Origin of the sequence: Ruegeria profundi (assembly GCF_020171505.1) — a bacterium.
Classification (GTDB): Bacteria; Pseudomonadota; Alphaproteobacteria; order Rhodobacterales; family Rhodobacteraceae; genus Ruegeria; species Ruegeria profundi.
In genome coordinates, this window is record NZ_JAIUZS010000003.1 from 574586 (window position 1) to 632065 (window position 57480).

Genomic DNA, 57480 nt, shown 5'->3' on the forward strand with positions numbered 1-57480 from the left:
GCAGAATGCGCGACGATCTTGGTCGGCTGCCAGTTTTCCTGCGTACACAAGGCGGCAATATCTTCGGCCATTGTCTCAAGGCCGCTGCGATTGTTGGCGCCCATGACGGTAAAGCCATGGCCCGGCAGGTCGATCGCAACCACGTGGTGGTCCTTGGCCAGATTGGTCATCATCGCGTTCCAGCTATGCGTCGACGCGCCCGCGCCGTGTAAGAACAGCAGCGTTGGTCCTTCGCCGTGTTCCTGCACGTGCCAACGATGGGGGGCGCAGACCACACGCTTTGACCATGTGTGATGGGGCCAGGTCGGAAGGTCACGCTGCCAGTCCATCGCCTAGGTATTCACCGCCGTTTCAATGGCCTGCGTCATACCCGCAGCCGAGGACCGGGGTAGGACGATATGATCCGCGCCCAAGCGCTGTGCAAGACTTTGCAGCGGTTTCTGGGGGCGTATGGCAGTGTCGAGAACGACACTTCGAACCTTGGAGGCGCGCAACCAATCGGCAGTAAGCTCTGCGTCCTCGGCTGCCTTTTTCCGGTCTCGCTGGCCGTCCAGCGCCACATTCGCCCGCCCGTCCGTCAGAAGGATCACGGTCGGTGTCATGCCGCGCTTCAGGGCGCTGCCCGCCATAAGTCCCGCGCAGTGCAGCCCATCAGCCAGTGGTGTCGCCCCGCCGCCGGGAAGGGCGGCAAGTCGCCGTTTGGCCAGAACAAGGGACCTGTTGGGCGGAAGCAGAACATCAGCTGACGAATTCCGGAACCCGATCAATGCGACGTGATCGCGATGCGAATAAGCCCGCGCCAACAGATGCTCGACCGCGCCCTTGGCCTCGTTCAGGCGGGTCCGCGCAGCAGAGCCAGAGGCATCGACAAGGAATATCAGCAGCCGCTCGGTCTGTGCTTCGAAGCGTTTAAGGCAAATATCGCTTGGCAGGACGCTGATCCGGCCTTGCGCTGCACGGCGGAGTTTTTGCCACGGGGCCGCCATGCGCAGCGTGGCGATCAGATCGACGCGGCTGCGCCCGTCAGGCCTGCGGCGGCGAGGGGCGATGGGTCTGCCCCGTTGCCGCGCGATCCGTGAATCGCCCGCCCCGGTTCCGGTTGCCGTGGTGCGCTGGGCAAGGGCGCTCGGCAGAATACCATCCGGCAAGGCCATGCGTACGGCCTCGACCAAAACGTCCTGATCAGGCGTCCCTTTACTGCTCGTCGAAGGCTCGGGCGGTTCTGCCGCCTGTTCCTCTGGCTCCGGCTCAGATGTCGGCAAGCAAGTCGCGCGGTGTGAAAGCACCAACATCGCTGCGATTTCCAAATCTTCGATGGACAGGGACAACCTGCCATTAAGGGCCGCATTGCACCGCGCGGCCCGTAGGGCAAAGTATGGCGCGCGCAGGCTGGCGATGCCCAACCGGGTCGACAACTGAACCAGGGTCGAGATGTCCTCTGCCGATGTCTGGACCATCGGCAACGCAGCGCGGGCCGACATCAATTCGTCAGTGCCAAGATCCCGAGGCTCAGTGATGCGAAGACCAGTCAGGTCGATCCAAAAAGCCACACGGTCTGACAGGGCGAGGGGCAACGTCTCGTCAGGGTCTGCGCCTTCGTCAAAGGCGACCAAGCAGGATTGTCCCGCATCAAGCTGTGCAGCCAGTTTTGCCGCCAATTCAGCAGTGCAGCGCTCAGCCATACTCAGGTGATAGGCGGATGGTTTGGTCAGTAGACCGGGGCGATAGACAGGCCGAGCACAGGACAGGGTTGCCGCAAAGTCCATAGACGCAAACAGTTCGGCATCGGACAGTGACCCGTGCAGCCGCTGCTTTGGCAGGCCCAGGTCCGGCATGGCTGCCATAAATGTATCGCGCGCAGGACCTGCACGAGCCCGCAAGACAAGCCCGCCAAGACCCACCGGGTCAACGGCAAACAGGCGCAGCGTGTGCCAGACTTGCGTCCAGGGGTCGGGCATGGATGTCATCCAAGAACCTCATCCAGCGCACGGCGAACACGGGAGACCGAGCCGGCCTCATCCATCGGATCGCGGCGCAGCCGATGGGCCAGCGCAATCGGCGCGATGCGGCGGATATGGCGGCGCGTGACCGAGGCCGCGCCTTCGTAAGCCGCCAGCGCACGGCAGGCGCGCAGCAAGGTCAGCTCGCCGCGTAGCCCGTCCGAGCCAAGCGCGATGCACAGTTCAGCACAGTCGCGCAGTTCCCTTTTGCGGACCTTGATATCAGGTAAAATGTCGCGAGCTGTCAGGATCGCGCCGCGGACGCGGGTATCCTCGCGGTGCCATTTCTTAAGGAACTTGTCTGGCTGCATCTCGAACGCGTCGCGGCGTTGCACGACCTCGACCCGCTGATCGATATCGTCGGGGGATCGCACCTCGACCGACAATCCGAACCGGTCCAGCAATTGCGGACGCAGTTCGCCTTCCTCGGGGTTGCCTGACCCGACCAGCACGAAACGGGCAGGATGGCGGATCGAAAGCCCCTCGCGTTCGACCACGTTTTCGCCGGTCTGTGCGACATCCAACAACAGGTCAACAAGGTGATCCTCCAGCAGATTTACCTCGTCTATGTAAAGATACCCCCGATTTGCCTGCGCAAGCAGTCCCGGCTGAAATGCCTTTTCACCGTTCACAAGGGCCCGTTCGATATCCAGCGCGCCGGTCACCCGATCCTCGGTCGCACCCAGTGGCAGATCGACAACCGGGGTAGGGTATTCATGAATTTCGGCGTTCTCTGGCAGCTCAACCCAGTCCGGACAAGCCGCGCGAGTTGCGGACTGAACCGGGCATCCTTCGACGGCTGAGATGGGTGGCAAAAGCGCAGCCAACGCGCGAACAGCGGTGGATTTGCCGGTGCCCCTGTCGCCAAAGACAAGGACACCGCCCAGTTTTGGATCAATCGCGGTCAGGATCATGGCGAGCTTCATCTGATCCTGGCCAACAATTGCGGAGAATGGAAACGCGTGCGTCATCTGTTGTCCTGACCCTCCTTCAAGACCACGGGGTGCTTCCCTTCCCAGTGGCCCGTTTCATTTATCACGTCGAACCTTGCGTAGAGCTCTTCGCGGAACCAATTGCCTTCGCGCACCGCCTTGACGGCCTCGGAATGGGGGCCGGGATTGCGGGCGAATGCGGCCATCGATCCGGTATCTGGCCAGATCGAGAATGTGATTTGATGCAAAAACGGAACTTCCCCCAAGCCGACCTTCATCAAAACGTCCGAGTTGACGCCGATCATCTGGCTGATGTCCGGCACTCGGCGCCAGAACCGCAGAAGAATACGGGGTTTCAGTGTCGCGCGCGTCAGTGCTGCGGTCAGCGGGCCAGTGGGGTCGGGGTCTTCGACATGGAACGGATTGCGTCCCGACCATGCGCCCCGCGATGAGGTCGGGCGCAGATAGACTGTCCAGTGTTCGCTGGCGTTTGCCCGATACCAGGAAAAGGGGCGCGCGGTCTGCAGCGTGTTTTGTGCGCTTTGTTCGTCCGACCAGACGCATAGTATGGCCCAGACCGCCGTATTCGGGCGCGGAGTGAACCCTTCACCGGTGCCGGATCCGCAGAGTTTCCAGAACTCCAACCCACACAGGCGCGACAGCGGCCAGCGCGCCAGCCCCATCATGGCAAAGGCGCTGAAACGGCGGGCAAAGCCGTCGAAACGAAACAGGCTCAGGGTTGCGACTTGAATGATCGAACCTCCATAGTGTCAGTTTAGATTGACATAACGGCGTCAAAATCGGAAGACTCTTCTATGAATGTGTCAATTTAAGTGAACAGATTGGAACGTTAAGGCATGACTCGCCTAGATCCGCAGTTGGTGAATGATGCGACCCCGGTTGGGGATGCGCGCTCGCACGCTGTGGTGATTGGTGCCGGTCTGGGTGGTCTGGCCGCGGCAATGCGGCTGGGGGCCAAAGGGTATCGCGTTACCGTTCTGGATCGGCTGGACATGCCCGGCGGGCGGGGTTCGGCCCTGTGGCGCGACGGCCACCGGTTTGATCTGGGGCCCACCATCGTAACGGTACCCCAAGTTTTTCGGGATCTTTGGGCAGACTGCAATCGGGAGTTCGACAAGGATGTCGAACTGATCGCGCTGGACCCGTTCTATGAAATCCGATGGCCGGACGGATCAAGTTTCGCGGCCCGCCAAGACCCAGGCGCGATGGAGGCAGAGGTCGCAGGGCTGTCTCCGGACGATGTAAACGGCTTGCGAAAGTTCCTGAAGGAAAGCGAGGCGCGGTATCTCTTTGGGTTCGAGGATTTGGGCCGTCGCCCGATGAACCGGTTAGGTGACCTGATCAAGGTTTTGCCGACCTTCGCCCGCATGCGCGCAGATCGTTCAGTCTATGCCCATGCAGCACGGCGGTTCAAAGACCCGCGTTTGCGCATGGCCTTCAGCTTTCACCCATTATTCATTGGCGGAGATCCGACGCAGGTGACGTCAATGTATATTCTGGTCAGTCATCTGGAAAAGGCGTTCGGTGTCCACTACGCCATTGGCGGTGTCGCCGCAATTGCCGAGGCGATGCGCAACGTCATTGCCACGCAGGGCGGGCTGGTGCGTCAGAATGCCGAAGTGGATGAGATTTTGCTGTCGGAAGGTGCGGCCAAGGGCGTTCGGCTTTCGAATGCCGAGGTCATACCGGCCGACGTTGTCGTTTCAAACGCCGATCCGGGGCACACCTATTCCACGCTGCTGCGCAATGCGCCGCGCAAAAGGTGGACGGACGTAAAGCTCACGCGGACACGTTGGTCCATGGGCCTGTTCGTTTGGTACTTCGGCACCCGAGGTACCCGCGATCTGTGGCCGGATGTGGGGCATCATACAATCCTGAACGGGCCGCGCTATCGCGGGTTGATCCGGGATATTTTCCAACAAGGACATATGGCTGACGACATGAGCCTTTATGTCCATCGACCATCGGTCACTGATCCTACAGCCGCGCCGGATGGCGATGATACGTTCTATGCCCTCAGCCCTGTGCCGCATTTGGGGCATGACAATCCGGTTGATTGGGCCGAGCACGCAGAAACTTACCGGCAGCGGGTTCAATCCGTGCTGGAGGATCAACTGTTGCCGGGGTTGGACCGGCATTTGACCGCATCCGAAGTCTTTACGCCCGATACGTTCCGCGACCGGTATCTTTCACCTTTGGGCTGTGGGTTCTCGATCGAACCCCGTATTTTGCAAAGCGCTTGGTTCCGTCCCCATAACGTGAGTGAAGAAGCCAAGGGGCTTTTTCTGGTAGGTGCTGGAACGCATCCCGGAGCCGGGCTTCCGGGCGTGATCAGCAGTGCCGAGGTGCTGGCGAAACTGGTTCCCGACCCTGTGAGGGTGCCATGATTGATCCGCAGGATATGCAGTTCTGCCGGGATGCGATCCGGCATGGGTCCTTATCGTTTCACGCGGCGTCCCGACTTCTGCCACGCTCGGTTCGTGATCCCGCCTTGGCGCTCTATGCCTTTTGTCGGTTGGCTGATGATGAGGTCGACCTGAAAACGGAAAAAGCGGCTGCGGTTCTGATGCTGAAAGAACGGCTTGAGATGGTTTACGCAGGTCGCCCACGCAATGCTGCACCAGACCGGGCGTTTGCATCCCTGGTCGAGGATTTCGACATGCCCCGCGCCTTGCCCGAAGCCTTGTTGGAAGGTCTGGCATGGGATGCGATGGAACAGCGTTACGACGATCTACCCGAACTGATCGCATATTCCGCCCGGGTTGCCAGCGCGGTCGGGGTCATGATGTCGGTGCTGATGGGCGAGAGAAACGCGGATGCCTTGGCGCGTGCCTGCGATCTGGGCGTGGCGATGCAGTTGACCAATATTGCCCGCGACATAGGCGAAGACGCGCGGGAAAACCGGCTCTACTTGCCGCTGAGCTGGTTGCAGCAAGAGGGTGTCGATCCTGAGGCGTTCATCGCGAACCCGCGTGCCGAACCGGGTATACGCATCTGCGTCTCGCGTTTGCTCAGACACGCGCAACATTTGTATCAACGGTCCGAGGCTGGAATTGCCGAACTGCCTTTGCAGTGCCGTCCCGGTATCTACGCGGCCAGGTTTGTTTATGCCGGGATTGGCGGCCAAATACGAAGGTCTGGCTTTGAAAGCGTATCTCAGCGCGCGCGGACGGGGAAAGGTCAAAAACTTGGCTGGTTGGCGTGGTCTCTGTGGCGCACGGCGTTCAGCACGGTTGCACCCCATTCGCCACGGCTTTACGCTCGACCCTTGCCTGAAACCGCGTTTCTGGTCGATGCGGCCGCGCAGAACCGCCACACGCAAACGGATTGGAGCGATACGTTGTACACAGCCTTCGCACAACTGCAGACGCAGGAACACGCCCGGCGGCGGCGTATGATGGCGTCTGTTCGGACCCATTTGCAATGATGTTCGCGCTGTATTTCGTAATTTTCTTTGCGGCATGTATGGCCGCGGGTGCCACTGGTGGGATGTTCCCCCCGGGAAAGTGGTATCGTGACCTGAACAAGCCGTCTTGGACGCCGCCAGACTGGCTGTTTCCTGTGGCCTGGACCTCGCTTTATGTCTGTATGTCCTGGGCGGGCGCGCGCGCAGCAGTGCAGGGCGATGCAAGCCTCGCGCTGGCGCTGTGGGGGCTTCAGATCGCGATCAACACACTTTGGACCCCCGTGTTCTTTGGGCTGCGACGTATGCGCGCAGGGATGGTGGTGCTTAGCGCGCTTTGGGTCTCTGTCGCAGCGACCATGGTGGCGTTGTGGTCTGTCGACACTTTTGCGGGCCTCCTGTTTGTGCCCTACCTGATGTGGGTTAGCGTGGCCGCAGCGCTGAATTGGTCGGTTTTGAAGCTGAATCCAGAGGTCGCAAATAACCCGCCCGAAATCGAAACCTAAAATCGCCAGCTTGCGCGGCGCGGTACCCGGACCGCAAGAATGGGTTTCAACAAAGGTGATCGAAACCGGCGCAAATCCAGCGCCTCGTACACGCCGGTTGTTTCCTCTCCACCCAGTTGGGTTTGTACCATTGCACGAGAGTAAAACGGTGCGTCGAGCATGTTCATCACCTGCTTGGGACGATAACCCGTGTCGGCCCGCGTTTCGCGCCGCACAGCCCATAAGCTGCGTTTCAAGCGCGTCTTGGGTTGCAATGCGGCGATTTCATGCTGGCCATCTTCACCAAAAAACACAGCACTGTTCAGCACGCTGCCATCCAGTCGTTCCGCGTCATAAAAGCAGGTGCTGCCACCTTTGGTCGGAAAACGCCCCCAACTCCATGTACTGAAATCCTCTTCCAGCGCCCGCGTTCCGAAATTCGCGTCGAAATAGCCATGTCCGCTCCACTTCCAGCCACGTGCCGCAAGGTCGACATCTATGTATGCAGTCGGGGCAAACGGGCGCCAGATATGGGCGGCGTCTTCGGTCAGCGGCATTTCAACTGCGGTTAATCCCGTTGGCCTTAATGTGACGCGCCCGCGCACCGGAGTGATCAATGGGGGCGCGCCCATCTCGTTGATATCAATTATCAGGTGGTTGCCGTCCCATCGCATCGACGACGGGCCAACGGTGATGCTGTCGCGTGTCAGCCGCAGCGCGGATCGCCCCCGGTCCGTCATAGTAAAACGCCCGCCCGGGCCATAGGTCGCCACATTGATGCAGACATGGTTCTGCGGGTCCTTCCGCCCGGACCACCGATACCACGGGGAAAAAACCGAGCCGATAAAAGCTATGATCGAGATTGCCCGTGTCTGATCCTCGCTGATCCCGTCGATATACCACCACGCATATCCGTTTGGCGGGACGCCAATGTCGAAATTCGGTCTTGCAAGATCGTCTCGACCGCGTGCCGGGCGGAGAGCGCAGCCATCGGCAATCCCGCCCCCGGATGCGTGCCGCCGCCCGCCAGATACAGCCCCTTGATCGGCGTTCGTGCCCGCGGGCGCTTCAGCGCCGCCATGAGCCCATGTGGGCTCTGCCCGTACAGCGATCCCAGACTCTCGGGGAACAGTTGCTCGAACTCTGCTGGCCGGGTCAGAGCTGTCGGCCCCGGTTGCGGATCGAAGGTCAGGCCGAACCGGCGCAGCACGTCGAATGTTCGTGTCTGACATGTCTGAAACTCCATTTCGGGCTGGGGAAAGGGGCGAAGAGGCGGGGCATTCAGGATGATCTCGAACCGCTCGGGGGCGCCGGGTTCGTGCCGCGCTTGCGGGCCGCGATCCTGAGCGCAGATATAGATCGACTGTTCCCGCGGAAAAAGTCCGGCCTGCAGCTCGTGAAACTCCTGACTGTCCGGGTCGGCGAAGAACACATTGTGATGAGAGAGGTCCAGGCCATGTGGAACGGCCTCAAAGCTCCAAACCACGGCCGAAAGGCTGCGGTCGGTGGTTAGGGTTTGGGGGGCAACAGTGGCAACATCCGGCCCCAGCGCACCAGCCGCAAGGGCACGCGGATCGCCGTTGAAGATGACCAGGTTCGTCTGGATACAAGTTCCGTCATCCAGCGCTATACGGCTGATCTGAACGTCGTCGCACTCAATCGAAGCAACCGCGCTGTTATATCGAAACTGAACCCCATGCCGTTTGCAAAGCGCCTCCAGCGCCTTGGGCAGAGCTTGCATGCCCCCTTGAACGCACCAGACCCCGGCAGCTTCGGCCTGCCAGATGAGGCTGAGCAGGGCGGGCGATTGATGCGGTAATCCACCGACATAAGTCGCGTACCGACTGAATAGCTGCGCAAGGCGTCGGTCGCTGAACTGGTGAGCAAGCTGGCTGCTCAGGCTGCGTAGCGGGGCCATTGCCGGCAGTAACTTGGGGTGTCTGAGGATCGTAGCGCCAAGGCTGATCGGCGTCGGTTCAGGCGTGTTCATCATTGGTTGATCCAATGCAACGAACAGAGCTTTGGTATCCTTCTGGAACTGACGAAACTCTGCTTGTGCTTTTTGTCCGGAAAACGCGGCGATGGCCTTGCGGTTTGTTTCTGGTTTGTCGTGAAGGTCCAATACCGACCCGTCGGGCCAGAAATGTCGCGCGATAACGGGCAGTTTGATCAGATCAAGATGGTCGTCCAACCGCTCGTTCAGGGCCCTGAAAACATCGTCGAAGATGTGGCGCAGGGTCAGAACGGTTGGTCCTGCGTCCACTGGCCCACTGTCCGAGGGCAGGGTTCTGATCTTCCCGCCCGGGGTGTCGTGTTGCTCAAGAACTGTGACGTTGAACCCCGCAGCGCACAGCCTTACGGCACTGCACAGGCCACCAATGCCCGCACCGATTACAACTGCTTGGCGCGCTTGAGGATGTGTCGGGTTCATACGGAATTGTTGACTCATGACACAATACTGTCCAGTGTAATTTACATATATGTGTCAATTTTACTTTTCATATTCACGTCAGCAAAGGGAAGCGCATGGAACTGAAGACGCGGATTAACGGCGCCATTGCACAGAATATCGCAGATGCACGCGCAGAGCCTGCGCCAGCGCAACTTGCGGCAGCGCTCGACTATGCCTGCTTTCCGGGTGGGGCGCGGGTGCGCCCAACGATTTTGATGTCTGTCGCGCTGGCCTGTGGCGATGACGCCCCTCGGGTTACGGATGCCGCTGCTTCGGCGCTAGAAATTATTCATTGCGCCAGTCTTGTTCACGATGATCTGCCTTGTTTTGATGACGCGGATTTTCGGCGCGGCAAGCCTTCGGTCCACCGTGCGTTTTCTGAACCCCTTGCCGTCCTTACAGGCGATAGCCTGATTATTTTGGCATTCGAGATACTCACGCGCGCCGCCGGGCATGATCCGCAGCGTGCGCTTGACTTGCTGGGGATATTGGCAAAGCGGACCGGTATGCCCAACGGGATTTGCGCCGGGCAGGGCTGGGAAAGCGAAGAGTCGATTGACCTGGGCGCTTATCACCGTTCGAAAACCGGTGCCTTGTTCATCGCGGCAACTCAGATGGGAGCGGTTGCTGCCGGTCACGAGGCAGAACCCTGGTACGAACTGGGTGCGCGTATAGGTGAGGCCTATCAGGTTGCCGACGATTTGCGCGACGTTCTTTATGATGAAAAGGTTCTCGGAAAACCCGCGGGGCAAGACGATCTGCACGGTCGGCCAAGCGCGGTGGATCAATTCGGAGTTCAAGGCGCGATCCAGCGCCTGAATGATATTCTGAGCGGTGCAATTGCCTCGATCCCGTCCTGCCCGGGCGAGGCGATGCTGGCCAAACTTGTTCGCAAGCAGGCCGAGGCGCTGACCCCAGTTGCGCCTGCGGTTGCGAAAGCCTGACGGTGGCACGCTCGTCCGACACGGTCACGCGGCCTTCGCTGGGAACTTGGTTCGGACGCCTTTTGGCGCGGTCAGACGTGCAATCACTAGCGATGCGTTTACCTGTGACACGTTGGATGGCGCGGCGGGATGGGCAAGAGATATTCGCGGTCGTTCAAGGGTTTGTTTCCAGTCAGGTTTTAATGGCGCTTGTCGCGCTGGATATTTTCGATCATCTGGCGGATGGCCCGATGACGGCACGGCAGCTTGCCCATAGGCTTGGGGTCAATGCGAACAGGCTGGCGGTTTTTCTGCACGCGGGGGCTGCGTTAGGGTTTTTGCGGGTGCACCGAGGTGATCGCTATGGTTTGTCCCGCAAGGGGGCGGCGTTGCGTGGGGTACCCGGCCTGGCGGACATGATCTTGCACCACCGGGCCTTGTATCGCGATTTGGAAAGCCCCGAGAGTTTTCTGCGCAATGAATCGGAAACCGAGCTCTCCGGGTTTTGGCCCTATGTTGGCGACGCTGCCCAAATCGGCGCGGAACAGGCCGAGCGATATTCCCTGTTGATGGCGCGCAGCCAACGTCTGGTGGCCGAGGATACACTCAGACAGATTCGTCTGAAAGACGTGCGGCACCTGCTAGATATTGGTGGCGGTAGCGGTGCTTTTCTGGCGGAAGTCGCGCAACGATACCCTGCGCCCCGGCTGACTCTGTTCGATCTGCCACAGACCCGCAGTACCGCGCAGTCCTATTTGGAAGGGGTAGGTCAGTCCGATCGCATTACGTGCACAAGCGGCAGTTTCGCCCAGGACCCTTTGCCTGCAGGCGCTGATGCCATCAGCCTTATCCGTGTCCTCTATGATCACGACGACGAAACAGTCCACGGGCTTTTTGCAAAGGTTTATGACGCCTTGCCACCCGGCGGGCGGTTGATCATCTCGGAACCCATGTCGGGCGGAGATCGCCCAGATCCGATCACCGATGTCTATTTCGCGATTTACACCCTTGCGATGGGCACGGGCAAAACTCGGTCTGCTGCACAGATATCAGAATTGCTTGCAGCTTCGGGCTTTGTGCAGATCGCGCATCCAAAACCCCTTCGGCGCTACATCACCTCAGTTGTTACGGCAATTAAGCCTGGATAGGCGAACGAATTTCTGAAATGTGTCAGTTTTAATTGACAGATTGCGACGTAAAGTTAAACTGACATAAAAGCTCGCCATGGACTCACTCTTTAGATGAGCCACTGCAGGCGAGAGGAGGGAAGACCGTGAAATCCTCGGCCGTAATATTGCATGGTCCCGGACGTCTGTCTGTTGATACCGTGACACTGACCCCGCCATCCGCTTCGGATTTGGTGGTCGAGGTGCGGCATTCCGGAGTTTCTACCGGCACGGAAAAACTGTTTTGGTCCGGTGAGATGCCGCCTTTTCCTGGCATGGGATATCCTCTTGTTCCAGGCTATGAGGCCGTCGGCAAAGTGGTCGAGGCCGGATCAGAAACCCGTTTCGGCGTCGGCGATGCCGTCTTTGTACCGGGCGCGACTTGTTACGAGGATGCGCACGGGTTGTTCGGCGGATCATCGCGCCTGATCGTCACAGATGCGGATCGCGTCACACCCATTGATGCAGGCTGTCAACGTGAGATGACACTTCTGGCCCTGGCCGCAACCGCGCGTCACTCGATGGCTGGATTGGGTCACCATGTGCCCGAGCTCATTGTCGGGCATGGTGTCGTGGGTCGCCTGTTGGCACGTTTAACCATCGCCGCAGGTGCGCCTGCACCGATTGTATGGGAGTCAGATCCCGCGCGCCGCGACGGAGCCGAGGGGTATCAGGTCATCGCCCCCGAGGAAGATCCCCGCCGTGACTATGGATGCATCTATGACGCGTCTGGCGACAGCGCGATTCTGAATACGTTGGTTTCCCGCCTGAAACGCACTGGTGAGATTGTACTGGCTGGGTTCTATACGCAGCCCCTCAGCTTTGCTTTTCCGCCAGCCTTCATGAAAGAAGCCCGGATACGGATCGCTGCTGAGTGGACGCCCGAGGATATGCAGGCCACCCGATTGCTGGTCGAAAGCGGGGCTTTGTCCCTGAGCAATCTGATCAGCCATACCGCGCCCGCATCGGACGCACAGACCGCCTATGCCGCGGCCTTCGAAGACCCCGACTGTTTGAAACTCGTTCTTGATTGGGAGATCACATGAAAGACGAAGCCCCCAACCTGAAAGAGTTCGACGCCCGGCTGAAAGCCGAAGCGCATGAGGACTTGGCGGATGTTTTGCCAAGCGAGGCGGTCAAGAAAACCCAGATCATCGCGATCTACGGCAAAGGCGGCATTGGCAAAAGTTTCACGCTGGCCAATCTCAGCCACATGATGGCCGAGCAGGGCAAACGCGTGCTGCTGATCGGGTGTGATCCGAAATCCGACACAACCTCGCTGCTGTTTGGCGGTAAAGCCTGCCCGACGATCATCGAAACCTCGACCAAGAAGAAACTGGCGGGGGAAGAGGTGAAGATCGGTGATGTTTGCTTCAAACGTGGCGGTGTCTACGCGATGGAGCTTGGCGGCCCTGAGGTCGGGCGCGGCTGCGGTGGTCGCGGGATCATCCACGGGTTTGAGTTGCTTGAAAAGCTCGGGTTCCATGATTGGGATTTCGACTTTGTTCTGCTGGATTTTCTGGGTGACGTGGTTTGCGGCGGCTTCGGTCTGCCAATCGCACGGGACATGGCGCAGAAGGTTATCCTGGTCGGCTCGAACGACCTGCAATCGCTCTACGTCGCCAATAATGTCTGCTCGGCGGTGGAATACTTCCGCAAGCTTGGCGGCAATGTTGGCGTCGCTGGGTTGGTTGTGAACAAAGATGACGGAACGGGTGAGGCGCAGGCTTTTGCCGACGCGGTGCAAATCCCGGTTCTCGCTTCGATCCCGCAGGACGACGACCTGCGTAAGAAATCCGCAAATTATCAGATAGTTGGCACAGCTTCCGGTCAATGGGGCCCGCTTTTTGCGACGCTTGGTCTGAATGTGGCTGATGCACCGCCCGTCCGGCCCGCGCCGCTGGATCAGGACGGTCTGCTGGCGCTGTTTGACGGCAAGGAAACCGGGGCAGGGATCGAGCTGGTTCCGGCCACGGATCAGGACATGCGCGGCAAGAACGCGGCGCCCAAGAAATCTCTCGAAGTGATTTACGACGACGCATGAACAAAGAAGTGACATATGACGCGTCCGCCGAGGCGCAGGTGATCAAGGGCGAACCCCGCGCGGAAACCGGTGGTGAGCCGCCTGCCTTGGGCTGTCACTCTGGGTCCGAGATGAAAGACGCCGCGCGTATGGCGGGGCAGTCCGAATTGCTGGACCAATATGCGCGCGATTATCCGCAAGGCCCCCATGACAAACCGCAAAGTATGTGCCCGGCCTTCGGGTCGTTGCGTGTTGGGCTGCGGATGAAACGGGTGGCGACGGTACTCAGCGGCTCGGCCTGCTGCGTCTATGGCCTGACCTTTGTCAGCCATTTCTACGGCGCGCGGCGGTCAGTGGGATATGTTCCATTCAACTCGGAAACGCTGGTTACCGGCAAACTGTTCGAGGACATCCGCGCAGCAGTTTACGATCTGGCAGATCCCGAGAAATTCGACGCCATCGTTGTCACCAACCTCTGCGTGCCGACCGCCAGTGGTGTTCCGCTGCGCTTGTTGCCGAAGGAAATAAACGGAGTCCGGATTGTGGGCATCGACGTGCCCGGATTCGGCATCCCCACCCATGCTGAGGCTAAGGATGTTCTGGCTGGCGCAATGCTGGCCTATGCCCGCTCCGAGGTCGAAGCGGGGCCGGTCTCTGCGCCAGACGGTGCGCGGCAGGACCGGCCTACTGTCAGTTTGTTGGGAGAGATGTTCCCAGCTGATCCAGTGATGATTGGGCAGATGTTGGCCCCGCTGGGTCTGGCTGCTGGGCCGGTAGTGCCTTGCCGCGAGTGGCGCGAACTGTACGCGGCGCTCGACTGCGGCGCGGTGGCGGCGATCCATCCCTTCTATACGTCGGCCATTCGGGAATTCGAAGCCGCGGGCCGCCCCATCTTGGGCAGCGGACCGGTTGGAGTTGATGGCACGGCCGCCTGGCTATCAGCCGTTGGTGATGTGTTCGGTATCGCTGCAGACAAGATCAGCGCAGCGCAGAACGGTTTCTTGCCCGCCATCAAGGGCGCACTGGCCGCCGCGCCGATTTCGGGGACTGTGACTGTCTCGGGATATGAGGGCAGCGAATTGTTGGTGGCCCGTCTGCTGATCGAAAGCGGCGCAACCGTACCCTATGTTGGAACCGCTTGTGCCAAAAGCAAATGGTCGGCGCAGGACGCGGATTGGTTGCAGGCACACGGGGCCAAGGTCCAGTTCCGCGCTTCGCTGGAGCAGGATTGCGCAGCGATGGAAGGGATCAGACCCGATTTGGCCATCGGCACGACACCGGTGGTGCAAAAAGCCAAGCAACTTGGCATCCCAGCACTTTATTTCACCAACCTGATCTCGGCGCGGCCCCTGATGGGGCCAGCGGGTGCAGGATCACTGGCACAGGTGATCACCGCAGCAATTGCCAACAAGGACCGGATGGACCGGATGCGCGACTTCTTCGAGGACGTCGGCACCGACGATGCCGCCGGAATCTGGGAGGGAGATCCAAACCTTCGCCCCGATTTCCGCGCCATCAACCAAAAGAAACTGGAACGGCAGGCCAAGGCCGCCAAAGCGCAGGAGATGATCTGATGCTGATCCAGGATCATGACCGCGCCGGAGGGTACTGGGGGGCCGTTTATGCCTTCTGTGCCGTCAAAGGCCTGCAGGTTGTGATTGACGGTCCGGTCGGGTGCGAGAACCTGCCTGTCACATCTGTTCTGCACTACACCGATGCACTGCCGCCGCATGAACTTCCCATCGTTGTCACAGGGTTAGGCGAAGAAGAACTGGGCCGCGACGGGACCGAAGAGGCGATGAAACGCGCATGGGGTACGCTTGATCCGGCGCTGCCTGCGGTGGTTGTTACCGGCTCGATAGCAGAGATGATCGGCGGGGGTGTGACGCCTCAAGGGACCAACATTCAACGCTTTCTGCCGCGCACGATCGACGAAGACCAATGGGAAGCGGCTGACCGGGCGATGACTTGGATTTTCACCGAGTTCGGCATGACCAAGGGTCGGATGCCGCCCGAGAAAAAGCGTGAAGAAGGCGCAAAGCCGCGCGTCAACATCCTTGGGCCCATGTACGGCACCTTCAACATGCCCAGTGATCTGGCCGAAATTCGGCGTTTGGTCGAGGGGATAGGTGCCGAGGTCAACATGGTCATGCCCTTGGGCGCCCATCTGGCCGAGATGCGCAACCTCGTGAATGCGGACGTCAACATCGTCATGTATCGCGAATTCGGACGAGGCCTGGCCGAGCTGTTGGGCAAGCCCTACCTGCAAGCACCAGTGGGCGTGGACTCGACCACCAAATTCCTGCGGATGTTGGGCGAATTAACCGGACTTGACCCGGAACCCTTCATTAAGCGCGAGAAACACTCGACCATCAAACCCGTGTGGGATCTATGGCGGTCGGTCACGCAGGATTTCTTTGCAACCGCCTCGTTCGGCGTTGTGGCAAATGAGACTTACGCACGGGGGCTGCGGCTGTTCCTGGAAGAGGATCTGGGGCTGCCTTGCGCTTTCTCGGTCGCGCGCTGTGCCGGAACCAAAACCGACAACAATCAGGTGCGGGCGCTGATCGCGCAGAAAAAGCCTCTGGTCGTTTTCGGCAGTATCAACGAGAAAATTTACCTGGCTGAAAACAAAGGCGGGTTCGGACCGTCACCAGCCTTTATTCCGGCCAGCTTTCCGGGGGCCGCGATCCGACGGGCAACCGGTACGCCTTTCATGGGTTACGCGGGCGCGACCTATGTCCTGCAAGAGGTGTGCAACGGCCTGTTTGATGCGCTGTTTCACATTTTGCCTCTGGGCACTGAAATGGATGCGGGGCCAGCCACACCCGCCACGCAACGCACCGAAATTCCATGGGATGAGGATGCCAGCGCCGCGCTCGAGCGCATCTTGGAATCCCATCCCGTTCTCACCCGTATTTCTGCCGCCAAATCCCTGCGCGATGCCGCCGAGAAGGCAGCGATTTCCAATGGGGATGCCCGGGTCTTTGTCAGCACCGTTCAGGCGCTGGACTCGACGCGTTCCGAAACCGATCCAACCGAAGGAGGTGACCTGTGCCAGCAGTAACCCTTAATGCACATAGCGAAGCGGGCAAAAAGCGGTCACAACGCACGCCCGAGTTCATCCTGTACTTTTCGATCCTGTTCCTGATTTCGATCCCCTTCGCAGTGGTCGAATGGATCAGACATGCCTTGCGCCGCCGCACGCTGAACCTGCGTGGGCCATTGGCGCGGGCCTGGTCCGAGGCCGACAGAATCACGCCGATCATCTTTTCCAGGTGACGGCGACCCGAGATCCGGCCCGTATCACGCGGGGCGGGGCCCTGCCGCTGGGTAAGCGGCGTCAGCATAGTGACCCGGAGGTTCCTTATGGCTGATAATGACGACCTGTCTTTTACAGGTCTTACCGACGAGCAAGCTCAGGAGCTGCATTCGGTCTATATGAGTGGCCTATGGCTGTTCGCGATCGTTGCGCTGGTTGCACATCTTGCAACCTATATCTGGGCTCCGTGGTTCTGAGGAGGGATTGAGAATGGCAAAATTCTACAAGATTTGGCTGATCTTCGATCCGCGTCGCGTCTTTGTGGCGCAAGGCGTGTTCCTCTTCCTGCTCGCCGTCATGATCCATCTTGTTGTGCTTAGCAGCGGTCTCAACTGGTTTGAGAACGCCGCGGCGACTGCCGGGTTCTAACAGGCCCAGGGCGGGGCGCAATGCGCCGCGCGATGGATTGAAAGAAAGCCGCGGGCGGCGTGAATCGCCCGCGGCATGAACCGGGGCAATTGACCCGGCCATGACCAGAACTGTCGGAGCAAGACAATGGCGATGCTGAGCTTTGAAAAGAAATACCGCGTTCGCGGGGGTACGCTGATCGGTGGTGATCTGTTCGATTTCTGGTTCGGGCCATTTTACGTCGGCTTTTTCGGTGTCACGACGGTGTTCTTCGCCGCGCTGGGTACGATCCTGATATTCTGGGGCGCGGCCATGCAGGGCACGTTCAATCCCTGGCTTATCAATATTGCCCCACCTGATCTGAGTTATGGCTTGGGCATGGCACCTCTGATGGAGGGCGGGCTGTGGCAGATCATAACGTTCTGTGCGGTCGGGGCGTTTGTCAGCTGGGCGCTACGCGAGGTTGAAATCTGCCGAAAACTGGGAATGGGTTACCATGTGCCCTTCGCCTTTAGTGTCGCCATTTTCGCCTATGTCACCCTGGTCGTTTTCCGCCCATTGTTGATGGGAGCGTGGGGTCATGGCTTCCCCTATGGCATCTTTAGCCATCTCGACTGGGTGTCCAACACTGGCTACGCATATCTGCATTTCCACTACAATCCGGCGCATATGTTGGCCGTGACGCTGTTCTTTGCGACCACGTTCGCCCTAGCCCTGCACGGAGCGCTGATCCTGTCGGCTGCGAACCCGGAAAAGGGCGAAGAGATGAAGACGCCGGACCACGAAGATACGTTCTTTCGCGATTTCATTGGCTATTCGATCGGAACGCTGGGCATTCACCGGCTCGGCTTCCTTCTGGCCATCAATGCCGGGTTCTTTTCTGCCGTTTGTATCATCATCTCTGGCCCCGTTTGGACGCGGGGATGGCCCGAGTGGTGGAACTGGTGGCTTGAGCTGCCGATCTGGCCCAGTCAGGCGGGGATGTGACCCATGATTGAATATCAAAACATCTTTACCCAAGTGCAGGTGCAGGGCGAGCCCGAATGGGGCATGGACGACAATCGCCAGATGAGCCGCGAACGGATCGGCAAGCCGTTTTTCTCAAAGCTCGTCGGCTGGGTCGGGAACGCGCAGATCGGACCGATCTATCTGGGCTGGTTCGGTATGGTCAGCGTCGCGACTGGTATCCTGTGGCTGAATATCATCGGACTGAACATGCTCGCGCAGGTCAACTGGTCGATCTCAGAGTTTCTGCGGCAGGGTTTCTGGCTGGCGCTTGAGCCGCCCAGCCCGGAATACGGTTTGACGATTCCGCCGCTGAGCGATGGTGGGTGGTACATCATCGCCAGTTTCTTTTTGCTGGTTTCAGTTTGTTCATGGTGGCTGCGCACCTACCTGCTGGCGGCAGAACACAAGATGGGCAAGCACGTGGCCTGGGCTTTTGCCGCAGCGATCTGGTTGTTCCTGGTGCTGGGCCTGTTCCGCCCGATTTTCATGGGGTCCTGGTCAGAGGCGGTGCCCTATGGCATTTTCCCGCATCTGGATTGGACCACTGCATTTTCGATCCGGTACGGCAATCTTTACTACAACCCGTTCCACTGTCTCTCGATCGTGTTCCTCTATGGCTCGGTCCTGCTGTTTGCAATGCATGGTGCGACCATTCTGGCGGTCACTCGCTTTGGTGGCGACCGTGAGCTTGAACAGATCGTGGATCGCGGCACGGCATCCGAACGGGCTGCTTTGTTCTGGCGCTGGACTATGGGCTTTAACGCCACGATGGAGGGTATCCACCGCTGGGCCTGGTGGTTTGCGGTGCTGACCCCGATCACCGGCGGGATCGGCATCCTGCTGACCGGGACAGTGGTCGACAACTGGTTCATCTGGGCCCAGGAACGCAGCTTCGCCCCCGCCTATGACGGGTCATACGGATACGAAGCCTTCGGCACTTACGAAGCCTTCATCGGTCAGGAGAACTGAGATGCTTCCCAAGTGGTTCGATGACTGGAACAGAGACAACCCGACAAACATCTACGGCCCGGCAATCCTGGTCGGTGCGCTGGGCGGCGCGATCTTTATCGCCGCAATGCTGGTGGCTTTCGGGCAACCCTTCGCCACGAAAAGCATTCAGACCGGACCGCGGGGAACGGGAATGTCGGTCACCGAGTTCGTCAATGAAATCGAGCGTCCCGACCCGACGATCGAGGATTACCTGACCGAAGAGCCATATATCCCTCAGCCCGGCGATGCTCTGGCCAAGGATATCTATGAAAATGTTCAGGTGCTTGGTGATCTGACAGAAGACAATTTTAACCGATTTATGAATGCCATGACCTTCTGGGTGGCCCCCGAACAAGGCTGCGCCTATTGCCATGGCGAGGGCGATCTTGAGACTTATGGAGAGGACAACCTTTACACTAAGGTCGTGTCCCGTCGCATGATCGAGATGACGCAGAACATCAATGAAAACTGGGATGGCCATGTCAACGCAAACAAAGAGGTCGGTGTAAACTGCTATACCTGCCATCGCGGGCAAAACGTCCCCAGCGATATCTGGTTCAGCATCACGCCGGTCGTCGATGCCATGACGGGTTCGGGCGCAGTTCAGAACCGCGTCACAGAGCAAAGCCAATTTACCTCTCTGCCGTCGGATGCGTTGGAAACCTATTTGTTGAACTACGGCGTAATAGGCGTGCATGATCTGGAATCCCGCGTTGAAGGCTCGCCTGCGGATGAGGGTTTCCCAACGATTCAGGATACCGAGCGCACGTATTCACTGATGAACTATGTGAGTAACTCATTGGGTGTGAATTGCCTGTTGTGCCACAACAGTCGGGCATTCTACGACGCGGAACAGGTGACGCCGCAATGGGCGACCGCAAGCCTTGGTATCGCGATGGTGCTGGAGTTGAACAACGATTACCTCGTTCCATTGGCAGATGTTTATCCGGAAGAACGCCTGGGCCCGATCCATCAGGATGCGCCCAAGGCCGCCTGCCGGACGTGCCACAAAGGCTATCAACAGCCGTTGCAAGGTTTGAACATGATCGCGGACTGGCCAGAGCTGACCACGTCCGAGGCGCCTGTATACGAATAGGGCCAGCCGTCTCCCCATGACCGGCAGGCCCTGACGCAGCACGGACCCCGTGGCTTCCGCGGTCCGCGCAGGGAACACAAGCTGTTCCAAACCTGTTCTGTGGCGACAGAACGACCGGCTGGTGATCCGCGCGGGCGTGCGTTCAATCCCAAGCGGATCACCGGTCAATACACCGGAGAGGATCAATGGCATCTACTCAGACACCCCTGTTGGACCGCGTTGCCGGTCCGTCTGATCTGCGCATCTTAAGCGATGCGGAACTGACCCTGATTGCAGATGAACTGCGCAATGAGGTGATCGACATTGTATCGGAAACAGGTGGTCATCTGGGGTCGTCACTGGGCGTGGTCGAACTGACCGTCGCCCTGCACGCGGTTTTCAATACGCCGATGGACAAGCTGATCTGGGATGTGGGGCACCAGTGTTATCCGCACAAGGTGCTGACGGGGCGGCGCGACCGGATGCGGACGTTGCGGCAGAAAGGCGGTCTTAGCGGATTCACCAAACGGTCCGAGTCTGCCTTTGATCCGTTTGGCGCGGCGCATAGCTCAACCTCGATCAGCGCAGCATTGGGTTTCGCCGTCGGCCGCGACTTGGGAATGCCGACCGGGGATGCGATTGCGGTGATCGGTGATGGCTCAATCAGTGCTGGCATGGCTTACGAGGCGCTGAACAATGCGGGCGACGAAGGCCGTCGTCTGTTTGTCATCCTGAATGATAACGAGATGAGCATTGCCCCGCCTGTTGGTGCGATGTCGACCTATCTGTCGCGGCTCTGCGCGCCGGATCCGCTGGCACGGATGCACTCCCTGACCGAAGGGTTCGAGGCCGCAATGCCGCCGCCCGTTCGTGCAGGTATGCGCCGCGCTCGGCAATTGGTATCGGGCCTGCCCGGAACAGGAACGCTGTTCGAAGAATTGGGGTTTGACTATATCGGTCCGATCGATGGCCACGATCTGGGGCAGCTCTTGCCGGTGCTACGCGCGGCGCGGGCCCGCGCCACAGGACCGGTGCTGATCCACTGCGTGACCGTAAAAGGCAAAGGCTACGCGCCAGCGGAAAAAAGTGCCGACAAGTATCACGGTGTGTCCAAGTTCGATGTCTCGACCGGAGCGATGAACAAGGCCAAGTCCAACGCACCCAGCTATACCTCTGTCTTTGGTGAGACATTGACAGACGAAGCCAGCCGCGATCCGTCCATCGTTGCAGTAACAGCCGCGATGCCGGCCGGAACCGGCGTTGAAACCATGGCAGACCGGTTTCCCGGCCGCGTGTTCGACGTTGGCATAGCCGAGCAACATGCGGTGACATTTGCGGCTGGTATGGCGGCGAGCGGCTTAAAACCCGTCTGCGCCATTTACTCGACATTCCTGCAACGCGGGTATGATCAGGTCGTGCATGATGTGGCCTTACAAGGCTTGCCAGTAAGATTCGCCATCGACCGTGCCGGTTTGGTCGGTGCGGATGGCGCGACCCACGCAGGCGCGTTTGATCTGGCTTATCTGTGCAGCCTGCCCGGGTTTGTCGTCATGGCCCCTTCTGATGAGGCCGAGCTGCGCCATATGGTTACCACGTCGCTGGCCCATGACGCAGGCCCTTCAGCCGTGCGCTTTCCCCGTGGTGCCGGGGTAGGGGCAGAGCTGCCCGAACGTGGCGACATATTGCCCATTGGCAAAGGGCGGATCATTCGCGAAGGCGAAGAAGTTGCGATCCTCTCCCTTGGGGCGCATTTGAGTGAATGTGTGGTTGCAGCCGATCTTTTGGCCGAACAAGGTTTCAACCCCACGATTGCAGATGCAAGATTTGCCAAGCCGATTGACACGGACCTGCTTGCAGACCTCGCCGCCTCTCACAGCGCTATCGTTACTGTTGAGCAAGGCGCGCAAGGGGGGTTTGGGGCCCACGTTCTGTCACATCTGGCGAACGCCGGCGCGCTGGATCGTGGATTGAGAATCCGCACGATGACATTGCCTGATCGATTTATCGAGCAGGCCGCGCCAAGTGAAATGTACGAAGATGCCGGTATGACAGCTCAAGATATCAAAGAGGTCGTTCGCGCGCTTTACGCACGCGAGACCAAAATCTTGTCATTTCCGGCTGTGGGTTAGCTCTGAGGTCCAACCGAGGCCAGATACGCCCAGATATTTGCGACTTCGTCTTCTTTCCGAAGCTTGAAGGTCATTTTCCCGCGCGCGCTTGTGTCGTCGAGGTATACTTTCAGAAACTTTGATGGATCCGCAACATAGGTCGCAAAGTCGGCCTCTTCCCAGACCAACCCGGCTTCACCCGCAGAAACCATTGCATCTGAATAGTTGAACCCTTCGTAGGTGCCGGCTGTCCGGCCTACCACTCCGTACAGATTGGGTCCGGTCTTACCGCCTTTTACGATTTCTTCACCGGCGTCATCGACAATGACGTGGCAGGCTTTGCATTTGTTGAAGTTCTTTGCGCCTTCTTCCGCATCGCCTTCGGCAAAGGCGGGGACGGCCACAAAGGCAAAGGCGACCGCTGCTGATAGAATACTTTTCATATGCATACCTCCTGAGAAATCTAAATTTAGCGCGCGTGTTCCAATGTCAAATCGTCACACAGTATATTCAAGCGACCGCGTGGGCCAAGGCACACTGCTTCCACAATATCATCAGCGCCTCGACCAATCGATCGATATCTGCATCGCTGTGCAGGGGTGACGGCGTAAAGCGCAGCCGCTCGGTACCCTTGGGAACAGTTGGATAGTTGATTGGCTGAACGTAGATACCGTAGTCACGCATCAAAATATCCGACAGCATCCGGCATTTGACCGGGTCTTTGATCATCACCGGAATGATGTGGCTTGGGTTGTCCATGTGCGGGATGCCATAAGCATCAAGTTTGTCCCGCAAACGCTGCACCTGCCGCCTTTGCGCGTTGCGCTCAGCGTCGCTGGTTTTGAGGTGCTGAATACTTGCCGTAGCCGCCGCCGCGACGGCTGGGGGCAGAGCAGTTGTGAAGATAAATCCGCTGGAAAAGCTGCGCAGGAAGTCGCACAGGGCGGCAGACCCCGTGACATATCCGCCAATGCAGCCATAGGCCTTGCCCAGTGTACCCTCAATCAGGGTAATGCGATCTGCCAGGCCTTCGCGTTCGCTGATACCACCACCGCGAGGCCCGTACAGACCAACGGCATGCACCTCGTCCAAATAGGTCAGGGCACCGTGTTTTTCGGCCACTTCGACGATTTCTTTCATCGGGCAGACATCGCCGTCCATGGAATATACTGACTCAAAGGCCACGATCTTGGTACTGTTGACAGGGAGGGCCGCCAGCTTGCGATCAAGGTCTTCGGGGTCGTTGTGTTTCCAGATGATCTTCTTGGCCCGCGAATGGCGGATGCCTTCGATCATTGAGGCGTGATTCAGCTCATCGCTCAGAATAACCGCATCGGGTAAACGGCTGCCGAGGGTCGACAGCGATGCCCAGTTGGACACATAGCCCGAGGTAAAGACCAAAGCGGCCTCTTTGCCGTGCAGATCGGCCAATTCTTCCTCAAGCCGCACGTGATGGTGGTTCGTGCCCGAGATATTGCGGGTGCCGCCAGCGCCCACACCGCAGGAGTCGATGACCTCTTTCATCACTTGCCGGACTTTCGGGTTCTGACCCATGCCAAGATAGTCGTTTGAACACCAAACCGTCACCTTGTCAGGGCTGTCTTCAACATGGGATTTCGCGATCGGGAACGCACCGCAGAGCCGTTCAAGCTCGGCAAATATCCTGTAATTGCCTTCCTCCTTCAGCTTATCAAGCTGTGCGTTGAACATCTTATCAAATTCCATGACGTCCCTCCCTTTCGGTATTCATGGCCAGTGGCTTCGGGTCCGGCAGCATCCAACGCCAGAGTTTGGCGTCGGGCAGCGGCAGAACCAGCAACCAGTGTTCCAACAGGGCCAGCGCTGTGAGGCTGGCCAACAATATTTTTGCGGTCTTCTGCGGATCGGTCGCCGCATGTCCGGCCTGCGCCATGAACAGCGCGACGGCGATTGACAAGAGCGACACGGATATCGGGAAAACCCAATTCATCCGGGCAATGCGGAAATGACTGGGCAGGTGCGACAGGTGGTCGGGCAGAAATTCCGTATTGAACTTCGGCACACCGAAAAACAGGTTCAGCTTGGCCGAGATGCGGGCCGCGAAGAGGATGCCGAAACACCAAGCGCCAGCGGTGTTGGGCTGGTTCCAACTAATTGCGGCAAGCGCGATGGTGATTAGAACCAGCAGCATCTCGTGATAGGCGATCGTCCCCCAGGCGCGGATGAACCTTTCCCAGAACGGCGCATCGGTCGGGCAGGGGTAGGCGTTGGGGCCGGTAATCATGCCGCACAGAAAGGCCAATTCGATCCAGCCCCAAATCAACAGGGCGCTGATGAAGCCCAAATAGACCGCCATCGTGTCCCCGTTGGCCAGAGATACCCAAAATCCAGCCAACCCGGCGAACAGAGCGGGCAATGACCACAGCGCGGCGCGGCTGCGTCCGCCCGCACTGCGGCGCACCACCCACAGGATCGCCCCGGTGGAAAACCACCAGAGGAAAAGCGCAGCAGGCGCGGCGATCCAGGGTGCGAGAGTCATCAGTAGCAAGGCTCCAATCTTGTCTGGGCCGGAACCTCATGTTTTTTGGCTGGGATGAAGTACAACGCGGCAAAAGCACGGGCAGCCCTGACAGAGCCCCAAACCTGCGCGGCTTTGCCTGCAATACCGCCGCGCTCCTTGGCTGCGGCGATATCCACATTGGCCCGGTGCAGCGCGCGGCAGTTCTTGAGCCAGCGTGGATCATCAATGTCCAGCGTGATCGGGAAAATCTGCTTGCTGAGTTCGCTCGTCTTTTCAAACACCGCATGCGCATACCAGTCGGGATCGACGCCCAAGGCCTTGTGGAAGGCGGGGCGCTGATGGTCGCGCACGAACATGGTAGCGTAGACAGCGGTCAGGAAGAATTTGATCCACAGCACGTTCACGCCCGAGGTTAACTTGGGGTCGGTCTTCATCAGAAGGGCAAAGGCCTCACCGTGGCTGAACTCATCATTGCACCACTCTTCGAACCATTTGAAGATCGGATGGAACCGATGCTCGGGATTGGCCTGAAGATGCCGGAAAATGGTGATATAGCGGGCATAGCCGATCTTTTCCGACAGGTAAGTTGCGTAATAGATGAACTTGGGCCGGAAATAGGTATATTTCTTCTTCTGCGTCAGGAAGCCCAGATTCACACGCAGCCCGGCTTCGCGCAGTGCGTCGTTGATGAAACCCGCGTGGCGCGCCTCATCCCGAGCCATGAGCTGGAACAACTGGGTGATGTCCTTGTTATTTCCGCGCCGCTTCATCTCTTTGTAAAGGACACAGCCCGAGAATTCGGCGGTACAGGACGAGATTAGGAAATCGATAAACTCTTTCTTGAGCTGCGGCTCCATGCCGTCCCAGTCGATCTGGTCCCAGTCTTCGTTCTTTTTGAAGTGCCCCTTGTTCGGGTCTGAAACCATCTGCGCAATCAACTTGTCCCAGTCCTCGCGAACAGAAGACACATCAATCGCGTCCAGCTCATCGAAATCCGTGGTGTAAAAGCGCGGCGTCAGCAGGGTGTTCTGCATCGCCGTCTCGGTCGCCATTTCGTTGTTATAGATGGCGTCCTGTTCGGCTGCGATAGCCAGACCTTCTTCGACCGAGGTCGCGTCAGCGGTGTGCTTGGCTTGAATGTTCATAGCGACACCTCCTCAGAGAACGAGAATTCGCACAGCTCCATCACCTCGAAATCGCCGGTCAGGCGGGTCCAGAGGCGTTCCAACAGACTGGCGCGGATGATCGTGGCCTCGCGCTGTTCGATGACGATTTCACCGAAAGGAGCCATGATTTCAGGGCCTTTCACCTTTACCTCGTCGCCGGGATAGATCACGGCACCGTTGTCGAACCTGACATGGGCGTGCAGGCTCTCGAATTTGTGGCTCACCTCGACTGTGCAGGGCGCGCGTTCAATGTCTTTCGTCAAAAGTCCCATGTTTGGCTTCCTTTCAAGGTTTATCCAGAAGTCTGGCGAAACGTCTGGCGTTGTCGGCACCAAACCCCATGAGGTCGGCGCTCCATCCCGTTGAGGGATCGGTGATATCGAGACGGCCATTGGCACGGCGCGTCACGATGACGGGGGTATTCGCAGGCTGGTCTGCCTGCATTCGCGTGCGATCAATCACCCGGGCGACCCCAGCGACAAAGCCGCCTTCGGTGGCGCTGAGCCGGGCAATCACCGCGCCTTCGGGCGACAGGACGGTGACCGCCCCGCTGACGCCATCGCTGACCAAAATCATCGCACGTTCTTGTGTGATTTCTGCGGCGGGTGGCGAGGCCGACAGCGGCACATCCGTAAGGCGCGCATAGGCGACGATGGCGAGGACGGCGCAAACCAACAGTCCCATTGCCCGCAGCAGGACGCGCGGGATCAACTCTCGGTCCTGGTTCTGGGTCTGGTGCAGGGTGTCGGTCATTTTGTGCCTCCTATTCCGCGGCGATCGGTTTCAGATCGCGTTCAACGCGGGGAATACTGACGCGGGCTTCCGCGGCATCTGCAAGGATGCGCGCGACATTCGCCGCATCGGGAATACAGCGTAGGGCGGGTTGGGTGTGGAAATGCCACGGGCGCACATGCGGCCAGCACAATAGGTAGCTGAACCGGACCGGACCCTGCAGAGTTAAGGCAATCGTCCCGGTGCCGTCTTTGCGCAGATCCAGATCGGCGCTGTCGATCTTGGTATAAGGCAGGTTCAGCGTCATGGTCAGCGCCGCCCCGATACGCATGGCGACGCGGCGATTGGTCAGCGTGTACATTGTGCTACGCGCCTGAATCACCGCAAAGACGACCAGCAAAGCACAGGTCACCGCCCCAAGGATCACAAAGGGCAGGGACGCGGCGATGGCCAGATCCAGCGGCATCAGGTCAACGACCGATACAAACCGCCAGATGGTCAGAACCGCGAAATATCCAGCCACCCACAAAACGCTGACCGAGGATTTGGCAAGTGCCCACCAATGAGGGCGACCTTGCCACAGGATCACCTCACCCTCGGGCGGGCGTTCCGGCAGGCCCGGAACTGGTTCAACTGCAAAATCGTCATGCGGCATGGGTTTGCTCCTGACTTCAGATCTGCGGCTCTTGCCGGGCTTCGCTGGCATAAAGCGTGCCACCGGCGTAGTAGGCGCTGATTTTTTCTTCTTCGAGCATGGTCAACTGTTTGGGATCAGCGATCTGGGGCACGTCTTTGACATGCTCGGCAAAGATCGAGCGCACCTTGACCCGGTTTGACTGGATGCGCGTCATCGTCAACGGAACCAACCGGGTGCCGCCGCCGTATTCAGCGTCCAGCTCATATTCGAGATAGCGGACCAATTGCTCAGGCACGTCGATCCACATATCCGTCACGGTGCCCACCGGCTTGTTGTCGCCGGTCACGACAGGCTTGCCGCGCGGATCGCGACCTGCAGCGTGCGAGAACGCCTCAAGCCCGCGCATAGGTTGCAGCTTCAGATGACCGTGTCCGTCCAGTTCCGGAATGTCGCGGCGCGGCGCCCAGGATGCTGGCCCAACACCATCGAGCATCGGATTGCCAGTGGGTTCGAACGGATACCCTCCGGCGGCGTTGGTGCGTTCCAGTGCAAGGTCATCGCGGTCACCGCGTTGCCCGCTGGGAACGGTTACTTCACCTCGCCCGTGCGGCAGTTTGAACGTTTTGTCGTCGGGGACCGAGAATAACCCCTGATTGGGGGCTTCCTCGCCGTCATCATCAACCAGTGGAAAGCCTTCACGCATGTTTTCCCGCTGGATGTAAAAGATCAGCAGGGCGAAAAAGACCCAAAACAGCCAGATCGACAGGCTGGCGAGGTCAAAATTTCCGAAGAAGGTCTGGGTCATTCCGGGATCCTTTCGGTTTGAGGAATACGCATCATGTTGGAAACTCCGGCAATCCGGATGGCGCGGCAGCCCGGCGTTTGCGGGTTGCCAGTGGGCCAAGTACGATCAGCGTGATGAAAAGAAGTGCGATTTCCGCGTGGTAGACAAACGAATAACCCGTGGCGGCCGAGTCCAGCGCGGTGCCCAAGTTACCCTTCAAGGCTTGCACATTGACTATGTCGCGCAGCGCTCCGCCCAAAGCGATGGCTAGGCCCGACGCGGTTGCTTGTGCGGCCCCCCATGCGCCAAGGGCCAGGCCGCGCCCGGCAAAGCCCTGTTCGGGCAGCGACATGGTTGAGATCAGGGTGCAGACGGCAAAGATGCCGCCGCCAAAGCCAATCAGCCCAGCACCAGTGAAGAACAGCATCGGAGCTTGCATCGGGGCCGAGAAAATCACCGCGCTGAAGGCAACGATGCCAACAAGAATGCCACCGCAGGATAGACGGATCGGATCGCGCCCAAGCCCAAGCAGCCGCGCCGACAAGCCATATCCAGCCAGTGCTCCGGTTGCCCACATGGCCGTCAAAACGGTTGTGGATGAAACCGAAAGGCCAAGGATTTCGCCGCCGTAAGGTTCCAGCAGCACATCCTGCATGTTGAATGCCATGGTGCCCAGGAAGACGACGGCCAAAAGCCGTCCGGCCTGACCTCCGCTCAGCAAATCGGACCATGCGTCGCTGAACCGGGGGCGGGGGGCTGCGCGTTCTTCGGCGCTCATCGGGCGGACTTTTTCCTGCCGCCAAAGGGCGATCAGGTTCAGCACCATGCCAACAACTGCCGCGCCCTGAACCACGCGGATCAGGCGCAGGTCTGAGAAATCGCGCAGCAGCCAGCCGACGATCAACGCCGATGCGCCCATGCCAATCAGGAACATGACATAGAGCAGAGCAACAACCTTGGGCCGCGTCTCGGGTGTTGCGCGGTCGCAGGCCAATGCCAACCCAGCGGTTTGCGTCATGTGGATGCCAAGACCCGCCATCAGGAAGGAAATCGCCGCCAGTGCCTCACCCGCGAAGGGTACATGCAGCGTAGAGTGGCCGCCCAGAACCAGCAGGGCAAAGGGCATGACGGCCAGCCCACCCATCTGCCAGATCGAGCCGAACCACAGATAGGGAATACGCTTCCATCCGATTGCACTGCGATGGGTGTCACTGCGGAAGCCCAGAAGCGCGCGGAAGGGTGCGATCAGGACCGGCAGGGCGATCATGATGGCAACGACCGTGGCGGCGACGCCAAGCTCGACAATCATCACGCGGTTCAGCGTGCCCAGCAGCATGACCGAGGCCATCCCGACCGACACCTGAAACAGCGACAGCCGCAGCAACTGCCCCAAAGGCAAATCCGCGCTTGCGGCATCGGCAAAGGGCAGGAACTCGGCCGGTATGCGGGTGAAGGGCGAGGGGCGCTGGCTCATGAGGCGACCTCCAACGCGTGAGAGATGTAGAAACCGCAATTGACGCGCCCCAGATCGCGGACTTTACCGGCACCATCCAGCTTGCGCTTTAACGTCGCTGTGTTGTGCGGCACCATGGTCGGCGAGCGATCGCTTTTGGGGAAGACCTTGCCCGCGTACCACATGGCTGCCAGCAGCGGCGTGCGCGGAGCGATGGTGAAGCGCACGGCCGCGCCGTGATCGACGAACCGGTCAACCGCTCTGCGGATATGGTCGGCGTCGTAGTAAATCAGACTATCCATAGCAAAGACATGATCGAACGGGCCGCTGGGTTCGTGCAGCATGTCACCTGCGTGGAAATCCACCTTCGCTTGCAATGGTGCTGGCAAACGCGCACGGGCGATATTGATCAGGGCTGGCGAAATGTCGATTGCTACAACCTCGGCGCCGCGCGCGGCCAAAACCTCGGTCAACTGACCTGTGCCGCAGCCCGCATCCAGAATGCGACGGCCGGTCAAGTCCTGCGGAAGCGCGCTCAACAGGCGATCTCGCATCTGGTCGCGGCCTTCGCGCACGGTTTGACGAATTTTCGACACCGGCGCATCGCTGGTCAGCCGCTCCCACGTGCGGGTGGCGGTGCGGTCGAAATAGGTTTCGACCCGTGCGCGTGTCGCCTCATAAGTCATTAGTCAAACCCCAGCAATTCAAAGATCACCCGGTCTGGCAGAGGCTCAGGGGCCAAGGCTTCGGTCCCGTTCCAAAGGGTTTCGGCCAGTCGGACATATTCGGCGCGGCAGCGGACGATATCTTCGTCATCATCCATCTCGAATAGGGTCTTTTTCTTTAGGCGCGAGCGGCGGATGGCGTCGACATCGGGCATATGTGCGATGCGCTTAAAACCGACCTGATCGCAGAAGCGATCCACCTCATCCGTGTCCCGGCTGCGATTGGCAACGCACCCGGCCAGACGAACCTTGTAATTGGCCGATTTTGCCTGAACGGCGGCGATGATCCGGTTCATCGCATAGATCGAGTCAAAGTCGTTTGCGGTGACGATCACAGCCCGGTCAGCATGTTGAAGCGGCGCGGCAAACCCGCCGCAGACAACATCGCCCAAGACGTCAAAGATCACCACATCAGTATCGTCCAGCATGTGATGCTGTTTAAGCAATTTCACGGTCTGGCCCACGACATAGCCACCGCAGCCGGTACCAGCCGGAGGGCCGCCAGCCTCGACACATTGCACGCCGCCCCAGCCTTCAAACACGAAGTCTTCGGGGCGCAGTTCCTCGGGGTGGAAATCAACCTCTTTCAGAATGTCGATGACCGTCGGCACCAGTGATCCGGTCAGGGTGAAAGTGCTGTCATGTTTCGGGTCACAACCGATCTGCAGCACCCGCTTGCCCAGGGTGGAAAACGCCGCCGACAGGTTGGAACTGGTGGTGGATTTCCCGATCCCGCCCTTGCCATAGACCGAGAACACCTTGGCCCCTTCGATCCGTGCGGTCGGGTCCTGATGCACCTGAACCGAGCCTTCTCCATCAAGGCCAGTCAGGTTCGGAAGGTTCTTATCCAGTGGGCTCATGATGTAATCCTCATTCCGCAGCAATCCCTTCCATCCGGTCTTCCAGGGCGTCGGCTGCACGTTGCAATGCGCCCAGTGTTTCGGCATCGGGCTGCCAATAGGCGCGGTCGTTGGCCTCAAGCAGGCGGTTTGCCATACGGCTTGACGCGACCGGGTTCAGGTCGGCCAGCCTGTTGCGCATGGTTTCGTCCAATACGAAGGTTTCCGAAATGCGCTGATACACCCAGGGTTCGACCTGACCGGTCGTGGCTGACCAGCCCAGTGTGTTGGTCACATGCGCTTCGATCTGGCGCACACCTTCGGCACCATGTTTCAGCAGGCCTTCGTAAAACTTCGGGTTCAGCGAGCGTGACCGAGTTTCCAGTGCCACCTGATCAGCCAGCGTCCGCACCTTGCCGTCGCCGCGTGTCTGGTCACTGATGTAAACAGCAACATCTGAACCCCGCGCCCGGCGAACGGCGCGGGAAATGCCGCCAAGCGTGTCGAAGTAATGGTCAACAGTGGTAACGCCAAGCTCGACGGATTCGAGGTTTTGATAAGCAACTTCGACATCTTTCATCGTCTGTTGCAGCAGATCGGTGTTTTTGTGGGCCTTGCCTTTCGTATCATAGGCAAACCCCTTGCGGGCCTCGTATGCGTCGGCCAGCTCGTCCTCATCCACAAAGGCCAGACTGTCGACCAGTTGATTGACGTTCGAACCATAGGCGCCTTCGGCATTCGAGAAGACGCGCAGGGATCCCTCTTCCAACGACACATTCATGCGCTCGGCGTAAGCCAATGAGTGCGCGCGGATGAAGTTCTGTTCCAGTGGTTCATCGGCCTGCGCGGCCTTCAGCGCGGCCTCGGCCAGCAGGCGCGTTTGCAGGGGCAACAGATCGCGGAAAATACCCGAAAGCGTCATTACCACGTCAATCCGCGGGCGGCCCAATTCAGGCAGAGGGATCAGGTCCGCGCCGCACAGACGCCCAAAGCTGTCAAACCGGGGTTTCGCGCCCATCAGCGCCAACGCTTGCCCAATGGGGCCACCATCGGACTTGATATTGTCGCTGCCCCAAAGAACCAAAGCCACGCTTCGCGGCACTGAGGCATGGGTTTTTAACAGCAACTCAGCCTGTTTCGCGCCGTCCTGACAGGCATAGGCCGTGGGCATTCGGAACGGATCAAACGCGTGGATGTTGCGGCCTGTTGGCAGAATATCGGGATTGCGCAGCAGATCACCGCCGGGAACGGGGGTCGTGTACCGGCCATCCAAAGCCCGCATCAAGGCGGGCAGTTCGGTTTCGCGCGACAGTGCCGCATCCATTTCCGCGCGATCAACCGCATCCAGATCGGGCAACAGGTCCAAGTAATCTGACCGCTCCTGATCGGTCATGGTCTGGCCGACCACGTGCAGACCTTCGGGGATCAGTGCGCCTTCGGTGTCCAATAGCGTGTGCCACAGGGCAGCCGGGTCTGTCCCATCCATGTCAACGGCCTCGGCCTGATCGGCGATCAGCATCTCAAGATCGGCCCGCTCCGTCGCATCAGAGGGCAGAGTGCGCCAACGGTTCAGGCTGTCCTTCAGTTCGGCCAAGCCTTTGTACAATCCCGCGCTTGAGAGCGGTGGCGTCAGATGGCTGACCGTTACGGCGCATGAGCGACGTTTGGCCAGCGAAGCCTCGGACGGATTGTTCGCGGCATAGAGGTAGATGTTCGGTAGGTCCCCGATCAGACGATCGGGCCAGTCCGCACCGCTGAGGCCCGTTTGCTTTCCGGGCATGAATTCCAGCGCGCCGTGCATTCCGAAATGCAGCACTGCGTCTGCACCAAAACTGTTGCGCATCCACAGGTAAAACTGTGCAAAGGCGTGGGTCGGGGCAAAGCCATGCTCGAACAGCAGGCGCATCGGGTCGCCCTCATAGCCGAAACCCGGTTGCAGGCCGACAAAGATATTGCCGAACTGACGGCCAAGCACAAAGACATCCCGCCCGTCGGTCTGAACCCGTCCGGGGGCAGGGCCCCAGCTGGCCTCGATCTCTTCCAGCCATGGTGTGTCACGCACGATATCGTCGGCACTAATCCTGGCGGCAACGTTGGCCTCTTGCCCGTAAACTTCGGCGCTGCCACCCAGAACGGCTTCGCGCAACTCGTCGACGGTTTCAGGCGGGTCAAGGTCGTATCCTTCGGCCTTCAGCGCCTGCATCGTATTCAGCAAAGAGGCGAAGACGTCCAGATATGCGGCCGTTCCTGCAGCGCCCGCGTTGGGCGGAAAACCGAACAGGACAATGGCCAGTTTGCGGTCTTGCGGGCGCGACTTACGCAGCGATGCCAACCTGTCCAGACGGGCCGCCAGCATGTCAACACGTTCCGGGCATGGGGCCATGGCTTTGCCGCCCTGCGATCCATCGTTGCAAACGCCGTGGCGACCAGCAAACACGGTGGGGCAGGTTGCCCCGTCCAATTCGGGCAGCGCGACCAGCATTGTGGTTTCAATGGGGCCAAGCCCCTGTTTTGACCCAGCCCATTGCTCAAGTGTCTGGAATTCAAGCGGGTGTGCCGAAACATACGGAATATCAAGCTGTTCCAGTACTCTTACGGCGCTGTCATTGTCGTTATAGGCCGGGCCACCCACCAGCGAGAATCCGGTCAGCGATAGCAGCGCATCGATTTTGCGCTCTCCATTCGGTTGGAAAAACTGATCAATGGCTGGCCGGGCATCCAACCCACCCGCAAAAGCAGGGAGAGCTTTCAGGCCGCGCGCCTCAAGAGCACGGATCACGGCGTCGTAATGCGCGGTGTCTGAGCTGAGCACGTACGACCGCATCATCAGAACGCCAACGGCCGCGTGCGGCTTTTTGGGGCCGGGCAGATCGTCAGGGTTCGTGGTGATACGGCTCGGCAGGTCGGGGTGGTATAGCCCGGTATCGGGATAGTCGCGCGGCTCGGAGGCTTCGGCGTCTCGCCATTCGGGACGTGATGCGTATCGACCGATCAGAAAGCGGACCATCGCTTCCATGTTGTCGTCGGAACTGCCCAGCCAGTATTGCATGGTGATAAACCACGCGCGCAAATCCTGCGCTTTGCCGGGAATGAATTTCAGGATCTGCGGCAGGCGACGCAGGATCTTCATCTTGCGCTGGCCGGTATCAGACGACGGTTTGGACGATCCGCGCAGACGCCGCAATAGTTTCAGCGCGCCAGAGGTTGGCGCCGCCATGTCCAACACTCCCATCCGGGTCAGCTTGACGATCTGTGCGTCGGCGATGATGCCGATCATGGCGTCGCAACTGTCACGCCGGGCTTGCAGGCTAGGAAGGATTGCCAAAACATGTTCTTCCAGAAACAGCAGGTTGGCGATGACGATATCTGCCTGCGAAACCGCATGTTTCGCCTTGTCGAGCGCTTCAGTGTCTTCACCCCATTCCGCAGCCGCGAAGACCTGAACCTCCAGTCCCGGAAAATCACGTTGCAATGTCGAGAGGACACGCGCGCACGGACCAGCAGCGTGGCTGTCCAGCGTCACGATCGATACGCGATAGGGCCGATATGTCTGGCAGTCATCGCGCATAATGGGCTTTCGCTTCGTACAGAGTTTCGACTGAGATTTGGGAGTCGCCCCGGGCCTCGGCAAAGGCTTCGGTATTGCGACGCGCCTTGCCGCGCACGAAGAACGGAACCTTGCGCAGTTCACGTTCGGCCTCGTCCAGCCAGATGATCTGCGCGCCGACGGGGTCTGGAGCGTCGGAAACCTGCTTGGCCCCGTGTGCATGGTGCGAGGGGCCAGCGGCGTCGTTGAACTCTGGATCTTCGCGGAACATGTGCAGAAGATGTTCCTCGAGCCCCATCACAAGCGGGTGGACCCAGGTGTCAAAGATGACATTGGCGCCCTCAACCCCCATCTGAGGCGAGTACCGCGCCGGGAAATCCTGAACATGCACCGGCGCTGAAATCACTGCGCAAGGAATGCCAAGGCGCTTGCCGATATGGCGTTCCATCTGGGTGCCGAGGATCAGTTCGGGGGCGAGGTTCGAAATCCTGGCTTCAACCTCAAGATAGTCGTCGCTGATCAGCGCCTCGACGCCGATATCCTTTGCCAGCGCGCGGATCGGACGGGCCATTTCGCGATTGAAGCAACCTATGCCGACAACCTCGAACCCCATTTCCTCGCGCGCGATCCGGGTGGCGGTGGCGACATGAGTGCCATCGCCGAAGATGAACACGCGCTTTCCGGTTAAATAGGTGCTGTCAACACTGGCCGAGTACCACGGCAGGCGCAGGCGATCCGAATCGAGACGCGGTTCGCACCCGGTCAACGCAGCGACCTCTTCGACAAAATCCTTGGTGGCACCGACCCCAATCGGGATGGTGCGTGTATAGGGTTGACCCAGTGTGCGCTCCATCCAGCGGCAGGCACTTTCACCGGTTTCAGGATACATCAACGCGTTGAAATGTGCGGTACCCAGACGTGTGATGTCTGCTGGCGTTGCGCCATAGGGGGCAGTGACATTAACCTCAACACCCATGTCGTTCAGCAGAGCGGTAATTTCGGTAATGTCGTCGCGGTGCCGGAACCCAAGCGCGGTTGGCCCGATCAGGTTGCACGATACCCGAGCGCTCCGGTCTGTCGGCTTGGCAAGCGTACGCACGATCTGCAAAAAGGTCTCATCCGCCCCGAAATTCTCTTTCCGCTGATAACTGGGCAATTCCAGCGGAATCACGGGGATCGGCAGGCCAAGGGCTGCGCCCAGGCCGCCGGGATCGTCCTGTATCAATTCGGCGGTGCAAGAGGCCCCGACAATCATGGCCTGCGGTTTGAACCTTTCGTATGCAGCCTGACAGGCATCGCGAAACAGTTTGGCCGTGTCGGAGCCCAGATCACGCGCCTGGAAAGTCGTATATGTCACTGGCGGGCGGTGGTTGCGGCGCTCGATCATGGTGAACAGAAGATCTGCATAAGTATCGCCCTGCGGCGCGTGCAGGACATAGTGCAAGCCGTTCATCGCGGTGGCGACACGCATGGCCCCGACATGGGGCGGGCCTTCATATGTCCAGACTGAAAGCTTCATTCCGCCGCCACCTGCAACATCGCCCGTCGCCTGAGCGGGCGCGCAAACAGCCCGGCAAGATCGCCAGCCTGTTCGTAGAAGTGGATGGGTGAGAAGACCAGCTCGATCGCCCATTTGGTCGCCAGCCCTTCGGCCTCTAGCGGGTTGGCGAGGCCAAGACCGCAAACCGTCAGATCGGGACGCGCGGCGCGCACGCGGTCGAGTTGTTTTTCCACGTCCTGCCCTTCGGACAGGGTGGGGCAATCGGCAATTTGGGCCAGATCGCACCCGACCAGATCGCGATGCAGGTAAGGAGTGCCAACCTCTACAAGCTCCATACCGCATTCACGCGATAGAAAGCGGGCAAGTGGAACTTCTAGCTGGCTGTCGGGCAATAGAAAGACACGCTTTCCGCCCAACGGCTCGGACGCTTGCGCCACAGCCTTGTGCGCCCGAAGCCGCGCGGGCTCGGTCACGGCGTCTACATGTTCTGCAGAGATGCCGAACCGGGACGCGATGGCTTGCAACCACGCTGTTGTGCCCTGTTCGCCGAATGGGAAGGGCGCGCTTATGGGGTGGGCGCCCCGGCGGACCAAAATGTCATATGTCTCGCCCAGGAAGGGCTGTACAAAGGCAACGTGTGTGTTCGGGCCGATGCCGAATTCCTCATCGCTGGATCGGTTGGGCAAGAGCCTGACGTCCTTCACTCCAATCCTATCCAACAGGTCCAGCATCTGATCCTGCACCACGTCAGGAAGACCACCAGCAATTACCAGCCCTGCTGTGTCACTTGAGGGCGTTGCGGCCACCATCGCCGCAAGGCAGCTATCCTCGCCCTGGGTAAACGTCGTTTCGATCCCTGAACCTGTGAAGTTCAGAACTCTGATCTTTGGCGCGTAGCGGGCATTCAGGCGTTCGGCAGCCTTGGCAAGATCCAGCTTAATCACCTCGGATGGGCAGGACCCGACAAGGAACAAACGACGAATGTCAGCGCGCCTTGACAGTAGACGGTCGACCTCGCGGTCGATTTCGTCCTGTGCGTCGGACATCCCGGCCAGGTCTGTTTCCTCGAGAATCGCGGTGCCAAAGCGCGGCTCGGCAAAAATCATCACACCCGCGGCGCTTTGAAGAAGGTGGGCGCAGGTGCGGGATCCAACAACCAGAAAGAAGGTATCCGGCATCATCCGGTGCAGCCAGATAATCGAGGTTAAGCCGCAGAAAACCTCATGCTGACCACGCTCACGCAGGACCGGCGTTTGGGTGCAGCCCTTGGATATCTGGCCAGGCGTCCTCATGCGGGTACCTGCATCTGCAGCCGCGCGCGGCGCAGTTTCAAAAGAAACTGGCCAGCGTTGATAACGTACACAAGATAAGCTGCCAGCGTCAGTAGCATCAGTTGCGCCGGCGTCAGCCAACCCGTTGAAAGGGCGACCAAATACGCAGTGTGCAGCGCAATGACCAAAAAGCTGACCACGTCTTCCCAGAAGAAGGCAGGCGCCAGCAAGTACTGCCCGAAGACAACCTTTTCCCAGATCGCCCCTGTGATCATGATCAGGTACAAAACGAGAGTTTTCAGAACAATTGAAACCGTGGCGATTGCGTAGCCTTCGCCGGTCGCAAGATAGCGCACCACCAACGCAAGCGAGACGAGAAACACCGCGAATTGCAATGGCGCCAAAACGCCCTGAACGGTCGTCCAATATGTGCTGTCCCGGCGCGCCAGTTGGTCAGGAGTGTAAAGCTGGTGCGTTCCAGGCGTGTTCATGGCTGATTGCGCCACGATGGCCTCCCTGCTGAACTTCCATCTCAGCGTAGAGGGCTTAACGGGAATGTGTCAATTAAAACTTACACTTTCGAATTGACGGATTCGCGGTGCTATTTCTGGCGCCTAATTTATGGGCGGAGGTATAACTATATGTTTTAGTTACAGAAAATTTTGATACGTACCTGTTGATGACAAAGATATCCACATTATGTCTACTTTATTTGACAAATAACCCGGCTTGACCCAAACTGATATCAAGCCGTTTGAATGTGTCGATACCGATTCCAGCGGCTTTTCTTTAGCAAGGATTGGATAATCCAATGCCCCCAGTCGATCCGTTTGAAGGCAGTCGACCGCTGAATCAAAATCAACTGGAAGCATTTGCAAAGCGGGTGCTGAAATCATTGGACTCTCATCCGCAGAATCCGTCGTCTCTGAATTTAGGCTCGATAACGGATTGGCTCTATGCGCACGTCATTTCCCCGGTTCCGTTCTCGTTTGAAGAAACACTTTGTTTTCTGGAGGAAACCGGTGTGTCTTCGTCTGAAATAATCGATGTTTGCATCCCCGAAGCCGCCTGTCGCGCAGGTCAGGCATGGGTGGATGACGAAGCGAGCTTTGCCAATGTTACGTTGGCGTCCTCGCGCTTATATGCAATTTGCAAGGCTCTTTCCGAAACATGGGAGATGCGCCCGCGCCGCACTGGGCAACCCACCATTCTGGTTGTCATTGCACCGGGTGAGCAGCACATGATCGGGTCCGTTGTCGCTGCATCACAATTGCGGCGGATGGGCTGTTCGGTTCAATTGCTGGGGGGCGCTACGCCGAAAGAGGCCATCGCCTGCATCAAGCGGGGCGCGTTCGATGCGGTCCTAATTTCTTGCGCGGGAAGTCAGGCTCTTGACAATGCTGTGCATTTCATAACACGTATTCGATCAGAAATAGACCAGCCGCCACGACTGGTCATCGGCGGGGCGATAGAAAAGCAAGTGAAGTTGACTTCAGTAAGTACAGGGGCGGATTTAGTAACATCCGATTTTGAGGTCGCTCTTGCTGGTCTGACAAATGCCAGGAGTTCTACGGAACCGCTGGCGGCTCAATAAAATGACTTCCGGTAAGCCAAACCCCTGGCAGATCGCGGCATTGCCGATGATCGAGCCAGAGTTTTTGTCCGGCGTTCTGTCCGAGGCATCTGACATCGCGTTGATTGTGGATCCGGAAGGCGTGGTCAAGGCCGCCTTGGTCAATGAAACCGGATCTCCGTATGGCAGCCTGGATCATTGGATCGGCAAAAAGCTTACAAATTTTCTGACCGAAGAGTGTATTCCCAAACTAGACCGCATACTTGAGCGAAGCTCGCGGGATGAAAAAGTTCAGCGTGTCGAGCTGAACCATCGCGACAAAGTGGTGTGGCAATATCCTGTTCGGTATTCGATCCATCCGGTCGGCCACAGCGAGCGGGCCATTTTGATGTTGGGGCGCGATCTGCGGCAAGTCGCTGAAACTCAACAACAATTGGTTCAGGCCCAATTCGCGCTTGAGCAGGGATATGAAGAGCGGCGCGAGTATGATGCGCGTTACCGCATGTTGATGTCAGTCGCGCGCGAGGCGTTTGTTCTGGTGTCTGTCGCGGATGGTCGGATTCGGGATTTGAACGATGCTGCCGCGCATATTTTGGGTGCGGCAAAGGACCAGTTGCAGGGACAGCCCTTTGCAAATGAGTTCAAGGATCGCGGGCGCGCCGAGTTTGTTCAGAACATTCTGGCCCTCGCATTGTCCGAAGTGGATGCCGAGGTCACCATACAAACCAAACGTACCCGCAACGAGGTCACGATCACACCAATCAGCTTTCGCGCTGGCGGAGCGCGTATGCTGATCTGTCGGTTAGAGGCCGGCACATCCGAAGAACATGCCAGCGACAAGCTTTCGGATAATTTGGTGCGCCTGTTCCGCCATGGACCCGAGGCGATTGTGTTTACCGACAGTAACGGGGTCGTTCAGTCGGCGAATGATGCGTTTATGAGGCTGGTGGACTTTGCGCATCATGTTGACGTGCGCGGGACAAGCTTGGCCGAGTATATGTCGCGCGGCCAGATCGACCTGAATGTGATGTTGGACAACGCCATTAAGACGGGTCGAATGTCCGCTTATTCGACCAAGTTCTGCAATGATGTTGGGGTGTGGACGGCTGCCGAAGTTTCGGTGTCCTATCTGAATAAACGCTCCACTCCGACGGTGGCCTTTGTGATCCGCGACGCGACGCGGTCCGAGGCAATGCGTACGCCTGCGCAGGGAAGTTCAAACATGGCGGGCGAGGATGTTGTGGATCTGGTTGGATCGGCCCATCTGAAAGACATCGTATCCCAGACAACAGATGTTATTGAACGTATCTGCATCGAAACGGCAATTGAGTTAACGGGCAACAACCGTGCCGCCGCAGCCGAGATGCTGGGGCTTTCGCGTCAAAGTCTTTACGTCAAGCTGCACAAGCTTGGTATTCAGGAAAAACAGGACGGCCATTAGCCGCGTTTTTCTTGCATCGACTCAAGTTGTCAATCAAGATTGACACATGAGCGCAAATTCAAATTTACAAATGTCCTCGTGGCCGCAACCTCTGGCTGCCCTTGAGTTGATCAAGCCAATTACATGGTTTCCACCGATGTGGGCGTTCCTGTGCGGAGTTGTATCCTCGGGCGGTGCGCTGACTGGAAACGTGGGACTGATTGCGTTGGGATTGATCCTCGCGGGACCAATTGTCTGTGGGATGAGCCAGGCTGCGAATGACTGGTGCGACCGCCATGTTGACAAGATAAACGAACCGCATCGCCCAATTCCATCGGGCCGCATCCCCGGATTGTGGGGTGCGTGGATCGCCATCGCAATGAGCGTGCTGGCCTTGGCCGTTGGCTGGCAGTTGGGTCCGTGGGGATTTGGCGCCACCGTCTTCGGTGTTCTGGCGGCTTGGGCCTATTCAGCCGAGCCTGTGCGATTGAAAAGATCAGGCTGGTGGGGGCCGGGACTTGTGGCGTTGTGTTATGAGGGCCTGCCTTGGTTTACAGGCGCGGCCATCCTGTCCGCTGGGGCACCGTCGCTTCAGGTTGTCGGTATCGCTGCTCTTTACGCGTTTGGGGCACATGGGATCATGACCTTGAATGATTTCAAAGCCTTGGAGGGGGATCGTCAGCTGGGAATTAATTCGCTACCGGTCACGTTGGGCCCGGATCGCGCTGCACGTTTGGCCTGTGTGGTGATGATTGTCCCGCAGATTGCGGTCATTGCGTTGCTGTTCTTGTGGGGAAAACCAGTCTTTGCAGTGGCCATATTCGCGGCGTTGATTGGGCAGGTCTTGGCCATGCGGGTTCTCTTGCAAGCCCCAAAGGCGCGTGCCCCGTGGTATAATGGAACGGGCGTTTCCCTATATGTCAGTGGTATGATGATCGCAGCCTTTGGCCTGCGTGGATTGGAGGCCGCACTATGACCCGCGGCAAAAACCTCTCGTGGATTGGAATTGTGCGTCTGGGTCTGGTGCAGATGTGTTTGGGCAGTATCGTTGTTCTGACCACCTCGACGCTGAACCGGTTGATGGTAGTAGAGCTGGCTTTACCTGCAATTCTACCGGGCCTGTTGGTGGGGCTGCACTACGGCATCCAGATCTCTCGCCCTCATTGGGGCGTCTTGTCGGATGCAACCGGTCGGCGGACCCCTTGGATTGTCCGAGGAATGGCCATTCTCGCGCTTGGCGCTTTGGGTGCGGCTTTTGGTATCCCATTGTTTAATCAAAGCTTTTGGGCTGCATTGACACTGTCCATCCTGTCCTACACGGCTATTGGGCTGGGTGTAGGTGCATCCGGCACGTCGCTGCTGGCCTTATTGGCCACAACAACAGAACCGCGTCGCCGCGCAGCGGCCGCGACGATCACATGGCTGATGATGATCGCCGGTATCGCGATCACCGCGGCCTCGGTTGGTGCGATGCTTGATCCGTATAGCCCAAGGCGGCTGTTGATCATCGTGGGCCTGGTCGGGGCAGGTGCTGTGGTGCTGACCTCTCTTGCCGTCTGGCGTGTTGAGGTCGGAGTCTCCGCCCAGCCATCGGCCGCAAAACCCCGTTTCCGCGCAGCGTTGCGCGAGGTCTGGGCAAACGACGCTGCGCGGCGGTTCACTGTATTTGTGTTTCTGTCGATGACTGCTTTCTTCATGCAGGAATTGATCCTCGAACCCTATGCCGGTTTGGTCTTCGGGTTCACGCCGGGTGAGTCCACGTCGCTTTCCGGCGCGCAGAATGGCGGAGTTTTCCTGGGCATGCTGTCAGTTGGTATTGCGGTTACCGGCCTGAAAATCGGATCGCTGCGCGGATGGGTCGTGGCAGGGTGCCTAGGCTCTGCGGCTAGTTTGGGCGCGATCAGTGCAATGGGCCAGGTAGGGCCGGAAGCTCCGCTTGTACTTGCGGTGGTGGTGCTTGGGTTTTTCAACGGCATGTTTGCCGTCGCGGCGATCGGCGCAATGATGGAGCTTGCCGGTGAAAAAGCCCAAGGGCAGGAAGGGACGCGCATGGGTTTGTGGGGCGCAGCGCAAGCCATTGCCGCCGGGTTCGGAGGTTTGGTCGGCGCAGCGGCCGCTGACTTGTTCCGGTCGGTGATGCCGGATGCAACCGCATTCGGGGCCGTTCTTCTGGCCGAAGCCGCACTGTTCGTAGCCGCTGCCATTCTGGCTGCACAAGTCATTCACGAAACACGGCGCGAAACGCGTATCGTTGCGGGAGAATAGCCATGTATGATGTCGTCGTTGTCGGAGGAGGCCCCGCCGGGGCAACAGCCGCCGAGGATCTGGCAAAAGCGGGCCACAAGGTCTGTATGCTGGATCGGGACGGGCGGATCAAACCCTGCGGCGGCGCCATCCCGCCGCGCCTGATCGAGGATTACAACATCCCTGACGCGCAGCTGGTGGCCAAGATCAACACGGCGCGCATGATTTCCCCAACCGGCCGACAGGTGGATATTGCCATCGAAAACGGCTTTGTCGGCATGGTGGACCGGGAGCATTTTGACGAGTACCTGCGGGGCCGTGCGCAATCAGCCGGGGCAGACCGTTGCACGGGAACATTCCTTAGGATCGAACGGGATGAGGCTGGACCCAAGGTCATCTATCGGGATAAGCAAACACGCGAAGAACGCACACTGCCCACCCGTTTGATCATAGGGGCTGACGGCGCGCGATCAGATGTTGCACGGGCCGAGGTGCCCGGTGGCGACACCATCCCCTATGTGATCGCCTATCATGAGATCATCGAAGCGCCAGAGGCGGTGAATGCCTATGACCCAACCCGGTGCGACGTGGTCTATGACGGTGCGATCTCGCCTGATTTTTACGGCTGGGTGTTTCCGCACGGTCGGACCGCCAGCGTTGGTATGGGCACCGGCATCAACGGGTTCGATCTGAAAAAGGCCACCAAAGATTTGCGCTTCGCGTCTGGTTTGGGAGAGTGTCGTACAATCCGTCACGAAGGCGCGCCGATCCCTCTCAAGCCGTTGGAGCGGTGGGACAATGGGCGCGATGTTGTTCTGGCTGGGGACGCGGCAGGCGTTGTCGCCCCGAGCTCGGGCGAAGGTATCTACTATGCCATGGTCGGCGGTACGGTCGCGGCCACGGCAGCACAGGCCTGTTTGGCCTCGGGTAAGGCTGCTGACCTGAAACTTGCGCGGCGGTTGTTCCTGAAAGAGCATAAGACGGTCTTTCGCGTGCTGGCATCGATGCAGAATGCCTATTACCGCTCGGACGATCGACGTGAGAGGTTTGTCTCGCTGTGTCATGACATTGATGTGCAGCGTCTGACGTTCGAGGCTTATATGAACAAGAAACTTGTCAAGGCGCGGCCGATGGCGCATCTGCGTATCGGATTGAAAAATCTGGCGCATCTGACCGGTCTGGTCAGAGCGGAATACGTATGACCATGATGATCCCTGCCTGGGTCGACGGCACGTTAAAACCCGTCGAAAAGCTGAAGGTGCATCAACTTGGCCTACGCCACAAAGCAGTATCCGTCTTTGTCTTGCGCGGTCCAAATCTGTTGCTGCAGCAGCGAGCCGCAGGCAAATATCACACGCCGGGTTTGTGGGCGAATACCTGTTGTACGCATCCACAATGGGGAGAAGACCCCAAAACCTGCGCTATCCGGCGTCTGAGCGAAGAGATGGGGATCACGGGCCTTTCGGCTGAGTATTCGACAGCGCTTGAATACCGTGCCGACGTGGGGCAGGGGCTGATCGAACATGAGGTTGTTGATGTTTTCCGCGCTGAGGCCGCTGTGGACACAACAATCTGCCCAAACCCAGAGGAGGTCTCAGCCCATCGCTGGGTCCACCTAAACGACTTGAGTGCAGAGATTGCGCACGAACCGGAGAAGTTCACTCCGTGGTTGAGAATCTATTTGGACCACCACGCGTCGGCAATTCTGGGGCCGGCACTGATGGCTGGCCTGTCTCCATGAAACAATCTTTGGTTATTCGGATTTTGGGTTGTACAGCATCCGCCGCCGGCCCGAGATGACCGAGGTTTTCCAAAGTTTGTCCACCAACAATCCAAAACGGCAAAATGCGGTGAGACATAAAGCGTATCCCGGACAAAGCTGCGCGTTTGGTGCGGTGCTTGGTCAATAGGGGTCAATACAGCCCGCGCGAGATCGGCTTGCGATTTGCATTGGCGTTTGGGTCCATGTCAGGTAGCAGAAACCTGGAATGGTTGCGCAGGATCTTGAGGCCCATATTCGGCTGGTCACGGATAACTGGGTTTCCGTTTCGACTTTTGCAGGTACATGCTCAACGTCGGCCATGATCATTAGGGCATTTCGCGCGGCCCCGAAGGGCGCGAAAGATGTGCGACTGACAACAATACCCCTCCCTGTTTCTTGGGCATCTTGGCATAGACCGCCTCGACGTCCTTCGGGATACGCGCCGCGCGGTCAAATAGCGCAAATTGAGTTGCCTCAGTTTTCTCCGTGTAAGTGACCGGTAGCGCGGTGTCGCTTGCATCCAGTCCACAATAGCCAAATCCAGCCGAAAAGACCGAACTACAACTGCTGATAAGAACAAGGGAATGCTCGCCGTGGGCTTAACGACATGCCAGATTTTCGAATTATTCATCTGATCGATGCTGTCACCCTATCCAAGGTGTTGCTACTGCGCGAGCAGAGCGAAATCGCCAAACACGCGCGTCCCGTCGACAAGAGAGCTGAAGTGCTCTTTCGACCCGCGCAGGTGAGAACCGTTCAACTCAAATGGCTTAGATATTGTTTCAGCCGATGAATGCACCTTGGGACGCAGGCTTGATTTGATGCCGTGGTATGTCACTATGATAGCTGCGATGGCTTATTTTCAAAACGACACCGGGTTTCTTTCTGGCACCGATGGCGCGGACTGCTCTGCGATCATCCAGTCCTTGTCGGACAAGAACGCAGCATATCTTCGGCGGCGCAGGCTTTTGGATGGGCCTGACGCGCATGCCAAAGATTTGGTGATCGAATGCGCAGAGGACATCCGGCAAAACAATAGTCAGGCTTTTGTTGATCTGCTGCTGACGCAGGTATCGGAGAACGTGTCAGAGCAGACGATTTTCACACTACTCGTGGCCGGTTGGCTAGAACTGCAGCGGGGGCAGTGGCAGGCAACCGAAACGCTTGGGCGCGAGGTTGTCAGCCGCGATCATCACGATCTGATGGCGCAGCGGCTTATTGATGCCGCCCGCGAGACATCGCGGGATCTGGAAACGGAAGCTGACCGCTGGCTTCAGACGCGAACATGTCCCGCACCGTTTCGCGAGATGGAAACGCGGGTCAATGGTGAGGTGCATTTTTGTTGCTCGGCATGGCAACCCGTCCCAATCGGGCGCTTGGAAACTGCGGACGAGGGTGGGTTCTGGAACTCCGACCGTGCGCGTGAAATCAGGCGATCGGTCCGTGACGGCGACTTTTCACATTGCAGCCGATGGCATTGTCCACAAATCGCCGGTCGCAGGCTGCCAGCACGCACCCCGGAAACACAAGACGCAAAACTGGAGTTAGAGAAGGGTCCAGATAGGGTCATCCTGTCTCATGACCGGTCCTGTAATATTTCTTGCCCAAGTTGCCGCACCAAGCTGATCAATCTGCCGCATAAAAACACGGAACGTCTGAACAAAGTTTTTGAAGAGCGCCTTCTGCCCCTTGTCAGTAAGGCGAAGAAAATCAAAGTGACTGGTTCCGGTGATCCGTTTGGCAGCAGGCATTTCCGTCATGTCCTGGCGCAACTGACCGCAGCGGGTCAGCCTGGCCGACGCATTCAACTGCACACAAACGGTTTGCTGGCCAATGAAAGGGCATGGAACGATCTTGGTCTTTGGGGCCGCGTTTCGTCGGTTTGGGTGTCGATTGACGCCGCGGAACCCGACACCTACAGCGTGCTTCGCCGAGGTGGTGACTTTGCCACGCTCAAGAAGAACCTGCGCTTCCTCGGGGACCTGAACGCGCGTGGAGATATCGATACACTGCGCTTTGATTTCGTTGTTCAGGCCGCAAACTTCAGAGAGATGCCCGCATTTGCTGACCTCGCTCATGAAATGAACGCAGATGGGATTTACTTTCTAAGGCTGCGCAATTGGGGGCATGTTACGCCGCAGGAGTTCAAAAATCAGGATGTGTGCTCATCCGATCATCCTGAGCACGAAGACCTGTTGGCTGTCCTTTCAGACGAGCGCTTGGCGTGGAGCGGCGTGGACCTTGGCAGCTTGAACTCAATCTAGGTGTTATATCTCTTTGCGAATCAGAATGTCTGCCAAACACGAACAATAGTCTTTGGTGCATCGAATTGGATCGGATGGAAGATCAATGTCTTCACCCAAATACCCGATCACACCGCCGACACCGCAGACCCCCCGCATAACCTGGCCATTTCCTCTGACGCGCAGAGATTCCAGTCCGACATTACACTGGTACCCCCGCCAACGATTCATGCCCCTGATAATGAATTCGTTCGGTGGCATTGTTTCACTGTGTCCGGACCGCGTGGTTGCGCGCATCAATGACCTCGGCTTTTCTCCAACCGGTGCCAGTTTTGACGGCAAGCCCTTCGACAGCACCCGCAACTGGTCATCTGTGTAATCATAGAGTTGCGATCCAAATTCCTGCCGCAACGGCTTCAACGATATCGACGCTGCCGGCAGCGCAGCGCGCAGTTCCTGGGCATCTTGAAGTATTTGGTCAAAACGATCCGGGTGCATCGTCACATTGATATGAACGCTTATGCGGTCTGCCATCATCCCAGCCACTTGGATAAAGTGGTTCAGCTTAGCAAACTCGGCGTGATAGGTCAGGATAACGCTGTTCAAACAATCACTTATCTTTTCCCAGAACCGAAGCGTACGCGATGCATTGCTGATCAGGCTGACTTTGAAATCCATCCCGGACGCGTGGCGCAGCAAATCGATGATGCGGGGATGCATCGTGGGCTCACCACCGGTGAACTGAAGCCAGACAATCTTGTCTCTTTCAGTCACGTAGTGTTCCCTCATCTGATGGTACAGATGAAAAATATCACTGGTCTTCTGCCACTTGACTGATCCATCATGCAACGATTTTGGACAATAGCTGCATGCATAACTGCAGGAATTGCCCAACATCCAGTCCACCACAACGATCTTTCCATACATGGGATCGGAGTGTTCGATCAGAGTAAAAACGTCATTTTCGTTTTGAATAGCTTCTTCGTTTTGAATAGCTTCCATAAAAATCCGGTCACTGTTTATGATGTCGCAGCCTCCGACCCAAGCGCGAGCCTGTGGCACTTACCAATGATCTCAGTCTAGCTTGAATTCCGTTCCCGGACAAAATGTTTGCCGAGTGGTGCGCGCGACTTTTTTCGGTTGCAACGCATCAGAGTTCCGGCCGATGGGGGATGCTTGCGTGATCATAATACGAGGTCAGCGCCGTTGACTTGTTTTCGTATGCACCTCTTTTTATAATATATACATAAAATTTTTGAATTTATGACATTTAGGCGTATTCAGTTTGCCTAATTTACAACGGCTTAAAGCTTACCAAGGCGGACAGTCGGGGGAAATTTATGACGAAGGCTAACGGCCCAAAAGCTCGACCTGAAGTTGCCAGGAAGAACGCCGGTAAAACGGCGGATATCTACGATTTTGTTCAGTCTCCAGAATGGCAGAAAGTGCTTGAAAAGGCTCGGTTAGAGCAAGAGATAAAGCGCTCGACGGATACTTCGAAAGGTAGGACGCCTCAAACAGCAAAACCGGATCAAGGCAAGGCTGCGCAATCAACCATAGGTGAGCAAGCTAAAGCCGCACAAAAGCCGTGGTCAGAAAGTCTGGAACAAGCCCGGCAACAGCGAAACGCCGAGTTTATTCGGCGAAGGGGTGAGTCGGTAAATCCCGGCCAAAACACCGAATCTGCGGGCGGCGCGACTGGCAAAGCCCCGGAAAACGCATCTGCGCCGCCGCAAAACAGTGCAGCAGAACCCGACCAGAGCGCAGCTCCGTCTCCCCAACCCAAAGAAGATGCTGCAACCGCAGACGGCCTAAACCAACAGGAAAGCGAGCAGCAGGACACTGAATATAGCCTCAGGCTGTCCCCCGAAGAAGTTGACCACCGCATTTCGAAAAAGCTTGCTCAAAGATTGGAAGACCATCAGCGTGCGCGCCGTAAGGTTAAATTGGGTTTGATCGCATTAGGATGTGTGATCGGCGCGGCCGTTTCGTCTTCTGTTATCCTTATGATGACCGGGGGGCGCTCGTCAGACGCGCCGGAATTGGCAGGATCGGGGGCAACCGGGTCTGAGCTGGCAGAACCGGTCCCATTGCAGGACGGTCTGCAAACAGAAACACTGCAATCTGATCTGTTTGCGGGTACGGGTGATCAGGTCGTTTCCGCGGATTTGTTTGACACGGGGCCAACAAACCCACCGGATATTGAAGACGCATTGGCTGAGTCTGACGATCTGGACAGCCTTGCAGCTCTGGCACCGCCATTGTCGGGTCTGGCAGGGGGGACCGAGGCAACCTTGCCAACGAACCCCGCAAGCGCCGCGCCAAGTGTGCTTTCTTATGTCCCAGCGCTGGAGCAACCGCTGATGCCTGTGGGAGGCCCCGGCTATCTGCCCAGACGAGAAGCAAACCCCAGCTTCCTTCCATATGAATACACGCCGGAGTTTTTCGTCTCAGCACTTGCGCCGACATTTGAAAATTCTACCGATTTTGAGCCAATCACTGTCTCGGTCGTCCCGACTGTTCCCAGACAGCGCGCGCCAAACGTGCTTGCAGAGCTTGCTTTACCGCAATCGCCCGCCCGTTTGAGCAACGCGGCGTTGGCGCTATTGCAAGTTGGGGTTCGTTCGCCAGACCTGCCTGTGTCGGTCGCACCTGTGACTGGTGAATTGATAGCGGCGGCATCTGATCCTTCGGTCTTGCTTGACGACGTGGCGCTCAGCCCACCGGCCTTTCAGCCGCGCGCACTTACCCTGCGACCAAACCCGTTGGAGCAGGAAGAGAAGCCGTCAGAACCAGCGGCCCTTTCTATTGAAATCGTTGAACCACTCGATAACGCACCTGTCGGTACAAGCGCAGCATTCAGACTGTACGCGCCGAACCAACTGTCAGAAGACGCGGTAGCGGCGGTTGTGGCTGATTTAAAAAACACGGGCCATGAATTGAGCGGCACAGCCCGCGTTGGTTACAGGGTGTCGCAATCCAATGTGCGATTTTACCACCAGCAGGATGCGGCGCAGGCTGCGGCGCTTGCAGAAGCTGCGGGCGCGTTGCTGCGGGATTTCACCGGCTCAAACTCAAAAACACCAAGCGGGGTGGTCGAGTTGTATTTGGCTGGCGAAGGGGCTGGTCCTGCACCGGTGAAACGCACGGCCTCAAGCCCCAGCCGAAGCGCGCCAACAAACGCGTCAGTCACCCGTCTCAGAAGTCAGGTTCTGAAAAAACTCAGGACAACAGCCAACTAAATACGCTATTCTATTTTTGAATGTGATGTTCCGAAGTAAAGTGGAAATATTGTTAACAAGTATCGATAGGGTTTTTCTATATGACCAATAGCAGGCTCATGGGCATTGTAACTGCTCTGCTGTTTCTGGCGACGACGCACGGCGCGCGAGCTGAAATCACGCTTGAGCAGTTGCTTGTCATAGATCAGTTGCTGTCCGCCAACGACACCCAGGCGCTGCGGTCCTACCTTGAACGAAACCCGGAATTGCTTGCTGGTGAGGATGAGCTGTCGGTCGAGTTGCGAAATTTCTACGATGCCGCCTCCGCGGGGAATTTGAACTTTGGCTACACGGCCAGCCCAGCGGTTAATGCAAGCGATACGGCGGCTGACAACGAGCTGACACACTAGTCCTGATGTCCGTGTTCGACGCCATTACTCGCTCGGCCTTCCCGAAAATTGCCTACGTCATTGAGCCCCGGTTCTCAGGCGGTACGTCTGCCGCCGTCGCGGCCGAACTTCGGGTGGCTGTTGAGTTTGGAATCGTTGAGGTGCATGCAGTCACGTCCAAAACCTTTGGCGAAAACCAAAATGTGGCGCCTGTCTTGCGGCGCGTTCTGGACGAATTGCGAATTCCCCTGGTTTGGGATGCGCCCCGGATAAGTGCCGATTTCGTAATCCTACACAATCCTGCGTTCCTAAAGTTTCAAGACGCGTTGAACACCAAGATATTCGCTCGGTCACTGATCGTGGTGACGCATGAGAACTTTCTGCGCCCCGGCGGAGCAGAGGGTTTCGACGTCTTGGCCTGCCTGAGCCGTATTGAAGAAGCGACGCTGGCACTCAGAAAATATCTTGCTCCGATATCGCCGTACAACCGCAAAACGGTAAAGGAGTGGTTGGCGATGTCACGCATCGCGCGGCAATGGGCGGTGTTGGATGCAGACTGGTTCAATATTTGCCAAACCGAAGTTCAATCCCCTTGCGAAATGCCACAGGATCGACGGGGGCGGCACTCTCGGCCCGGGTTTGAAAAGTTTCCGTCTATCGATGATCTCGATAGCTGCTTTCCCAAACACGCCAAAAGCAATGTTATCCTGGGTGCGGATGCCCTGCTGAACGCCCAGGTTCTACGTGCGCATTGGAAAATGCTACCGTTCGACGGGATCAGCGTGGATGAGTTTTTCTCCATGATCGACTTTTACGTCTATTTCACAGCACCAACCTGGCAAGAGAGTTTTGGCCGCGCCATTGCCGAAGCCCTTGCCGCCGGCAAAGTCGTTCTTTCGAACCCGGAAACCGCGGCTACGTTTGGCGATGCTGTCGTTAGCTGTCATCCAGGTGACGTTGACCAGATCATTTCCGATCTTATCGCGAAACCGGACCGGTATCATGAGCAGGTAACAAGGTCGAAGACATCACTGGCGCAGTACTCCGCTGCAAGCTTCAGGACGATGTTGGCAAGTGTTCTGACGGCACAGAGCGAGGTTCTGAGATGATCTTTGTCGAAGCAGGCACGCGCTCATTACGATCATTCGATGCGCAATTGATCTTTGCCGAACAGCTTTCCACGCGCGGTTATAGCGCTTGCATCGATGCAGAATACCTGCCGGAAAACGCGGGGCGGGGACGTGTCTATGAGGCTTCAAAGTTTCTTGTCGATCCAGATGATTACGAGGTTGATACCTTATTCGTTCTGGGTGCCGAGGACATCGGCGATCGGCTTCTTGCCTCCCTCAGGCAAAAACAGCTTGGCGCGGATGTTCCGGTTATTGCCACAGGCCGATTTGCAACCCAGCAAAGTTATGTCGGGGCAAAGTCGCGTTTGGCCTATGCGCTTGGCCGCGAAGCCAACGTGATCGACCTGACGGAACTTCAGCCACGCTCATTGCTGCCTGCTGCAGCCAGCCCCTTGATGACTGAAATTCAGCCAGCGCCCAGGGCGGTGCGCAAGGTACCGAACGTAACAATCGTGTTGGGTTCGATGGAATTGGACAACCCGGAGATCTTGTCCTGCTTTTCGCGGATGAGTAATCAACTGGTTTACAATCTGCGACTGATCGTGAGCGGGGCGCAAAAAGAGGTGATCCGGTCCTCTCCTTTCCATGATCTGCCAGCCAACCTTTATACGGATCTTTCCCCGCAGACACTGGCAAGGTCCACTGATATCCTTGTGATGTTCGGCAGCGGCATCGCGGGAGTGCGTATGGCGGACTTCACGATCGAATTGATCGCCAGCGGCGGTGTTGCGATCGACTGCACGGATGACGAGGCCATTGTGTCGTCCGGGGTGCCTGCCTTGCTTGGACCAAAAACTCCGTTGGCGCTCGGCGGCTATCTGACTGGAAAAGTGCTCGGAAATACCTCTCAGATCGCTGAGCAAGCGACAAGATCGCAGTGGTTGCATTCCGTTGACATATCCCGTTTGGAAGCAGCGGCAGGTCTGCGGCCCAAAACGCGCCAACTGAAAGACAGACCGCAGCGAACCCTGTTTTACCCGACAAACGGTGTGGGCCTTGGTCATGCGCAGCGTTGCACAGTGATTGCCAAAGCGTTGCCCGACGACATTTCTCCGATCTTTGCGGCCTTTCCCAGTTGCGTCCCCCTTGTTCGTCGAGAAGGAATCGACTGCATTCCACTGGTTCAGCGCACTGACATGACGGACAATGCCAATGGAAACGACGTTCTGACATACCGACGACTAGGTGCCGCCCTGCAAGCAGGCGATACGTTGGTGTTTGATGGCGGTCACGTCTTTGACTCGGTCTATCGCGTCATTCTGGAACGGAACCTGTCGGCAGTTTGGGTAAGGCGGGGATTGTTCCCTGACGGACGATCCAGGCACAGAATGGTGCAGAGAGAGAAGGTGTTTGATCGCGTCATAGTGCCGTCCGAGGCTTTTGATGAACTGAATGATACCTACAGCCACGGTAGCCATGTTCACAACGTCGGCCCGATTTTTCGTCAAGTGACGCAAAGCGAAGAAGAACGCAATCAGCTTAGGTCCAGACTGGCCGAGCGGTTCGGGCGCGAGTTCAAACAGTTGGTCATCAGCATGTTGGGTGGCGGCGTGGCGTCTGACCGGTCAGCGCAGCTTCAGGCAATATCCGGTATGCTGGAAGACCGCGAAGATTGTTTGCACCTTGTTGTCACTTGGCCCGGAAGCAAGGTTCAGCCCGCAACGTTTGGGTGGACGAACACGCGCGTCGTCCAGACTTTCGAAGCGACGCGACTGTGCCTGGCCGCGGATCTGGTCATCTCGGCGGCGGGCTACAACTCAGTGCTTGAGGTTCTGTACAACAGAATCCCGGCAATCCTGATCCCTCAATCCGCGCCCTACCTGGACAATCAGGAACGCCGCGCCCGAGCTTTGGCGGATCGCGATCTGTGCGTAATCATCACGGAAAAAGAATTTATGAAATTGGAACGAACGGTGTCGGATTGTTTGGATCAAGGTGATTTGGAACTCTATCGATCTGCGTTGGAAAAGATCGAACTGCCCGAAACCGGCGCGGCCGAGGCAGCCCGGATCATAGCACAGGTCAAAGACGAAAAATGACAGAAATCTCGTGGTTCGAAATCCTCAGCAGAACGACACCAAAGCGTCCGGTGCAACTGGACAGCTTGATCACCGATGGTCAAAAACCCCAACCATCTGGGAAGGTTATATTCCCTGAGATGGATCTAACGCCGTCAGCGTCCCTTTGGGAACGGGATGCCAGCAATCCGACGTATATCGGCGTTCGGATTCTACAACCTCCAAAATCCGCGCATAAAATAGCGAGGGTTCTTGCCGCTGCGGCAATGGAACGCGAAGTGCTTCCTGTCATTTTATGTCGTGTTGATTATAGCGGGCTTGAACAATTCGGGTTCCGAGTTGAGCGCATCCCGGATGACCCTTCGGCAGCGCAGGCCGCTGAAGAGGAAATCAGGAAATTCTGGGATCTGGCCATCATCATAGATGGGGACGAAATCGCGCTTTGGTCCGGCTAGACAGGTTAGGCGCTTGGGTCGTACCGGGGCAAGAAACCACACACGTTTCAAGGCTGATTAGCTGTTTGTGCTTGCCGTAGTCTCTGTACTGCGCCGTATCAGTTGCCCTGGTTCCTGGCTTCTAACCTTTCCAGGTTCACAACAGTCGACAACATAAGGCGGTCATGGCTCCAATCCTCGGTCTGCTGCACTGATGCGGCCGCCAGCCCGAGGATAAGTGCAAAGAGAACCGTTTGTCCGAGCAACATGAACGGCAACTGGCGGTGCATCGATGGCGCATCACCCAGCGCAATCACACGTTGGCGCAGCACTTTTTTGGCTTTGCCTCCGGTCACCAGGGCAACATTCAAAACTCGCGGGCTGCCATGCACGACGGTACGGGCGCAATAGTCGAGCAGACAGGCGGTATAATCTTGGGCATTGATACCTCTGCGGACCACAACCGACTGATCGCAGGCCAATTCGCGCAGGCGATCGAACTGGTACTTCAGCAAAATATATGCAGGGTTCCAGAACAACAGCGGGCGAAGTATCTCAAACCCCAACTCCCACTCAACATCTCCGGCGCGAATATGTTCAAGTTCATGTGCGAGGGCAAAGCGCAACTCTCGGGGTGAGTCCAGCAGATGAGAGGGCAGCACGACATGGCGCCGTCGCAGACCGCGCACCGCGAAGGGTACCGCGATACGGTCAGACAGTCGAATGTCGACTTTGGCTGAGCGGCGCCACAGGAAACTGTCCTTCACCGTTTCGCGGATCGACAGCCCATCACGAACGAGGCGAACGGCGTATACCACAGAGATCATTGCGAGCAGCGCAAGGACAACATCCAGAACTGGATGATCGCCGCTTAATAACAGCTCTACCCAGCGTTGGCGCGTGTTCAAAAGCGTTTCGAACTGTGTTGCGGGCATGGCAATGTCACCACGCAGATACGCTGCCACTGCGATATCACCAATGGCCACAGTACCCTTGGCCGGAGTGTGAGACGCCAGTGCAGATACACCCAATGCGAGTAAAGGGCTAAGACTCACGCAAAGGCACAACACCTTGAGCGTGCGCAGTTGCGCCACGAATCCGCGGTTGAGGGTAGTTTTGGAAAGAACGACCCGTGCGGCAAGCCAGATAAGCGCAGCCAGGCCAAGGATCAGGTTCCATTCCAGATATGCGTCGAGAACCGGTTTAACCGCTGTCATTTTGCAGTCTCCTCTCTACCAGTGCCCGAATTTCCTCTAGATCAGCTTCGCTTAGACCTGCGTCGTCGACCAGCCTTGCAACCAACCTTGCCGGCGTGTCGTCAAACAGTGTCCGCGACAGGTTCTGCAGCGACCGCGATTGATACCTGTCCTTTTCCAGAAGCGGCTTATAAATCAGCGTTTTTCCATCCTTGCGGCTTTCCACAAACCCTTTTTCATCAAGAATCCGCAGAATGGTTGCGCCGGAAGTATACGCCAGATTGCGTTCTGGTGGCAGGCAATCAAGCACGTCCCGGACCGAACCCTGACCCAGCGACCAAAGTTCATTCATGAACTCAAGCTCCACTTCGGTCAGAAGGTTTGTCGTCTTTTTCTTACGCATCGGTCGTTCGTGTCGCATCCATTGTTATGCCTGACAGACAAGCATCCTTTCACTGTTTCGCAAAGCTCAAACTTTCCAGAAGACGAAGAAACCCCAGCCGATGGAAAGGAAAAGAGGTGTCCAGACCGGCTGTCCTACCAAACCAAGCCAGGCCAGAAAGATATAGGCGGACCCCAGAAGGGTGATGAACAGCCGGTCACCAAGCGTGGTCGTCAAGCCCAGCACGCCGCGACGCTCAATCCCGTCGCGGTACTTGAACCCTTCCAGTACGCCAATCAGGGCGATGGCGGAAAAGATACCAATGAACAGCGCCAGCGTTGCCGGGGTCCAGGCCATCCAGAAGTCGGGCCAAAGCGGATCGGTCCAAGAGAAACCTTTTTCCTCTTGCTGGCCGACATTGCCCCAACCGGCCTGCGCTTGGGCAAAGGCAGCAGAGGGCAGGAAGGGGAGGGTGAGAAGAAGTTTACGCATATCGAACCTCACACACGTCCCATCGCGAAACCGCGCGCGATGTAGTTGCGGACAAACCAGATGACGATGGCGCCGGGGATAATAGTCAGGGTTCCTGCGGCGGCCAGAAGACCCAGCTCGTATCCTGCGCTGGAGGCGGTTCGGGTCATGACGGCGGCGATTGGCTTGGCCTCAACCGCTGTCAGGGTCTTGGCCAGCAGCATCTCGACCCACGAGAACATGAAGCAGAAGAAGGCCGCGACACCGACACCGGCTTTGATGTTGGGCAGGAAGATCGTCACGAAGAAACGCGGGAAGGAGTAGCCATCGACATAGGCTGTCTCGTCCAGTTCCTTCGGGATGCCGCGCATGAAGCCTTCCAAGATCCACACTGCCAGCGGCACGTTAAACAATGTATGCGCCAGCGCCACGGCCAGATAAGTGTCAAACAGGTGGATCGACGAATAGAGCTGGAAGAAAGGCAACGCAAATACCGCCGCCGGAGCCATCCGGTTGGTCAGCAGCCAGAAGAACAGCTGCTTGTCACCAAGGAACCGATAGCGTGAGAACGCATAGGCCGCTGGCAGCGCAACACAGACCGACAGCACCGTGTTGATCGTCACATAGATGATCGAGTTGATGTAGCCCCAGTACCACGTCGGATCGGTGAAGATGGTGATATAGTTCTCCAGCGTAAAAGTCTGGGGGAACAGGGAAAAGCCCGAAAGGATCTCGTTCGTGGTCTTGAAGGACATCGCCACCAGCCAATAGATCGGCAGCATAAGGAACGCGATATACAGGATCGGGATAAGGGACCGCTTCTTCATTGCGCGTCATCCTTTGTCATCAGTGTGTAGAAGACCCAGCTGACCAGCAGCGTGATGGCGAAGTAGATCAGGCTCATCGCGGCCGCAGGACCAAGGTCGAACTGTCCCAGTGCGATCTTCACAAGGTCGATCGACAACAGGGTGGTTGAGTTGCCGGGGCCGCCGCCGGTCAGGACGAAAGGCTCGGTATAGATATTGAAACTGTCCATGAAGCGCAGCAGAACGGCGATGGTCAGCACGGTCTTCATCTTGGGCAGTTGGATGTATCGAAAGACTGACCAAGGGCTTGCACCGTCGATTTTGGCCGCCTGATAGTACGCGTCGGGGATCGACACCAGGCCCGCATAGCACAGAAGAACAACCAGTGAGGTCCAGTGCCACACATCCATGACGATGACGGTGATCCAGGCCGACAAGGGCTGTTGCGTCATGTCGTAGTTGATTCCCAGAACGTCATTCAGGAAGTATCCCATCAGGCCGATTTTGGGCAGGGTAAAGATGTTCCACATCGATCCGACTACGTTCCATGGGATCAGCATCGGCAAGGCCATCAGCACAAGGCAAACTGGTACCCAGAATCCTTTGCGCGGCATGGACAGGGCCACGATGATGCCCAAGGGAACTTCGATCAGCAAGATCATGAAAGTAAACAGGAATTGACGCCCCAAAGCGGCTTGGAACCGATCAGAGCGCAGGATTTGCTCAAACCATCCAAGCCCTTCCCAGAAGAACTGGTTATTGCCAAAGGTTTCCTGCACC

General features: G+C 58.0%; 55 protein-coding genes (2 of these 55 only partly in view). 28 read left to right on the top strand and 27 right to left on the bottom strand.

Features of this window, described 5'->3' with window-relative positions; all coding sequences use genetic code 11:
• The 4 genes in view from bchO to crtA are tightly spaced (at most 5 nt apart) and all read right to left on the bottom strand, a layout consistent with a single transcriptional unit that may run on beyond the window.
• Nucleotides 1-329, bottom strand: the beginning of a protein-coding gene (gene bchO, locus LCM21_RS08760; RefSeq protein WP_224890265.1) for an alpha/beta fold hydrolase BchO. The gene continues 529 nt to the left of window position 1, outside the view; 329 of the gene's 858 nt are visible here — the first part of the coding sequence; it begins with the start codon at nt 327-329; its stop codon lies beyond the left edge, outside the window.
• A 3-nt stretch (nt 330-332) separates the two neighbouring features.
• Nucleotides 333-1958, bottom strand: coding sequence for a VWA domain-containing protein (locus LCM21_RS08765; protein WP_224890266.1), 1626 nt, complete (start codon nt 1956-1958; stop codon nt 333-335).
• Between the two features lie 5 nt (nt 1959-1963).
• Nucleotides 1964-2971: a magnesium chelatase ATPase subunit I gene (bchI, locus tag LCM21_RS08770; RefSeq protein ID WP_224890267.1), complete on the bottom strand. Its 1008-nt coding sequence runs from the start codon at nt 2969-2971 to the stop codon at nt 1964-1966.
• Nucleotides 2968-3687 carry a spheroidene monooxygenase gene (gene crtA / locus LCM21_RS08775; protein WP_404818125.1) on the bottom strand — a complete coding sequence of 240 codons (720 nt, stop codon included), beginning with the start codon at nt 3685-3687 and terminating at the stop codon, nt 2968-2970. Before crtA ends, bchI begins: the two co-directional genes overlap by 4 nt.
• Nucleotides 3688-3789: 102 nt before the next feature.
• Between crtA and LCM21_RS08780 the strand changes: the two genes are divergently transcribed.
• From LCM21_RS08780 to tspO, 3 genes are read left to right on the top strand one after another with little or no spacing between them, the layout of a single operon-like run.
• Nucleotides 3790-5340 (top strand): phytoene desaturase, encoded by a 1551-nt coding sequence (locus tag LCM21_RS08780; protein ID WP_224890269.1) that lies wholly within the window; start codon nt 3790-3792, stop codon nt 5338-5340.
• A complete protein-coding gene (gene crtB, locus LCM21_RS08785; RefSeq protein WP_224890270.1) occupies nt 5337-6380 on the top strand; it encodes a 15-cis-phytoene synthase in 1044 nt (347 codons plus the stop codon). Before LCM21_RS08780 ends, crtB begins: the two co-directional genes overlap by 4 nt.
• The gene (tspO, locus tag LCM21_RS08790; protein ID WP_224890533.1) at nt 6380-6862 is read left to right on the top strand and encodes a tryptophan-rich sensory protein TspO; all 483 of its coding nucleotides are present in this window, start codon (nt 6380-6382) and stop codon (nt 6860-6862) included. The genes crtB and tspO overlap by 1 nt, the downstream gene beginning before the upstream one ends.
• Here tspO and crtC read toward each other — a convergent pair.
• Complete coding sequence (gene crtC / locus LCM21_RS08795; RefSeq protein WP_319003911.1) at nt 6859-7728, bottom strand: carotenoid 1,2-hydratase; 870 nt, start codon at nt 7726-7728, stop codon at nt 6859-6861. The genes tspO and crtC overlap by 4 nt on opposite strands.
• Nucleotides 7692-9290 (bottom strand): 1-hydroxycarotenoid 3,4-desaturase CrtD, encoded by a 1599-nt coding sequence (gene crtD / locus LCM21_RS08800; protein WP_224890271.1) that lies wholly within the window; start codon nt 9288-9290, stop codon nt 7692-7694. The genes crtC and crtD overlap by 37 nt, the downstream gene beginning before the upstream one ends.
• Nucleotides 9291-9367: 77 nt before the next feature.
• Here crtD and LCM21_RS08805 point away from each other — a divergent pair, with 77 nt between their 5' ends.
• The 13 genes from LCM21_RS08805 (at nt 9368) to dxs (ending at nt 22277) form a co-directional block, all read left to right on the top strand.
• Entirely contained in the window at nt 9368-10237 is an 870-nt protein-coding gene (locus LCM21_RS08805; protein WP_224890272.1) for a polyprenyl synthetase family protein, read from the top strand.
• A gap of 2 nt (nt 10238-10239) precedes the next feature.
• Nucleotides 10240-11364 (top strand): acetylserotonin O-methyltransferase, encoded by a 1125-nt coding sequence (locus LCM21_RS08810; RefSeq protein ID WP_224890273.1) that lies wholly within the window; start codon nt 10240-10242, stop codon nt 11362-11364.
• Nucleotides 11365-11489: 125 nt separating this feature from the next.
• Nucleotides 11490-12428, top strand: coding sequence for a chlorophyll synthesis pathway protein BchC (bchC, locus tag LCM21_RS08815; protein ID WP_224890274.1), 939 nt, complete (start codon nt 11490-11492; stop codon nt 12426-12428).
• Nucleotides 12425-13426 (top strand): chlorophyllide a reductase iron protein subunit X, encoded by a 1002-nt coding sequence (locus LCM21_RS08820; RefSeq protein ID WP_224890275.1) that lies wholly within the window; start codon nt 12425-12427, stop codon nt 13424-13426. Before bchC ends, LCM21_RS08820 begins: the two co-directional genes overlap by 4 nt.
• On the top strand, nt 13423-14979 hold the full coding sequence (bchY, locus tag LCM21_RS08825) for a chlorophyllide a reductase subunit Y (RefSeq protein WP_224890276.1): 1557 nt from the start codon (nt 13423-13425) through the stop codon (nt 14977-14979). Before LCM21_RS08820 ends, bchY begins: the two co-directional genes overlap by 4 nt.
• Nucleotides 14979-16472, top strand: coding sequence for a chlorophyllide a reductase subunit Z (bchZ, locus tag LCM21_RS08830; protein ID WP_224890277.1), 1494 nt, complete (start codon nt 14979-14981; stop codon nt 16470-16472). Before bchY ends, bchZ begins: the two co-directional genes overlap by 1 nt.
• Nucleotides 16460-16687 carry a cytochrome PufQ gene (gene pufQ / locus LCM21_RS08835; protein WP_068334241.1) on the top strand — a complete coding sequence of 76 codons (228 nt, stop codon included), beginning with the start codon at nt 16460-16462 and terminating at the stop codon, nt 16685-16687. Before bchZ ends, pufQ begins: the two co-directional genes overlap by 13 nt.
• 87 nt (nt 16688-16774) lie before the next feature.
• A complete protein-coding gene (pufB, locus tag LCM21_RS08840) occupies nt 16775-16924 on the top strand; it encodes a light-harvesting antenna LH1, beta subunit (RefSeq protein ID WP_068334243.1) in 150 nt (49 codons plus the stop codon).
• 13 nt (nt 16925-16937) lie between these two features.
• A complete protein-coding gene (pufA, locus tag LCM21_RS08845; protein WP_068334249.1) occupies nt 16938-17096 on the top strand; it encodes a light-harvesting antenna LH1, alpha subunit in 159 nt (52 codons plus the stop codon).
• Between the two features lie 126 nt (nt 17097-17222).
• A complete protein-coding gene (pufL, locus tag LCM21_RS08850) occupies nt 17223-18062 on the top strand; it encodes a photosynthetic reaction center subunit L (protein ID WP_068334253.1) in 840 nt (279 codons plus the stop codon).
• Nucleotides 18063-18065: 3 nt separating this feature from the next.
• The gene (gene pufM / locus LCM21_RS08855) at nt 18066-19052 is read left to right on the top strand and encodes a photosynthetic reaction center subunit M (protein ID WP_224890278.1); all 987 of its coding nucleotides are present in this window, start codon (nt 18066-18068) and stop codon (nt 19050-19052) included.
• Between the two features lies 1 nt (nt 19053).
• The gene (gene pufC / locus LCM21_RS08860; RefSeq protein WP_224890279.1) at nt 19054-20169 is read left to right on the top strand and encodes a photosynthetic reaction center cytochrome PufC; all 1116 of its coding nucleotides are present in this window, start codon (nt 19054-19056) and stop codon (nt 20167-20169) included.
• A gap of 185 nt (nt 20170-20354) precedes the next feature.
• Entirely contained in the window at nt 20355-22277 is a 1923-nt protein-coding gene (gene dxs / locus LCM21_RS08865; protein WP_224890280.1) for a 1-deoxy-D-xylulose-5-phosphate synthase, read from the top strand.
• Here dxs and LCM21_RS08870 read toward each other — a convergent pair.
• The 15 genes from LCM21_RS08870 to bchF all read right to left on the bottom strand — a co-directional run bounded on the left by LCM21_RS08870 (nt 22274) and on the right by bchF (nt 37902).
• Nucleotides 22274-22699, bottom strand: coding sequence for a c-type cytochrome (locus LCM21_RS08870; protein ID WP_224890281.1), 426 nt, complete (start codon nt 22697-22699; stop codon nt 22274-22276). The two genes, dxs and LCM21_RS08870, sit on opposite strands and share 4 nt — an antisense overlap.
• 67 nt (nt 22700-22766) lie before the next feature.
• Entirely contained in the window at nt 22767-23981 is a 1215-nt protein-coding gene (gene hemA, locus LCM21_RS08875; protein ID WP_224890282.1) for a 5-aminolevulinate synthase, read from the bottom strand.
• Nucleotides 23971-24774, bottom strand: coding sequence for a putative photosynthetic complex assembly protein PuhE (gene puhE, locus LCM21_RS08880; RefSeq protein WP_224890283.1), 804 nt, complete (start codon nt 24772-24774; stop codon nt 23971-23973). Before puhE ends, hemA begins: the two co-directional genes overlap by 11 nt.
• On the bottom strand, nt 24774-25901 hold the full coding sequence (gene acsF, locus LCM21_RS08885; RefSeq protein WP_224890284.1) for a magnesium-protoporphyrin IX monomethyl ester (oxidative) cyclase: 1128 nt from the start codon (nt 25899-25901) through the stop codon (nt 24774-24776). The genes puhE and acsF overlap by 1 nt, the downstream gene beginning before the upstream one ends.
• Nucleotides 25898-26194, bottom strand: a complete 297-nt coding sequence (locus LCM21_RS08890; protein WP_224890285.1) for a hypothetical protein — start codon at nt 26192-26194, stop codon at nt 25898-25900. The genes acsF and LCM21_RS08890 overlap by 4 nt, the downstream gene beginning before the upstream one ends.
• Nucleotides 26195-26207: 13 nt before the next feature.
• Nucleotides 26208-26675 (bottom strand): photosynthetic complex assembly protein PuhC, encoded by a 468-nt coding sequence (puhC, locus tag LCM21_RS08895; RefSeq protein ID WP_224890286.1) that lies wholly within the window; start codon nt 26673-26675, stop codon nt 26208-26210.
• Nucleotides 26676-26685: 10 nt separating this feature from the next.
• Nucleotides 26686-27309: a photosynthetic complex putative assembly protein PuhB gene (gene puhB, locus LCM21_RS08900; protein ID WP_068334277.1), complete on the bottom strand. Its 624-nt coding sequence runs from the start codon at nt 27307-27309 to the stop codon at nt 26686-26688.
• Nucleotides 27310-27325: 16 nt separating this feature from the next.
• A complete protein-coding gene (puhA, locus tag LCM21_RS08905) occupies nt 27326-28096 on the bottom strand; it encodes a photosynthetic reaction center subunit H (protein ID WP_224890287.1) in 771 nt (256 codons plus the stop codon).
• A gap of 31 nt (nt 28097-28127) precedes the next feature.
• Nucleotides 28128-29549 carry a PucC family protein gene (locus LCM21_RS08910; RefSeq protein ID WP_068334281.1) on the bottom strand — a complete coding sequence of 474 codons (1422 nt, stop codon included), beginning with the start codon at nt 29547-29549 and terminating at the stop codon, nt 28128-28130.
• Nucleotides 29546-30214 carry a magnesium protoporphyrin IX methyltransferase gene (bchM, locus tag LCM21_RS08915; protein WP_224890288.1) on the bottom strand — a complete coding sequence of 223 codons (669 nt, stop codon included), beginning with the start codon at nt 30212-30214 and terminating at the stop codon, nt 29546-29548. Before bchM ends, LCM21_RS08910 begins: the two co-directional genes overlap by 4 nt.
• Entirely contained in the window at nt 30214-31113 is a 900-nt protein-coding gene (bchL, locus tag LCM21_RS08920; protein WP_068334285.1) for a ferredoxin:protochlorophyllide reductase (ATP-dependent) iron-sulfur ATP-binding protein, read from the bottom strand. The genes bchM and bchL overlap by 1 nt, the downstream gene beginning before the upstream one ends.
• A gap of 10 nt (nt 31114-31123) precedes the next feature.
• Nucleotides 31124-34660 (bottom strand): magnesium chelatase subunit H, encoded by a 3537-nt coding sequence (locus LCM21_RS08925; RefSeq protein WP_224890289.1) that lies wholly within the window; start codon nt 34658-34660, stop codon nt 31124-31126.
• Entirely contained in the window at nt 34650-36158 is a 1509-nt protein-coding gene (gene bchB / locus LCM21_RS08930; protein WP_224890290.1) for a ferredoxin:protochlorophyllide reductase (ATP-dependent) subunit B, read from the bottom strand. Before bchB ends, LCM21_RS08925 begins: the two co-directional genes overlap by 11 nt.
• Nucleotides 36155-37432, bottom strand: coding sequence for a ferredoxin:protochlorophyllide reductase (ATP-dependent) subunit N (locus LCM21_RS08935; RefSeq protein ID WP_224890291.1), 1278 nt, complete (start codon nt 37430-37432; stop codon nt 36155-36157). Before LCM21_RS08935 ends, bchB begins: the two co-directional genes overlap by 4 nt.
• The gene (gene bchF, locus LCM21_RS08940; protein WP_068334297.1) at nt 37429-37902 is read right to left on the bottom strand and encodes a 2-vinyl bacteriochlorophyllide hydratase; all 474 of its coding nucleotides are present in this window, start codon (nt 37900-37902) and stop codon (nt 37429-37431) included. Before bchF ends, LCM21_RS08935 begins: the two co-directional genes overlap by 4 nt.
• 320 nt (nt 37903-38222) lie before the next feature.
• Here bchF and LCM21_RS08945 point away from each other — a divergent pair, with 320 nt between their 5' ends.
• The 7 genes from LCM21_RS08945 to LCM21_RS08975 all read left to right on the top strand — a co-directional run bounded on the left by LCM21_RS08945 (nt 38223) and on the right by LCM21_RS08975 (nt 46674).
• The gene (locus LCM21_RS08945) at nt 38223-39005 is read left to right on the top strand and encodes a cobalamin B12-binding domain-containing protein (protein ID WP_224890292.1); all 783 of its coding nucleotides are present in this window, start codon (nt 38223-38225) and stop codon (nt 39003-39005) included.
• Between the two features lies 1 nt (nt 39006).
• Nucleotides 39007-40425: a transcriptional regulator PpsR gene (gene ppsR, locus LCM21_RS08950; RefSeq protein ID WP_224890293.1), complete on the top strand. Its 1419-nt coding sequence runs from the start codon at nt 39007-39009 to the stop codon at nt 40423-40425.
• Between the two features lie 46 nt (nt 40426-40471).
• Nucleotides 40472-41380 carry a chlorophyll synthase ChlG gene (chlG, locus tag LCM21_RS08955; RefSeq protein WP_224890294.1) on the top strand — a complete coding sequence of 303 codons (909 nt, stop codon included), beginning with the start codon at nt 40472-40474 and terminating at the stop codon, nt 41378-41380.
• Nucleotides 41377-42669, top strand: a complete 1293-nt coding sequence (locus LCM21_RS08960; protein ID WP_224890295.1) for a BCD family MFS transporter — start codon at nt 41377-41379, stop codon at nt 42667-42669. The genes chlG and LCM21_RS08960 overlap by 4 nt, the downstream gene beginning before the upstream one ends.
• A gap of 2 nt (nt 42670-42671) precedes the next feature.
• Complete coding sequence (locus LCM21_RS08965; RefSeq protein WP_224890296.1) at nt 42672-43850, top strand: geranylgeranyl diphosphate reductase; 1179 nt, start codon at nt 42672-42674, stop codon at nt 43848-43850.
• Nucleotides 43847-44389 carry an isopentenyl-diphosphate Delta-isomerase gene (gene idi, locus LCM21_RS08970; protein ID WP_224890297.1) on the top strand — a complete coding sequence of 181 codons (543 nt, stop codon included), beginning with the start codon at nt 43847-43849 and terminating at the stop codon, nt 44387-44389. Before LCM21_RS08965 ends, idi begins: the two co-directional genes overlap by 4 nt.
• An 872-nt stretch (nt 44390-45261) precedes the next feature.
• Nucleotides 45262-46674 (top strand): radical SAM/SPASM domain-containing protein, encoded by a 1413-nt coding sequence (locus LCM21_RS08975; protein ID WP_224890298.1) that lies wholly within the window; start codon nt 45262-45264, stop codon nt 46672-46674.
• Between the two features lie 3 nt (nt 46675-46677).
• Here the strand turns inward: LCM21_RS08975 and LCM21_RS08980 are convergent, their stop codons facing one another.
• Entirely contained in the window at nt 46678-47655 is a 978-nt protein-coding gene (locus tag LCM21_RS08980) for a radical SAM protein (RefSeq protein WP_319003908.1), read from the bottom strand.
• Between the two features lie 338 nt (nt 47656-47993).
• Here LCM21_RS08980 and LCM21_RS08985 point away from each other — a divergent pair, with 338 nt between their 5' ends.
• The 5 genes from LCM21_RS08985 (at nt 47994) to LCM21_RS09005 (ending at nt 53866) form a co-directional block, all read left to right on the top strand.
• Entirely contained in the window at nt 47994-49895 is a 1902-nt protein-coding gene (locus tag LCM21_RS08985; RefSeq protein WP_224890299.1) for a hypothetical protein, read from the top strand.
• Nucleotides 49896-49975: 80 nt separating this feature from the next.
• Complete coding sequence (locus LCM21_RS08990; protein WP_157769940.1) at nt 49976-50284, top strand: hypothetical protein; 309 nt, start codon at nt 49976-49978, stop codon at nt 50282-50284.
• 5 nt (nt 50285-50289) lie between these two features.
• A complete protein-coding gene (locus LCM21_RS08995; RefSeq protein WP_224890300.1) occupies nt 50290-51372 on the top strand; it encodes a glycosyltransferase in 1083 nt (360 codons plus the stop codon).
• Nucleotides 51369-53432, top strand: a complete 2064-nt coding sequence (locus LCM21_RS09000) for a glycosyltransferase (RefSeq protein WP_224890301.1) — start codon at nt 51369-51371, stop codon at nt 53430-53432. The genes LCM21_RS08995 and LCM21_RS09000 overlap by 4 nt, the downstream gene beginning before the upstream one ends.
• Nucleotides 53429-53866: a hypothetical protein gene (locus LCM21_RS09005; protein WP_224890302.1), complete on the top strand. Its 438-nt coding sequence runs from the start codon at nt 53429-53431 to the stop codon at nt 53864-53866. The genes LCM21_RS09000 and LCM21_RS09005 overlap by 4 nt, the downstream gene beginning before the upstream one ends.
• A 98-nt stretch (nt 53867-53964) precedes the next feature.
• Here LCM21_RS09005 and LCM21_RS09010 read toward each other — a convergent pair whose 3' ends face one another.
• The 5 genes from LCM21_RS09010 to LCM21_RS09030 form a co-directional block, all read right to left on the bottom strand.
• Nucleotides 53965-55062, bottom strand: coding sequence for a M56 family metallopeptidase (locus LCM21_RS09010; RefSeq protein WP_224890303.1), 1098 nt, complete (start codon nt 55060-55062; stop codon nt 53965-53967).
• Nucleotides 55049-55444 carry a BlaI/MecI/CopY family transcriptional regulator gene (locus LCM21_RS09015; RefSeq protein WP_224890304.1) on the bottom strand — a complete coding sequence of 132 codons (396 nt, stop codon included), beginning with the start codon at nt 55442-55444 and terminating at the stop codon, nt 55049-55051. The genes LCM21_RS09010 and LCM21_RS09015 overlap by 14 nt, the downstream gene beginning before the upstream one ends.
• A gap of 66 nt (nt 55445-55510) precedes the next feature.
• Entirely contained in the window at nt 55511-55915 is a 405-nt protein-coding gene (locus LCM21_RS09020; protein WP_224890305.1) for a DUF2160 domain-containing protein, read from the bottom strand.
• A gap of 8 nt (nt 55916-55923) precedes the next feature.
• Complete coding sequence (locus tag LCM21_RS09025; RefSeq protein WP_058280831.1) at nt 55924-56721, bottom strand: carbohydrate ABC transporter permease; 798 nt, start codon at nt 56719-56721, stop codon at nt 55924-55926.
• Nucleotides 56718-57480, bottom strand: the 3' portion of a protein-coding gene (locus LCM21_RS09030) for a carbohydrate ABC transporter permease (RefSeq protein ID WP_068334332.1). It continues 101 nt past the right edge of the window; 763 of the gene's 864 nt are visible here — the last part of the coding sequence; the start codon falls outside the window, past its right edge; the stop codon is at nt 56718-56720. The genes LCM21_RS09025 and LCM21_RS09030 overlap by 4 nt, the downstream gene beginning before the upstream one ends.

Coding starts and splice junctions, on each gene's coding strand:
- LCM21_RS08765 (WP_224890266.1), bottom strand. CDS start 1,958: ATGCCCGACCCCTGGACGCAAGTCTGGCACACGCTGCGCCTGTTTGCC.
- bchI (WP_224890267.1), bottom strand. CDS start 2,971: ATGACGCACGCGTTTCCATTCTCCGCAATTGTTGGCCAGGATCAGATG.
- LCM21_RS08780 (WP_224890269.1), top strand. CDS start 3,790: ATGACTCGCCTAGATCCGCAGTTGGTGAATGATGCGACCCCGGTTGGG.
- crtB (WP_224890270.1), top strand. CDS start 5,337: ATGATTGATCCGCAGGATATGCAGTTCTGCCGGGATGCGATCCGGCAT.
- tspO (WP_224890533.1), top strand. CDS start 6,380: ATGTTCGCGCTGTATTTCGTAATTTTCTTTGCGGCATGTATGGCCGCG.
- crtD (WP_224890271.1), bottom strand. CDS start 9,290: ATGAGTCAACAATTCCGTATGAACCCGACACATCCTCAAGCGCGCCAA.
- LCM21_RS08805 (WP_224890272.1), top strand. CDS start 9,368: ATGGAACTGAAGACGCGGATTAACGGCGCCATTGCACAGAATATCGCA.
- LCM21_RS08820 (WP_224890275.1), top strand. CDS start 12,425: ATGAAAGACGAAGCCCCCAACCTGAAAGAGTTCGACGCCCGGCTGAAA.
- bchY (WP_224890276.1), top strand. CDS start 13,423: ATGAACAAAGAAGTGACATATGACGCGTCCGCCGAGGCGCAGGTGATC.
- bchZ (WP_224890277.1), top strand. CDS start 14,979: ATGCTGATCCAGGATCATGACCGCGCCGGAGGGTACTGGGGGGCCGTT.
- pufB (WP_068334243.1), top strand. CDS start 16,775: ATGGCTGATAATGACGACCTGTCTTTTACAGGTCTTACCGACGAGCAA.
- pufA (WP_068334249.1), top strand. CDS start 16,938: ATGGCAAAATTCTACAAGATTTGGCTGATCTTCGATCCGCGTCGCGTC.
- pufL (WP_068334253.1), top strand. CDS start 17,223: ATGGCGATGCTGAGCTTTGAAAAGAAATACCGCGTTCGCGGGGGTACG.
- pufM (WP_224890278.1), top strand. CDS start 18,066: ATGATTGAATATCAAAACATCTTTACCCAAGTGCAGGTGCAGGGCGAG.
- pufC (WP_224890279.1), top strand. CDS start 19,054: ATGCTTCCCAAGTGGTTCGATGACTGGAACAGAGACAACCCGACAAAC.
- dxs (WP_224890280.1), top strand. CDS start 20,355: ATGGCATCTACTCAGACACCCCTGTTGGACCGCGTTGCCGGTCCGTCT.
- LCM21_RS08870 (WP_224890281.1), bottom strand. CDS start 22,699: ATGAAAAGTATTCTATCAGCAGCGGTCGCCTTTGCCTTTGTGGCCGTC.
- hemA (WP_224890282.1), bottom strand. CDS start 23,981: ATGGAATTTGATAAGATGTTCAACGCACAGCTTGATAAGCTGAAGGAG.
- puhE (WP_224890283.1), bottom strand. CDS start 24,774: ATGACTCTCGCACCCTGGATCGCCGCGCCTGCTGCGCTTTTCCTCTGG.
- acsF (WP_224890284.1), bottom strand. CDS start 25,901: ATGAACATTCAAGCCAAGCACACCGCTGACGCGACCTCGGTCGAAGAA.
- LCM21_RS08890 (WP_224890285.1), bottom strand. CDS start 26,194: ATGGGACTTTTGACGAAAGACATTGAACGCGCGCCCTGCACAGTCGAG.
- puhC (WP_224890286.1), bottom strand. CDS start 26,675: ATGACCGACACCCTGCACCAGACCCAGAACCAGGACCGAGAGTTGATC.
- puhB (WP_068334277.1), bottom strand. CDS start 27,309: ATGCCGCATGACGATTTTGCAGTTGAACCAGTTCCGGGCCTGCCGGAA.
- puhA (WP_224890287.1), bottom strand. CDS start 28,096: ATGACCCAGACCTTCTTCGGAAATTTTGACCTCGCCAGCCTGTCGATC.
- LCM21_RS08910 (WP_068334281.1), bottom strand. CDS start 29,549: ATGAGCCAGCGCCCCTCGCCCTTCACCCGCATACCGGCCGAGTTCCTG.
- bchM (WP_224890288.1), bottom strand. CDS start 30,214: ATGACTTATGAGGCGACACGCGCACGGGTCGAAACCTATTTCGACCGC.
- bchL (WP_068334285.1), bottom strand. CDS start 31,113: ATGAGCCCACTGGATAAGAACCTTCCGAACCTGACTGGCCTTGATGGA.
- LCM21_RS08925 (WP_224890289.1), bottom strand. CDS start 34,660: ATGCGCGATGACTGCCAGACATATCGGCCCTATCGCGTATCGATCGTG.
- bchB (WP_224890290.1), bottom strand. CDS start 36,158: ATGAAGCTTTCAGTCTGGACATATGAAGGCCCGCCCCATGTCGGGGCC.
- LCM21_RS08935 (WP_224890291.1), bottom strand. CDS start 37,432: ATGAGGACGCCTGGCCAGATATCCAAGGGCTGCACCCAAACGCCGGTC.
- bchF (WP_068334297.1), bottom strand. CDS start 37,902: ATGAACACGCCTGGAACGCACCAGCTTTACACTCCTGACCAACTGGCG.
- LCM21_RS08945 (WP_224890292.1), top strand. CDS start 38,223: ATGCCCCCAGTCGATCCGTTTGAAGGCAGTCGACCGCTGAATCAAAAT.
- ppsR (WP_224890293.1), top strand. CDS start 39,007: ATGACTTCCGGTAAGCCAAACCCCTGGCAGATCGCGGCATTGCCGATG.
- chlG (WP_224890294.1), top strand. CDS start 40,472: ATGAGCGCAAATTCAAATTTACAAATGTCCTCGTGGCCGCAACCTCTG.
- LCM21_RS08960 (WP_224890295.1), top strand. CDS start 41,377: ATGACCCGCGGCAAAAACCTCTCGTGGATTGGAATTGTGCGTCTGGGT.
- LCM21_RS08965 (WP_224890296.1), top strand. CDS start 42,672: ATGTATGATGTCGTCGTTGTCGGAGGAGGCCCCGCCGGGGCAACAGCC.
- idi (WP_224890297.1), top strand. CDS start 43,847: ATGACCATGATGATCCCTGCCTGGGTCGACGGCACGTTAAAACCCGTC.
- LCM21_RS08975 (WP_224890298.1), top strand. CDS start 45,262: ATGGCTTATTTTCAAAACGACACCGGGTTTCTTTCTGGCACCGATGGC.
- LCM21_RS08980 (WP_319003908.1), bottom strand. CDS start 47,655: ATGGAAGCTATTCAAAACGAAGAAGCTATTCAAAACGAAAATGACGTT.
- LCM21_RS08985 (WP_224890299.1), top strand. CDS start 47,994: ATGACGAAGGCTAACGGCCCAAAAGCTCGACCTGAAGTTGCCAGGAAG.
- LCM21_RS08990 (WP_157769940.1), top strand. CDS start 49,976: ATGACCAATAGCAGGCTCATGGGCATTGTAACTGCTCTGCTGTTTCTG.
- LCM21_RS08995 (WP_224890300.1), top strand. CDS start 50,290: ATGTCCGTGTTCGACGCCATTACTCGCTCGGCCTTCCCGAAAATTGCC.
- LCM21_RS09000 (WP_224890301.1), top strand. CDS start 51,369: ATGATCTTTGTCGAAGCAGGCACGCGCTCATTACGATCATTCGATGCG.
- LCM21_RS09005 (WP_224890302.1), top strand. CDS start 53,429: ATGACAGAAATCTCGTGGTTCGAAATCCTCAGCAGAACGACACCAAAG.
- LCM21_RS09010 (WP_224890303.1), bottom strand. CDS start 55,062: ATGACAGCGGTTAAACCGGTTCTCGACGCATATCTGGAATGGAACCTG.
- LCM21_RS09015 (WP_224890304.1), bottom strand. CDS start 55,444: ATGCGTAAGAAAAAGACGACAAACCTTCTGACCGAAGTGGAGCTTGAG.
- LCM21_RS09020 (WP_224890305.1), bottom strand. CDS start 55,915: ATGCGTAAACTTCTTCTCACCCTCCCCTTCCTGCCCTCTGCTGCCTTT.
- LCM21_RS09025 (WP_058280831.1), bottom strand. CDS start 56,721: ATGAAGAAGCGGTCCCTTATCCCGATCCTGTATATCGCGTTCCTTATG.